The following is a 42698-nucleotide window of genomic DNA, read 5'->3' as shown; positions in this document are numbered from 1 at the left end:
AAGCAGCAGGATATGAACCGGATTAACGTGGAACGGCTCTAGGGTTTGCGGATGTCGCTGCGGGCTTTCAGCGTCAGCCAATACATGTCGACGTGCAGTGCCAAATGGATCTGGTGAGTTAACCCAGGCCGGCGCCGGCGCCATTTGGAGAGCTGGCTCCTGTGAGCCTGCTCAAGTTCTGCGCCTGTCCGGGGTGAACAGAAGGTGCTGAGCGATGCCGCGTCGTACGGATCCAAGAGACATAATGACGCCTGTCTTCCCAGCCCAATAAGGGAGAAAGGCGTCAAAATGATTGCGAGCCCTCCTTCAGGGAACTCCGATCAGATCGAAGAATGGCTTGTTGTGATCGGAAAGCTGGTCCCGCGTGTTCTCTTCACGCAGACGCTCGCGGATCAGGGCGGCCCGTTCGCGATACGTGGCGTAAACGTCATGAAGGGCTTCTGCCATTCCCGGCAATCCCTTGAGCATCTCCAGCTCTGCAATCAGACGGTCACGCTGCGATGCCAGCCAGTGATCCTGCCCGGAACGCATGTCGCCATGGATCTGGGACATGAAGTTGCCGATCCAGCCGTCAACAAAACTGCGCAGGTCGAGCCCGCTTTTCGAAGGATTGTCTCCCCGGTTGCGCGACGACTTCCACATCCACTCTTCCGGCGATTTGTAGAAGTAGTGGTAGATTCCGATGTTTTCGAAGATGACGTGGTCCGCGAACCCTGCGCTCGCGGGCATTCCCCCCGGCGGAGAGCGCCATTGATGGGGAGATCCGTCCGCAAGGCACATCGTTATGGCATAGCGGGAAGACGCGAGCGGATGATGAGCCTGCGACTGGATGACCTGCGCCGGACGGAACATCGATTTGACGAGGCGGCTCCCTGCATCTCCAATGACATCGTACCGGACGAAATTGGTATTCCGCAGCGTCAGTGGCTCCCGGAACAGCGTCTCCTCTCCATCGGCGAGAGGTTCAGATGCCAGGAAGCGCCAGTTCAGCGAAATGACGTCGACCGGACGTGTTTCTGTCCAGCGGAGATAGTCGTCGATGTTCGGGAAATGCTCTGGATTGAGCGCGATGAATTCGTCGCCGTCGAGCACCTGAACCCAGGTGAAATCGAGGATGTCGGGAACGATTCCCAGTGCATGGCCGTAGGCCTTGTGCTGGGCGGCCGCACCCGGCTCAAGCGGATTGTCGATCCAGGTTATGATGCCCTGTTCGGCCAACGTCCGCAGGACGCCATCTGAGCGATCGTCGTTATCGTTGCTGTATAGGAAGAACCATTCGATCCCGAGCGCACGATGGTAGGCGATCCATTCGAGCAGATAAATTCCTTCGTTCCGCACACAGGCCAGAATCGCAGGCCCGCGGGTCGGGATCACGCTGCGGCGCATCGCATGAAGGCATGCATGGGCAAGGCTGCCCGCATCCCCGTGCAGGCCGACGATGCCGAGCACAGTCTGTGTTTTCGGACACTCGTAGTGGGCTGCAGGCACTGTGCTGCCGTTCTCGTCCCGCCGTGCCAGCCACTGCCTGAGCGCCGGGATGCCGTCGACGGCCCACGGATCGTTCGGTAGCTGGACGGCCAACTTCTCGCACAAGGCCTCATCATGCAGCAGCCGGGCGGCAAGCGCTTCCAGGCGGAACGTTGAAAGGAACGGCAGGGCTGCATCGAGCACTTCGGGAGTGCCGCCAACCTGATCGGCCCGAATCATGTCGACGATGGAATCGACGCTGATACCGCAGGAAAACATCAGATCGATCCGCTCCGCAATCAATTGCAGACGATCGGTAATGTCAGCGGATTCCAACGGCTGCAGGCGGAACGATTCCCAACCATAGACCTCGCGGCGATTGCCCTCGATGCGGGCATACCCGCTCCGTTCATCCGGGATAATCGCGGACAGGAACTGCGACATCACTGGATGCGACAGGGCAACTTGGTCCGGTTCGGGGGAAGGCTGGAGGCGAAGGGCAAGCGTGTGACCCGCGAGATCGGATAGAGCGATCCTCAACGGGACGGGGTGCTCGGCACCAACCAGAAACACATGCGACGGCATGGACGGTACGGCGATGGCCGCCACCGGCGCGTAGAGTTCCCCCAGGGCGTCGATGCGGGTCGCCAGATTGCCCAGCTCGCCATAGCTTTTTGCGTTGACGACGACCGCGTCATGGCTGGTAATTATCTGATAAAATGCCGACATCAGTCCTCAGATCCTATATGCCGAATTCACGCGGCTGATAACTTGGCTCGCGCCATCGTTTTTGGTGTTGGGCGGACGATCCGAGCTTGGTGTCCGTGAAATTTCCTTAAGGCTCAATGCTAAGATGCAGTCGGTATCAAGCGTAGAAAATTGAGCCATACTTCTTTTGTGGTGTTTTGGTCGAGAATTATGTTCTCGGCACCTAACGGAAGTTGGCATTCAAAAAACGCAAGCTCACCTACGTTGTGCACTAGATAAGATGGATCGACGCCTATTTCTTTTCCGTAATGATCAAATGCCCGAACGCGCAGGTCGTGCAATACGTTACGATCGCGCGCGGCGAAGATAACCGACGTGTTTTCGCCGGGAACATTAAGTGTCAAACGTCTTTCTTTTTCAAAGAAAATATTGATTTCAATATCGTAATTTGGAAGGGGTGCGACGACACGCGCGGCCTGTTGCTGAGGGGTGCCTAATTGCGTTGTTATAGTGCTGACGTCTATCTCATATGCTCCGCTAATTAAACGGCAATATTCCCTTGGTAGGAACTCGCGGGCGTCAGATAAAATCGGTTCACGGATGGCTGGGTGAGGGTAGACATGGTTGTGATGGTAGAGGCGAGAATACACTTCCAGATCATTTATAATGCGTGCCCGATTTCGTGACGAACCGTGCTCAAGATTCTCGACTGATATCAGGCATCGATAGTCTTGGATGAAATTGGAGACAATAAACTTTCTGTTTAACTCCGTCACAGGATGCACAAAAGTACGACCACTTGCCGGGTCAATTTCGCGCTCCAAATAGCAAGGTGCCCAGTCATATTGGTTAAGTGTATCGCAGTAGCTGGCTAAATCTTCAGTCTTCATCCCGGCGAGATGCATCTCGTGTGGCATGACGGCTTCGCCGATAGGCCATGTTTCAAGGCGTTGCGTGCGTTTCAAGTGTGACATCTCGAAACGGCGGCGCGCTATCAGCATGGCGGCGGTGCGGGAGAAAAACGAGATACAAAAAAGGCCTTTATGGATGTGCTGCGTGGTGTCGTAATAGCCTTCACAATTGCCGGTATGCGACCACCACTCATTGCGGCTGGTAACGTGTTTGTAGACGGCGTCGATCTGACGGGCAGCCATATCGTCGAAAATAGCATCGATATCGTTCTGAATGGCGACATCGTTTTCGACCGAGCTAATGTAGTCGTATTCGGGATGTTTCAAAATAAATAGATTCTGATGGTAGTCGCCGTTATACCAATAACCACCCAGATTGTCGCGCTCGCTACCCCAAGCAATACCGAGGGCCTCGATATCGCTGTAGGGAGTGAAGAAGACGCGTTCACTGCGTTGCAGGTCTTCGGGAATCTCACATGTGCCACGTGAGTTGTCATAGAGGATGAAGATGTCCGATCGGGAAGCATGCATCTTGCAACGGGCATAGGATCGGTCGATCGTGTCGTCCCATGAGTGGCACTTGAACAGCACGGCGGTCTTCTGAGGCATTGGGTAGGAGTGCTCGCGCTGTTGACAATACATTCGAACCATAGCGGCGTCGGCCCAACCTGACAATCAGCGCCGAGCGATCTGGATTCCAGATCGTCGTAGGTCTGGGGCGATCCATGACGGGTTGCTTGTGTCCAGCGCAGGTTTTGCGTTGGGCGTGAGGCATACCTAGTGGCGCGATGGCTAACGCAATGGACGAGCCTTAATTGGTCTGACCTGCAACTCCTTCCGCCGCATTCGCTCGATCGGATATCAGTGACGATCAAGGAGGAAATGCGTCGGGTGCCATGCCGTTGAGGCATGGCACCCGATTTAGAACGAACTCAGAGCAACGCGCTTCCACGTGTTTGTGGCCACACAGACGTAATGATAATTCGAATCGTCAGTGAACTGTCCTGTCGTGCAGGTGGAGGAAGAGGAGGAGGGGGTGTATAGACCTTCTTGATACATATACGCCGTAATATAGGCGTCACCTCCTTGGTAGGTCTTGGCTGACAGCGTGAGACCGCCAACCGACGGTGGGGCATACCAATACGAGTAGCCATTATTGTCGGACGGGACGAACTGGATCGGTTCTCCGGCCATCATAGCGATCGGTGCCGTAGAGTTCATTTGCTGGTCAAGCTTGACCTGCCCGCCGGGCAGCACGTCGATACCGCACGCGTTGGCACCGCATAGGGACAATCCACCTTGATTTGTGCCATTTTGGTTCCACACGATCTCGCCTGCACCATTTTGGCTCGGATCGAGTGAGTTTGCGTAACCATTGTCGACGATGCCGAGGTGGAAAGAGGCGCCTGAGATCCCGTTTGCAGTCGTGTTGTCCTTCTTGAGCCAGCCCATCAGGTTATAAGAGCTATCTCCGTCTACTTCGCCGGAGAACCCAAATAGCGTCTGAACTGGACGATTCACCCCGCCAAGCGTCTGCACACCTTCATTTCCATGCAGATAAAAACTATGTGATAAAATGGTATTCCCATCGCTGGGGCCATCAAGCTCAAGGGAATTGTGCACATCGCCTGAGATCGCCAGCCCGTAGCTGTCCGGCGTCAGGGCCGCGCGGCCGAGCGGAGTGCCGCTGTCGCCGGCGATGGAGATGGTCAGGCCATCGAGATGGACCTCGTTAGGCCGCGTCGCCCAATAGCGTAAATCCATTTCATCGCCAGTCAGGGCGTGCGCAAGGGCCGTGGCCTGTCCAATTGTCTGTGTCGCGCCGGTGGTATCATCACCCGCATGATATCCTTTGTAATCGAGGTATTCATTACGCGCGCTGCCGTCGTTGGGATTGCCAATGAAGACAACTTGTGATCCGTAATTTGAGGCCCATGTGTCCAGTGCATCGCCTGTCTGCGAGCCCGGAATCTGCCCGGTCGGGTGTGATGACGCTCCAGGTATGTCCCAACCGGAAACGTTGATTGTCGTTCCATCGGAACTCCATCCCGAGATTACGGATAGGTAGTAATTTTGTTGCGTAACCTTCTCGTTTCCCCAGTAATCTGTAGACGTGGCCGAAACGGACGTCGGGTTCAAGGTGTTCGTCGTGATATACATGCCGACGCGAAGCTGGGCCATCTGAGCAGTTGTCAGCGGTGTCTTAAGCACCACAGAGTTGGCCGTGTAACTCGCCACGTTGCCGACAATCATGGCCTCCACATTTGTCACGCCAATATACTGTCCGACGCCGTCTGCACCGCAGATATGGCCCGGTCCTTGCCGCCAGTCAGTAGCACATACACCGTTCTGCGAATCTACACTGGAACTCATCAGCAGGCTCTCGATCGCCGCTGCATTGAATGGCCCCCACGGTTGTCCGGTCACAACAAGGGAGCCGGGTCGTGCCTGATCGTTGTTCGCTGATCCATTGGTCGCGGCCCACCCTTGGGTCGGCAGTCCACCAATATACAGTGCGTCGGGCGACTGGAACGGATCCGAGATCCGGCTGTCGGACAGCGAGGTGCCGATCGGGAAGCGGCCGAGACTGATCAGAGGCTGCTGGCCCGCAGACGTCAGGGGCGCGCCCGTCAGGATGGGTGACGAAACGGGTGCGAGCACGGCGCCGCCGCCGACAAGAGCGGCGGCTTCCAGCCCGTTGATCGATCCCGTGAAATTGTTCGTCAGATTGCCGTGAGCATCGAGGCCCGCGATACCCGAAGGCTGGCCGATCAGGCTCGTTGTCAGGTTATCGCAACCCTGCGGTGCTCCATTGGCATCGAGCGAGCAGACTTGCTGGGTGACGACCAGCGGGTGCCATTGACCGTCAGACCCTTTGTAGGTGGAAACGAGCGGCGCATTGTTGCTGCCGACCGGCGTCGTCAGAAGCGTTTTGGAATACTGCCCCGTCTGGGTGCGATATGCCTGAATCGCGGAAGCTGCCGATGCGGCGGTTGGTAGCGCCACCAAGAAAATGAAAGCATTTGTATATCGAGAGGCCGGCATGCTCACGTCCCTGCTCTAAACGGAAATTGCTACCGCCTCCCGTGGAGGCAGCTCAAGGTATGTCAGATTTTCAATTGATAATACGGCTGCTCGAAAAGCTTGCGCACGCGCTCGAAATGGCCGTCGCGAATCAGATGTCGAGATACAAGCAGACTATAGTCTAATATAGAGAAAACCGCGTCGTAAGTCAAGTTTTGATGGCATTACCCCGGCTCTGACGGTCTTGTGGACGAGCCTGATGCAAATCTGGTCGATTCTTCCAGTTTGTCTTAAGTAAGGTGAGTGTCGGGTGGTCTCCCGCATGTGAGGTGGGAAAGCGGGCGAGGATCGGCTCGAAGAATTGGCCGACGATGGTTAAGCAGCTTTGCGCCGCTTCGTGGGGTCACTCATGCGCCGAAATGATTTTGTATTCCGATACGATCTGTTCGCCGGGTGCAAGACCCTTTGTTCGATATTGCCTGTAGTGGGGTCGTCGGATGCGTTGGACTTTATTTTCTTTGCCGCCTACGAGTAACGCGGTGTGTAAACACCACGCGCCACGGGTCTTGTTCTTGTTAAATTTTCGACATTGCGTCCGGCAAATCGCGGTCATCGCCGAGATCGACGTTTGGTCCAATGGCTCACCGGCAGTAGGCCTCCGGCATGCGGCCTCTGTCGCAACCCGGTGCGTTGCATGCAGGGCTCTTTCGTTAAAACAAAGCCTCGCGCTGAAACTGTTGGCGCCTTTTGCCTTGCTTCCTTCTTCTCTGCACGCCGCCCAAAAATCTGCACAGCAGCTTTTTCGCAGGAGATATTCTTTGGCAAAAGTAAAACTCTTTATAAATCCGCCATATTTTGGAAAACTTCTGATCTGCTTTCGAAGCCAATATGATGCATGTATTGGCGCCCGAGAGCGTCGGTGGGACCAACTAAAAGTCGCGGAGGTCATCTTAGGGAGGGGTATGCCCGGCAGAAATGCTCGAGGCGGCTGTCGGGCCGTCATGCAAAGGCATGCAGCCGCATCACGGAAGTTTAGACGCCGGTGAGCATAAGGCCAAGCTGACGGGCGTGTCCTTCGGAATCCTGGCGAGTCTGGCGAGAAGAGAGAGGCGGCGGTCGAGGCTCTTGAGTTCAAGGCGTCCGGTGATGCAGCGGCGGTCTGGGTGTTAGAGCAGAACCAGGCCACTCATTGACCTGTCATCACCCTATCGCGGACTGAAAAGGTATCGTCCCTGCCAGTTCAGAAGATCGGCGCGTCAGGGTTCGATAACGATGATTAGCGTCGTCGGCGGGAACGACCCGTTGACGGGTCATCGGTGTTCGCAACGGCTTTCGTTCCAGTCATCGATACGTTTCCGGGCACCCGGAGCAGCGATCGACCGAAAGCACTGCCGAATTTGCAGCGTGACAACCTGATTTTACGCTAACGCCTGACGCGATTGCCAGACAGGATTGGCGTCCCATAGGGGATTCGAACCCCTGTTGCCGCCGTGAGAGGGCGGTGTCCTAGGCCTCTAGACGAATGGGACGTGAGGCGTGGGCGCGTTCCTAGGGGAATATCGGCAAGATGGCAAGAGCCCATCGAACGCTGGATAGAGGTTTTACGCTGAAGGCAGCATTTCACCCAAAGGACGACCCGCGAAGAGGTGCACGTGGAAATGCGGCACTTCCTGTCCGGCGTGCTGGCCCATGTTGCTCAGCACGCGATAGCCGGCCTCTTCAAGCCCGAGCGTGTGGGCCACATGGCCGATCGCACGGGTCAGGCCTACGATCTCGGCATCGGTCGCACGCTGGCTGAAATCGGCGAACGATACGTAGGGACCTTTCGGGATCACCAGGATATGCATCGGCGCACGCGGTGCGATGTCGCGAAACGCCAGCGCATGCTCGTTTTCGAAGACCCGGTTGCAGGGGATCTCACCCCGGAGGATCTTTGCGAAAATGTTGTTCGGATCGTAAGGGCCGAGACCGCTGACAGCCATGGGGCTTGCTCCTTCAGGCGAGGGGATCGTGCGGGCGGGCAGCTTTTTCCGCAACACCGCTGGTGCCTTCGCGTCGGGCAAGCTCGGCCCACACGTCGTCGGGACGAATACCCACATCGACCCACATCACGACCAGATGGTAGAGCACGTCCGCACTCTCGCCGATCAGTTCGCGCGCATTGCCGGCCACGGCTTCGATCAGGCACTCGACGGCTTCCTCGCCGAACTTCTGTGCGATCTTGCGCCGCCCGCGGGCAAGGAGGCGGGCCGAGTGACTCAGGGCGGGATCGGCACCGCGGCGTGAGGTCACGACATCGAACAGCCTGTCCAGCACGTCCGCGCCTGTCTCGCGCGAGGGTGCTGTGCGCAGCTCCTTCAGCGCCGGCAGCGCGGATGTCTTCTTCGGGGCGGCCTTCTTTCCCGCCGCCTTCTTCTGCGGCGATTTCAGCGCCGCTTTCCCGACGGCCTTCTTCGGCGATGTCTTCTTCGATGGCGCGGCCTGTGCGCCCGTGTCCTGCTTTGCGGCCTTCGGCATTACCGTTGCGATCCCGTCACTATCGGCCGCACCGGCAGTCCTGCCTCATGCAGCGCATCCTTTACCTCGTCGACCCCGATCTGTCCGAAATGGAACACGCTCGCGGCCAGCAATCCGCTGGCACCCGTCCGTGCGCCATCGACAAAATGCGAGACCGCACCCACGCCGCCCGATGCAACGACCGGGATCGTTACGGCGTCACACACGGCACGCAGGAGCGCAAGGTCGAAGCCATTGCGGGTGCCGTCGCGGTCCATGCTCGTGAGCAGGATTTCTCCAGCTCCGCGCCGTTCGGCTTCCCGGGCCCAGGCAACGGCATCGAGGCCGGTCGGCTTGCGGCCGCCCTGCGTGAAGACTTCCCAGCCGCCCTTGCCGTCGGCGCGGGCATCAATGGCCACCACGACGCACTGGCTGCCGAACTTGATCGCGGCCTCGTTGATGAGCTCCGGCCGAGCGACGGCGGAGGAGTTCATCGCGCATTTGTCGGCACCCGCCAGCAGCAGGCGCCGGATATCGTCCACGCTGCGCACGCCGCCGCCGACCGTCAACGGCAGGAACACGCGGGCCGCTGTGCGGCGTACGACATCGAGAATGGTGTCGCGGTTTTCGACACTTGCCGTGATATCGAGAAATGTCAGTTCGTCTGCGCCGGCCGCATCGTAAAGGGCGGCCTGCTCCACCGGATCGCCGGCATCGCGCAGCGAGACAAAGTTCACGCCCTTCACCACGCGGCCGTCCTTGACGTCGAGGCAGGGAATGACGCGGACTTTGAGCATCAGCGCAGGACCCGGAGCGCATCGGCAAGCGAGACGCGTCCATCATACAGCGCCCGCCCGACGATTACGCCCGAGATGCCCGGTGCATCCTTCGCGGCGTCGCGCAGGGCTTGCAGATGGGACAGCTCGCCGACGCCGCCGCTTGCGATGACAGGGATCGAGACGGCACGCGCCAGGGCCGCCGTTTGCGGGATATCGAGTCCTTCCAGCATTCCGTCTCGTGTGATTTCGGTGAAGATGATGGCAGCAACACCCGCATCCTCCATCCGGCGGGCAAGCTCGGTCGCATCCAGCTCGGAAATCTCGGCCCAGCCTTCGGTGGCCACACGGCCCTGACGCGCGTCGATCCCGGCCACGATCCGGCCCGGGAAGGCACGCGCGGCCTGCCGCACGAGGTCGGGATCCTTGACCGCGACGGACCCAAGGATCACGCGATCAACCCCGGCAGTCAGCCAGCGTTCGATGGCTGCCATATTGCGGATGCCACCGCCGAGCTGCACCGGCACGCGCGCGTTCGCCAAAATCGCCTCGATCGCACTGGCATTCGTCGAGCGTCCGGCGAAAGCACCATTCAGATCGACAACATGCAGTCGCTCGCATCCGGCATCCACGAAGGCGCGCGCCTGGGCGCCGGGATCGTCGGAATAGCGGGTCGCATCCTCCATTTCTCCACGACGCAGGCGCACACAGGCCCCGTCCTTGAGATCAATGGCGGGATACAGCGTCAGGGATGCGGTCATGGGCTGGCGATCGGGTTCAACGGGTTCGGGGCGTACGGCTGCGGACGGCGATGCTGTCGTCTTTGCAGGCGTATCGCCCAAGGGCAGGGTCAAGAACAGGCCGCGCACCGTGCGCCCTTCGGCACGGGCATAATAGGGATGCGTGCCCCAGTGCTCGAAGCCGAGCGAACGGAACAGGGACAGCGCCGCCGTCTGCGTCTCGCGCACGTCGCAGTTCAGCACCTTGCAGCCGAGATGGCGCGCACTGCGCAGCACGGCCTCGGCCAGCACGCGGGCCGCGCCCCGGCGACGGGCATAGGGCGCGACGTAGAAGCCCGTGAGCTGGGCCGTCATGGCCTGTGCCTCGTTGCTGCGAGGCGGACGGGCGATCTGGGCGGCACCCACGATCGCACCATCGAGCCGTGCGACGAACAGACTGCGCTCCGGCACCAGCAGGAGGCCGCGGAGATAGCGCTCGAGTTCCTGACGTGGCGGCGGATGCAGCCAGCCGAACCCGCCGCCGTCGAGGATGGCAGCCGTCGTGGCTTCGCACAGTGCCGACAGATCGTCGTCGTTCAGGCGATTGACCCGTTCGGCGGTCAGGCGGCCCTGCGGGGCTGCCCTGCGCGCATCGGTGCTCATTGTCCGTTCCAGTGAAGGAAATTCGCCATGATCCGCAGGCCCACGGTCTGGCTTTTCTCGACATGGAACTGGGTGCCGCAACGGTTGCCGCGCGCGACGATCGCGGGCACCGCGCCGCCATATTCCGCGCTCGCCACCAGATCCGCATCGTCCCAGTCGCTCAGGGCATAGGAATGGACGAAATAGCCGTGCGCATCATCGGGCAGGCCATCGGTCAGCGGATGGGCGCGGTGAATGCGCAGTTCATTCCATCCCATGTGCGGCAGGCGCAGCTTTTCGGCCCGCGCCGCATCCATCGGGGCCACATGGCCTGCAATCCAGCCCAGACCTTCGGTGCGGCCATGCTCCAGACCGTATTCGGCAATCAACTGCATGCCGACGCAGATGCCCAGAAACGGCGTGCCACCATCCGTCGCCTCCTGCATGGCAATGCGCAAACCTGACGACAGGCCATGCATGCAGTCCGCATATGCGCCCTGTCCCGGAAGGATGATGCGATCCGCATGGCGGACAGCATTGACGTCGCCCGTGATGCGGATGGTCGCATCCAGGCCGCTATCCGCAGCTGCGCGTGTGGCGGCCTGCGCCGCGGAGGCGAGATTGCCGCCATCATAATCGACGACGACGATATCGAGCGGGCGCGGGTTCATGCCGGAAGGACCGTGTTGTCTTCCAGACCCGCCCGGGCAGGGCGGGACAGGATGGCGGGATATTGATCGATCAGCCGCAGAAGGGCCGCACGCGGATTCGCGGCCATGACGATGGGGCCGGGTGAGGCACTATTCAGGCGCAGTTCCCACGCGCGGATCTCGGCGGTGAAGGCCGCGAAGCCGACGTGCAGGCTCAGATGCAGAAGCCATGAGATCGGCCCGGGCAACAGCGCGCCAAAGGACAGGCTTGCCGCGCCGGCGAGCAGGCCCGAGATCCATGCGCCATGCAGAAGCAGGCCGAACCAGCTGAAGACCAGCACACGCCAGGAAAACGCGTTCTTCACCATGACGGGTGTTCTCCCGCCAGGACGGAAAAACGCGCTGTAGGACTTCACAGCACGCCCTTGGTGGACGGGATGTGGCCAGCAGCGCGGGCATCGTGCGAGACGGCCATGCGCAAGGCACGCGCGCAAGCCTTGAACGCGCTTTCGGCGATATGATGCGCGTTGCGGCCGCACCGGTTCGTCAGATGCAGCGTGATCATGGCGCCCATGGCGAAGGCACGGAAGAATTCCTCGAACAGGTCGGAATCCATCTCGCCGATCCGCTCGCGCGGGAAGTCGATCGACCATGCAAGATAGGGCCGGCCTGAAATGTCCACGACGGCCTCGCACAGCGCCTCGTCGAGCGGGACGAGGGCATGGCCGAAGCGCGTGATGCCGCGCTTGTCGCCGATCGCCTCGCGAAACGTCTCGCCCAGCGCGATCCCGATGTCCTCGACGGTATGATGGCAGTCGATATGAAGATCGCCGCTCGCCCGCACGTCGATGTCGATCATCGAATGGCGCGCGAGTGCCGTCAGCATGTGATCGAAGAATCCGATTCCGCTGTCCACGACGGCGGTGCCCGTCCCGTCGAGGTCGAGGCGGATCGTGATGTCGGTCTCGCCGGTGATGCGATGACGTTCGGCGCGGCGCGGGGTGTGTGGCTCGGACATGGGTTTCACTATAGCCAAGCTGGCCTTCTGCCGAAACCCGCGCGCCGGGGAAACGGCACGCATCATCGCGCGCCGCAATCAGGCGTGGTTCGAAGGGTGAGATGGCGGCCATGCATGACGGGCTTGGCGTGGCGCGCGCGCGGGTCCATCTAGGACGCATGAGCAAGACCGATCGTGCCCTCGAAGCCCTGCTGTCCCGTGCCTCCTGCGATGATCTGGTAGATCCGGCGCCTGATGGCGCCATGCTGGAAACGATCCTGAGCGCCGGACTGCGCGCGCCCGATCATGGCAAGCTGCGCCCCTGGCGCTACGTTGTCATCGAAGGCGAACACCGCGCGGCATTTGCCGATCTGGTGCTTAAGGGCATGCGTGCGCGTGATCCCGACGTGCCGCAGAAAAAGCTCGAGAAGCGTCGCAAGCGGTTCGGCGAAACGCCGATGACGATCGCGCTCGGCATGCATCTGCGTCCCGACAACAAGATCCCGCTGGCCGAACAGGAAGCCGCCGTCTCGGCAGGCGTCATGAACGTCCTGAATGCCCTGCATCTGGCCGGATTCGGCGGCCTGTGGGTAACAGGGGACGTTGCGGACGATCCGGGCGTCTGTGAGGCGCTCGGGTTCGCCCCGCCGCATCGGCTCGCCGGCTTCCTGTTCGTCGGGACGCCGGAAGAGACGCCACGGTCGAAACGCGCGGATATCGAGGACTACATGGCGGTGTGGAAAGGCAAGCCCGTGCGTTTTGGTGCGGACAAGGACTGACATGATGTCCGATCTCGCGCCCGGAATGGCGTATGACGTTGCAATCGTCGGCGCGGGACCGGTCGGGCTCGCCGCCGGGATTTCCTTTGCGCGACGCGGCTATCGTACCTGCGTGCTCGACCGCACGCCGGAGCCGTTTCTGGCCGAACCGCGCTTCGACGGGCGCGAGATCGCGCTGACGCATCATTCGGTGCGGTGGTTGAAATCGGTCGGCGCCTGGGATGCGATCCCGGCGGACGAGGTTTCGCCGCTGAAGACAGCCCGGATTGAAAGCGGTCGATCGGCACCGCCCTTGCTGTTCTCCCCGCTTTCCGGTGCGGAGGGAGACGCGCTGGGCCATCTGGTGCCCAATCACCTGATACGCCGTGCGCTGTATCGCGCAGCGAGCGGGCAGGAAGGGCTGACGCTCATTACCGGTGCCATGATCGAGCGGGCTCATGCCGGGCGATCCGGCGCGGACGTGAGATTGGGAGACGGACGCGCGCTGAGTGCTCGTCTGCTGGTCGCGGCGGACGGCCGGTTCTCGGCCCTTCGTGAGCAGCACGGCATCGGCGCCGTTGTCCATGATTTCAATCGTTCGATCCTGGTTTGCCGCCTGCGCCAGCAGCCTGCGCATGACGCGGTTGCCCTGCAATGGTTCGACGAGGGCCAGACCGTGGCCCTCCTGCCGGTCGCGCCGGACGACGCGACGCGCGCAGGCGAGGGAGACCGTGTGTCTCTGGTGCTCACGCTGCCGAAGGATGATGTCGCGCGTCTGACGCAATGCCCTGACGACGTGTTCGAGGCGGAGGTCTCGGCGCGGCTTCAGGGACGGGCCGGCGATGTGCGGCTGCTCAGCCCGCGCTGTTCCTATCCGCTGGTCACGACTTTTGCGCACCGGTTCCAGGCCCCGCGTTTCGCGCTGGCCGGGGACGCGGCGGTCGGCATGCATCCGATCACGGCACATGGCTTCAACCTGGGCCTTCGCGGGCAGGAGACGCTGGTTCGTGCCATCGCTGACGGATCGGGCGATCCGGGTGATCCGTCTGCGCTGCGCCGTTTCGAGTTGGCTCATCGCAGGGCGACGGCGCCGCTGTTCGCCGCGACCAACCTGATCGCCACGGCCTATACCCAGGATGCGGCACCCGTTTTGTCCCTGCGCCGGGCCGGGCTGCGCGTTGCCGACGGATTGCCGCCATTCAAGCGCTTCGTAGCCGGGCTTCTGATGGATCGCGCCTCGTGAGCGCCGATCCGAAACTCGTCATCTTCGATACCGATCCGGGCATCGACGACACGATGGCGCTCGCCTTTCTTGCGCGGCGCCCCGAGGCTCGGATTGCCGCCATAACAACCGTGTTCGGCAATCTCGATGTCGAGACCACGACGCGGAATGCGCTGCTGCTGCGGGCGGCTCTGGGTTTGGGCGACGTTCCGGTGGCCAAAGGTGCTGCGGCACCTTTGCATGGCGCGTTCGGCGGCGGCGTACCTTACGTTCATGGTGACGACGCTCTGGGCGGAGTTGCGGCAAAGCTCGCGGAGCGCGGCGATCCCGGTTCGGTCGATCCTAGGCCAGCGCATCAGGTCATCATCGACCTCGCGCGCGCCAACCCGGGAAAGATCCATATCTGCGCGGTCGGGCCATTGACCAATCTTGCGCGCGCACTGGCCGAGGCGCCGGAGCTGCCGACGCTGCTGGCGGGCGTCAGCGTCATGGGCGGCGCGTTCGGAACCAACGGGCGCCGTGGAAACGTCACGCCTGTTGCGGAAGCCAACGTCCTGTCCGATCCCGATGCGGCCGATCTGTGCGCGACCGTGCCGTGGCCGATCCGCTTCATCGGCCTCGACGTGACCGAGGAACTGGTAATGGAGGAGGCCTATCTGGCCGACATTGCCGCGAAAGGCGGGGCAGACGGGCAGCTGATCTGGGACGTGTCGCGGTTCTACCAGGCATTCACGCACAGGACGCGCGGGATCTCGGGCGTGTTCGCGCATGACACGCTTGCGGTGATGCATGTGCTGGCGCCGGATCTGTTCACCATGCGCTCAGGCCCGGTGCGAGTGGTGACGAACGGGATCGCACGCGGCGAGAGCATCCAGCGTCCGGATGCCAATTCCTATCCGCCTAATGAATGGGACGATTTTCCATCCCAGCAGGTGGCGATCGGGATGGATGTGCCCCGCGCGCTCGCAATGTTTGCAGAGACCGCGTTTCGCTGATGCGGGACTTGATCCCGGTCTGAAACTGGATGCTTGCCGGGCGACGATCTGGCGGGCTAGTTCGAACCGGTTCCACACCATAGGGCGCCCATCCTATCCGGCACAGGCGCCCGATGGGATGGGCGCCTCCCGTTCAGACGATGGCGCGACCGCGATAAAGGGCGATGAGACCGCGTGCCAGGGCCCAGAGGGTGAGCGCGCCCCAAAGCCCGATCATGCCCCACGGCACGATCATGAAGACGAGCCCGATCCCGCCCGTGATTGCGCCCAGTGCAGCGACGGCCCCGTGGACGAGCCCGATGGCAGTCCAGGCAAGAACGCCCAGCCAGAACAGCCGGATCTGCCAGGAGAGCTGTCCGCGCGCGGTTTCGCTGAGGGTGCGGTTCCGGCGATGATACGCAAGAACCGCGCCGGCGACCGCCGTGATCCCGGTGAAGAAGCCGAGCGCATACAGGGCATAGACCACCAGAATGATGTCGCGGTCGGTATGGCTGTAGGCGCGGCTGCGCCCTGCGGACATGCGCGGGTCGGAAAAGATCGTATCAGCGAACATGGCGTTTGTCGGCTCCTGCGAGAGGCTTTGGTCATCCAAATATCTGCAAGAACCGTGCCAGTCACGAGTGGCGCGTTTTATCGGCCCTGCGCTGCATCCGAAATGGCAGTGTGCGCCAACTGGTGGCGATGTTGACCATTACGGGCAAGCCGGATGGTCACGAGATAGATCGCAAGGCCTATGATCGACAGCGCGGCACCACACCAGCCGACGGACGCATAGCCGTAGCCGCCACCGATCAGCAGCCCGCCCAGCGCCGCACCGATGGCATTGGCAAGGTTGAACGCCGAGTGGTTCAGGGACGCGGCCAGCGTTTGCGCGTCATCCGCGACCTCCATCAGGCGCGTCTGCATCGCCGGTGACACGACGATGAGCGTTGCAGGCAGCAGGAAGGTGTCGATGGCCAGCAGCACCGGGTGCTTCACAAGAAGCGAGAAGCCGATGAGGAACACGACGCTGAAGAGGAGCGAGCCGATCGCGGCCTGATCGAGGTTTCGGTCGATCAATTGCGAGCCGAAATGATTGCCCGCGACCATGCCTGCGCCCCAGATGACAAGAAACGTCATGCGCCAGGGGCCGGACAGATGCGTCACATGATCCAGTGTCGCCGTCAGGAAGCTGTAGACCGCGAACAGTCCGCCGAATCCGACGGCGCCCGTCGCCAGCGTGAGCAGGACCTGCGGCCGGCGGAATGCGCCAAGCTCGCGAAGGGCCGATGCACCGGGGTGCGCCGGATCGGATGGCGTGTAACGCCAGACGCAGACCCATAGCAGAAGGCTCAGCACGCCAAGCGAGAGATAGGACATGCGCCAGCCGATCTGCTCCGCGGCGAATGTGGAAAGCGGCGCGCCCACGACGGTCGATACCATGATGCCCGTCAGCACGCGTCCGACGGCGCGTCCGCGCCGGGCACGTTCGAACAGAGACGCGGCCACGAGAGCGGAAACGCCGAAGAATGCACCATGCGGCAGGCCGGCCAGAAAGCGTGCGGCTTCGATCAACGGCAGCGTCGGCGCAAGGGCGCTCAGGAAATTGCCGATACAGAAGACCGTCACCAGGGCGAGGAGAAAACGCCGACGCGGCCAGGTCGCTCCGATGATGGCGAACAGCGGCGCGCCGAAGACGACGCCCATGGCATAGGCCGGAATGGCACCCGATGCCTGTGCCAGCGACAGGTTCAGCGAGCGGGCGAATTCCGGCAGCATGCCCATGATGCCGAATTCACCCGTACCCACCAGGAAGGTGCCCAGCATCAGCGACCAGATCGCGGGCTCCACGCCATGTGGCGCGCGTACAAGCGGGACGGTGTCGAGGCCGGGTTCGGCTTCCATGCGATGCGAGATCCTGATTGTCGGTGTCGTCCTGTCGTATGCCCTGGCCGGATGTTCGGCAACGGGTCAATGCAGGGTAAAACGCACCGGCAAAGTCACATCCGCACTGACCGTGCCCGTATTGCGACAGGTCAGGGTCCGAGCCGCCGCCAGCGCCGCATCGTCGAGGTCGTCATAGCCGCTGCTATCCGTCACATGGGCATGCGTTACAGCGCCTCCCGGTTGGACCGTGAGGCCCACGCGCACGACCCCCTGTTCATGCAGCACGCGGGCACTTGCCGGATAGGGCGCGCTGGCGGCATCGCAGGCCGGCGCAGTCATATGTGGCGGTGCTACCGGTGTCGCTTGCGAGGTGCTTGGCGCAGTTTCGGGCATGGGATTTGCAGTGCGGTGGGTATCCGGCACGGCGGAGGATGTGCCGGGCGTACGATGCGCGGGCTGCGCAGGCTGCGCGTGGGCAGGCGCGCGCGGTGCGATGGGCAATGCGCGCAGGTGATGCCAGACCGGCGCAGGTGGCAGGTCTGGTGCGGGCTGCGGAACTGCCGGCAACGCGACCGCATCGGGTGTCGCGGGCATGACCGGCGGAGGGGGAAGTGCCTTCAGGGGAGCCGGTGGTGTTGGTTCGAACACCATCTGCACGGCGGCATCCGGCGGCACGACAGGGTGGGCTGAATGAAGCGCCAGCAGGGCCGCCAATGCCACGAGATGAAGACCGATCGCGACTTCGAGGCCGATTGCACGTGCTGTTCCGCGTTGCGCCACGGGCGCGCAGGCGAGAGGCGCCCGGGCGCCATCGGAAGCGCCTGACAAGGCGTGGTTCGGGGCGGGCAGGGCCGGGGGCATCCGCGTCATGAACGTGATGTGGAGCGGTCGCGCCGATTTGACAATCGCGCCCGTGTGATCTCTTCAACACCGCATGCGCAGGTCCGCCATGTATGCAACAGGACGATCGGCACGGGTCTCAGGCCCGCGTCTGATGCTGGTCCTGTGCGTGCTTCTGGGGCTTGTCGGGCAGCTTGCGCTGTCTGCCGGTGCTGCGCCCGGCGAGGTGCCGCGTGCGACGCTGGAGCGCCTGACCGGACTGGTTGTGACGTCGGCGGCCCCTATGGCCATGCCGGACGACGGCATGCCGGGCATGGCTATGCCCGCTGCGACCCATCATGCGCCCCAACCCGGTCATGATGCGGACCATGGGTGTTTTCTCTGCCCGCTGCTGGCGCTCGCACCGGCGATCTTTGCAAAAGCCGCTCTTCTGCCGGGCCGGTTCAGCACCGTGTCAAGCGTTGCCTATCGTCTGCCTGAAGCGCGTGCGCCGCCGGCGCGGCCCATTTCTGCCGCCTTTCCACGTGGACCGCCCCGACCGTTCTGCTGACGACGCGGCAGACGCCTCTCCCGAGGCGTCTGCTCATCCGACATTCCGTCTGACAGAGCCAGATCATGAACGACCCCGAATTCCGGGCGCGCGCATCCATGCGCATGTGCCTCGTCGCCTGCGCGGCACTCATATTTTTGCCCGTGGCGGGCCATGCCGCGCCCGCATCCACCACCGCCCTGCCTGAACTCGATATCGACGCGCAGGACACGAGCCTGCTCGACAAATCGTCTGGCGCTACCACTCTTGCGCCGGAGACGATCGTCCGACAGCGCCTGCATGGGCCCGACAGCGCAGCCCTGTTTTCACAGGTTCCGGGCGTCAGCCTGTGGAGCAACGGAGGGATTTCCTCGCTTCCGGTCATCAACGGCATGGCTGACGACCGGGTCGCGACCGTCGTTGACGGTGTACGCATTCAGGCGGCCTGCCCGAACCACATGAATCCGGCGATGTCCTATATTGCGCCGGACATGATCGAGACCGCGACTGCAATCGCGGGGATCACGCCCGTCAGCATGGGCGGCGACAGCACCGCCGGTACGATCGATGTCGAGCGCCGCGATCCGAAATTCGCCCGTCGCGGCAAGGTTCTGATCACGGGGCAGGCACGTGGTGCCTACCATTCCAACGGCAACGGCTGGGAGGGCTCCGCGAGTGCGACGACAGCCAATGACTGGCTCAGCCTGAACTACACCGCATCCTATGCCGCACGGGGCAATTATCATGCCGGCGGCGGAGAGGGCGTCGTGCGCTCGTCTGAATACAAGGCGGCATCCCATGCCGTGACATTGGGACTGCACAAGGGCGGCAATTTGCTGGCGCTGACATTCTCGCAGACCGACACGCCATATGAGGGCTTTCCCAACGCCTACATGGACATGACGGAAAATCGCTCGACCGACGTCCATGGCAAATATACCGGGGCATTCGACTGGGGCACGCTCGAGGTGCGGGGATACTGGCAGCGCGTCAATCACGTGATGAACGATCTGTCGGACAAGGGCGGGCATACGTGGAACACAGGCATGCCCATGAACGACAACAGTCGCATGGCCGGGTATTCGATCAAGGCGACGATTCCGATGGGATCATGGAACACGCTGCGATTGGGTGACGGCTTCGATCATCAGGGCCTGTCCGACTGGTGGCCGCCTCTGCCCGGCAGCATGATGATGGGACCGGGGACATTCCGGAACATCAATGACGGGCATCGCGACCGGCTCGGCAATTTTGCGGAATGGGAATCGCATCCGGCGCCGCGCGTGCGCACGCTGCTTGGTCTGCGCAGCGATGTCGTGATGATGAACACCGGGTCCGTGTCGCCTTATGCAACGTCCATGAGTGGCGGCATGACCGGGATGAGCGGCATGTCGGGCATGGCGGCGACCGAGACGGCGGCGGCGAATGCGTTCAATGCCGAAGATCACCGACATACGGACGTGAATTTCGATGTGACGGCGCTGGCCCGCTGGGATGCGACGGACCGGCTCTCGATCGAGGGCGGCTATGCGCGCAAGACGCGCTCGCCCAATCTCTTCGAACGCTACACTTGGGGACGGTCACAGATGGACAGCACGATGATCGGCTGGTTCGGCGACGGAAACGGCTATGTCGGCAACAACAACCTGACGCCCGAGATCGCAAATACCGCTTCGTTCACCGCCGATTTTCATGATCGGAAACATGAGGTGTGGGCGGTGTCGATCCAGCCGTACTACACGTATGTTCACCACTACATCAACGTGAACCGACTGCAGACATTCTCCAACGGTTTTGCCCAGCTGCAATTCGCCAATCACAATGCGCAGCTCTATGGCGTGAACGTGGGCGCGCATGCCCGGCTCTGGAATTCACCCGTCTGGGGTAAAGGGGCTGCCAGCACGAAGATCGACTGGGTGCGCGGGCAGGATCTCGTGACCCGTACCGGGCTTTATCACGAGATGCCGGCGAACGGCACCGTGGCGCTCGATGATACCCTGGGCGCGTGGTCGGCTCACGGAGAGGTCCAGCTCGTCAAACGCAAGAGCACGGTGGACGTCCTGCGCAACGAGCCGCGCACACCGGGCTATGCGCTGCTGAACCTGAGCGGGCGATATCGCTGGCGGTTCGCACTCTTCGAGCTGGGGCTGGATAATGTGTTTAACCAGCACGCCTATCTGCCGCTGGGTGGTGTTTCGCTTGGGGACTACATCGCAACCGGATCGCTGCGGCCGCTGGCGCTGATGGGACGTTCGGTCAACGCGAGCGTCACCGCGTCCTTCTGAACTGCTCTGGAAGGTTCAGGCCTCTGCCCGGAAGCCTCCCCCTAAGGCGGTCAGACCTTGGGGCGTCGAATTCAGTAACCGTTTTCAAGGGCAGTAATTTTGATCGGGAGCCGGGGCATATGCCCCGGCTCTCGTTTCAAGGGGCGCAAAGAGTCTGGCGTCGGTTCAGCGGCCGAGCTTGCGCAGCTTCGTGCCTGACATCAGGCGCTGCTCGATCGTGTCGAGCGACATGCCCTTGGTCTCCGGCACGAACAGGTATGTCAGCAGAATGAAGCCGGCGTTCAGGGCGGCAAACAGCCAGAACGTGCCGGCCGTGCCGAACGTGTTCATCAACGTGAGGAAGCTCGCGCCCACGAGCATGTTGGTGACCCAGTTGGTCAGCGTCGAGACCGACATGCCGAGATCGCGGCCCTGGAGCGGCTGGATTTCCGAGCACAGCACCCACATCAGCGGCCCGGCCGACATCGCAAATCCCGTGCAGAACAGCAGCAGCAGGAACACCGCGAACAGCTGCGAGGACGGATCGGTCATGCCGTGATGCAGCAGCAGCCCCAGCGCGAGCATGCCGAGCGACATGACGGTGAAGCCGGTATAGAGGATCGGCTTGCGGCCCCATTTGTCCACGAGCCCGACGGCGATGAACGTCGCCAGCATGTTCACGAGGCCGATGATCGCCGTGCACCACATGCGCGCAGTGGCGTCGAAATGCGCCGAGGCGAGGATGTTCGGCGCATAGTACATGATGATGTTGATGCCCGCGAGCTGCTGCATGGCCTGCAGCATCACGCCGAGTGCGAGGGAGCGTCGGAAATTGGGGTTGGTGCGGGCGAGTGCGAAGCCGTTCTGCTTGACCTCGAGCTGCGCGCGAATGGCCTTGATTTCGCGGGCGGCTTCCAGCGGGTCGTTGCGCAGCTCCAGCAGGACTTCGCGTGCCTCCTTGTGGCGGCCGCGAATGATGAGCCAGCGCGGGCTGTAGGGCAGGAACATCACGCCGACGAGGAAGAGCGCGGCCGGAATCGCAGCCACGCCGAACATCCAGCGCCAGTTGTTGCTGTAGGAAAAATACGTGTCCGACAGAAAGGCGATGAAGATCCCGACCGTCACCATGAGCTGATAGGTCGAGACCATGGCGCCGCGCGATTCCTCACTGGCAATCTCGGAGAGATAAAGCGGCGAGGTGAAGGCGGAGATGCCGATGGCGATCCCCATGACGGCGCGGAAGCCGATCATCGATGCCGTGGACCAGCTCAGCGCGCAGCCGAGCGATCCGATCACGAAGATGGAAGCGCCCAGAAACAGGGACCGCTTGCGCCCCAGCTCATAGGACAGCCAGCCGGCGCTCATGGCGCCGACGGCGGCCCCTGCCATCATCGCGCTGACGACCCATTCCTGCGCGAAGGTCGACACGTTGTACTGCTTGGCGAACGGCTCGAGCGCGCCTGCGATCACGCCGATGTCGAGACCGGACATCAACCCGGCCAGTGCTGCCAGAACGCCGATGACGATGATCTTGAACTTGGTCGCGTCAAAGCCAAGCGTCGTCTGCTCGGCATTCGTATCCGCAGGCGGCTGGTGCGGGCGGGTCTCCGCCGGGGCGGAGGCGGCATCGGTCATCGTGTTTCCGGGTCCTTGTGGTCGCTGGAAGTGATCAGAGCAGGGTCTCTGCCGGCCGCATGCTGCCGACCTCGATCCCCCGCCAGTTCGTGAGCTTCGGATACATAAACGTTTCGAGCAGGGTTTGGTCGCAATTTCGTGATGTGTCCAAGGTGCGCGCCAGCAGCGCCGCCATTGCCACTTCGGCGGCGCGGTTGCCACCATCGCGGACCTTGATCGCGATCCCGAGGCCCTGTTCCGGCAGGCTCGCCACCATCACGCCTTCGGCACCCATCTTGACGAAGGCGCGCGCACCAAGAACCTCCGTCACGATCGTGTCGAACCGCCCCGTGCCGGCTACCATGAAGGGCTCCGCAGCCACGGCCTCGCGCAGGGTCCGGCAGGCATGCGCACGATCGGGATCAAGCGCTGCCCCCGTGCCGAACCGCGCGAAGGCCTGCGCCAGACTGCGCAGAGGGATGGCGTAGGTCGGGATCGAGCAGCCGTCGATGCCGCGATTGCGGCTATCATGAGCAACGCCGGTAATGTCCGCGAGCGTTGCGGTCACCCGTCGCATGGTCGGGTGCTCGGGCGAGATATAGCCTGCGGGATCATGGCCGTCGTCGCAGGCCAGGCAGACGAGGCCCGCATGCTTGCCCGAGCAGTTGTTGTGCAGGGCACCCGGCTGGGCGCCGGATGCCGCCAATGCCCGGGCCGTCGCGGCATCCGTCGGCCAGTGTGCGCCGCACTCGAGACAGGTTTCGGCAAGGTCCAGCCGGGAGAGCATCCGGGCAGCCGTTTCGGCGTGAGCCGGTTCGCCATTATGCGACGCGCAGGCCAGCGCCAGTTCGGGCGCGGTCAGGTGCAGGCGCTCGGCGGCCCCGCCTGCTACCAGATCGATGGCCAGCAGCGCCTTGACGGTCGAGCGCGGGAAGACCGGCTGCTCCGGGTCGCCGATTGCGAGACGGACGGCACCGGTTTCGTCGGCGATGACGGCTGCGCCGGCGTGGACCGATTCGACGAGATCACCGCGCAGAACCTCGGCCAGTATTCCGTCCATGAAGTCTCCCGTTCGTCCGCCTCGCCAATTGCGGGCGCTGTGAAAATGATAAGGCCGCGCGTCGCATGACGTGGCCTTGTGCTTCAGGGCAGGGTGCTTCCAGCCAGGCCACGCCGAAGGAGGCGCGTGAGGAAACGCCGGATGACGTGCCGCCCGTCTTTCCGTCTTCGGCGCTATGGCCCGACGAACAGGTAACACGGTGCACCCAGCCGGGCGGTCCCGTCCGGGTCGTCCTGAAGCTCGGGAACCAGATAGCGGCGCACGCGAAAGCATGCCAGCGCGCTGACGGTCGCGTCGTCTTCCACGGCGCGGCGCAGGGCCTCCGCGACCGCGCCGCGTTCAAAAAGAATGGGCGGGTCCAGAGTGTCGGGCAGCAATCCTGACGTTCCGAGACCCGCGTCCCGGTCGGCCAGGACGTAAAGGAAGGCGTCGCGACTCTTGACGGGTTCGGCTGCAAGGCGCGGCAGCTCAACGAGAGGGACGGGCGCCACGGCGATCGGGGCTGGAGCCTCCGGCTCGGGGTCATGGCCATCCGTTCGCTGGCTCGCTTCGCCGGGAAGGGCAATCGCTTCAGGCTCATCCGAACGGACGATGGGCGCGGGCATTTCGAAGAGGTCTGGCTGGGGCGCGGGAGCGGATGTCGGGCGCAGGGTACGGCCTGTCCTGCCGCGCGCCTGACGTGGCACGGTACCGGGGCCTGCCCGATCGCTGTCCCCCTGATCACTGCGATCAGGGGGCAGAAGATGGGCAGGGAAAAGATCGGGGCGCCGCCGCCTGGACATCGGATCGGCTGCGATCAGCCTACGCGCGGCGCGACGGCGCGCAGTTTCGATCCGGCGTCTTCAGGCATCGTGCGACAGGCTGCGCAGATCCCTTCGATCTCGATCGTGGACTGTTCCACGGCGAACCCGGCCCGGGCGGCGGCATCGGAGAGGGCTTCCCCGATCCGGCGGTCTTCCAGTTCCTGGGTCGCGCCGCAACGCTTGCAGATCAGGAACTGCGCACGATGGCCGCAATGTCCGCCGTGATCGCATTCGAGCATGTGGCCGCAGCCGACGAAGGCCGCCAGACGCTCGATACGATGGATCAGGCCTTGGTCGGCCAGGAAATCGAGCGCGCGATAGACTGTGGGCGGAGCGGCGCCCCGGTGCTGGTCACGCAGACGGTCAAGGAGATCATAGGCACCGACGGGCGTGCTGCTTTGCAGGATCAGGCCAAGAACGAGACGGCGGATATCGGTCAGCCGGGTGCGTCGATCGGCGCAGAACTGCTCTGCCCGGTCGAGCAGGATTTCGATCGCCGGATCGAACGGGTGCGGCGCCGTCTCCGTCACATGCTCTTCCACTATGCAAAACTCCTCTTGCCCGGCCTGAATTGGGGATTATACCGCGCACAGACAATGTTATAATATAACCGACCAGAGTATGATGCCCGCCCTGCCTTCTTTTCTTTTACGCGTTGTGCGTCACGCAATGGTGGCCGGTCTGCTGGCAGCAGTTTGCCCGACAGGTCATGCATCCGCGGCACCTGTCCGGGTTGTGTGCGCGGAGCATGTCTGGTGTGCGATCGCAGCCGAGATCGGAGGCGCGGATGTCACGACGACCTCGATTCTGACGTCGCCTGCCGTCGATCCCCATGATTTCGCACCGTCGCCCGGCGTGGCCCGTGCGTTCGCCGCAGCGGACGTGATCGTGCTGAACGCAGGCGGCTTCGACCGATGGGCGGACGGGCTGGTGCCGGAGGGAGCCGGCGTGATCCGCGTGGCTGACCTTCCGGGAATGGCGCATGGAGAGACGCATCTCTTTTATGACCCTGAAGCCGCATCGGCGTTTGGCATGGCGTTCGCCAGACGCTTGCAGGACCTGCGGCCGGCCGATCGGGACGGGATTGCACTGCGGGCCCGCATCTTTGCGGATCAGGTTGCCACAGTCCGGACTTCGATCGCGCGCGCACGACCGCAGACGGCCGGCGTTGCGGTGGCATCGCTCGAGCCGGTCGGCGCTCCGCTTCTGCATGCTCTCGGATTCCGGGAAGTGGCTGCGGACTACGCACGGGCCGTGATGAACGGGACCGAACCGCCTCCCGTGCAGGCGGCAGCATTGGAAGATGAGATCGCATCGCGGACCGTGCGCGTCCTGGTCATGAACGCGGCCTTCGACGACCCGACCGCGCGCCGCTATGCCGATGCGGCGCGGACCCATGGCGTGGCTGTCGTGTCGCTGTCCGAGGCGCTGCCCGAAGGCAAGGACTGGACGCAGTGGATGAAAGCGTCGATTGCTGCCCTGCAATCGGCCGCGTCGGCGGTGGTGCCGTGAGCGCATACGCCGTCGAGGCACACGATCTGAGCCTTGCTTATGGACGCCGGGTGATCATGCCGTCGTCCACGTTTGCTTTGAAGACCGGGAGCGTCACCGTGCTGCTCGGGCGCAATGGGATCGGCAAGACCACGTTGCTGCGGGCGATTCAAGGAATCGTGCGGCCTTCGGGCGGCACGTTGTCGGTTCTCGGTACCACGCCTGCCAAGGCTCGCGCGCGGATCGGCGCCATGGCGCAGCGTCGCGATATCGCGGCACCACAGCTTCGGGCGTTCGACGTGATCGCCGCCGCCTGGCATGGCGCGTGTTTCGGTCTGCCGATCCTGAGTGCGCAGGCACGCGACGCAGTCGATCGCGCGGTGGCGCTCGCCGGTGCCCAATCGCTTGTTTCCAGGCCCTACGGCACACTATCGGGCGGGCAGCGCCAGCGGGTCGGCCTCGCGCAGGCGCTGCTGGGACGGCCCGAACTGCTGTTGCTGGATGAGCCGCTGGCCGGGCTCGATCCGGCGGCGCGGCGGACCGTGCTGGATGCGGTCCTTGCCGTTCGGGAAGAGCTCGGGCTGACGGTGCTTTTGTGCGCACACGAGCCGGACATGATCCTGCCGCGCTGTGATCATGCGTTGGCGTTATCGGATGAGGGCGCGCGGCTCTATGATGCGGGCGCACTCACGCCTGCCCGCCGACACGCGCTCTATGGCCGTGGATAGGGTCGGGCGCAGCTGATGCTTCATTACGAGTTCATGCGCCACGCGTTCGCGGCATCCGCGCTGGTGGCCGTCCTCGCCGGGCCGGTCGGCTGGTTCCTGGTATTGCGTGGGCAGGCTTTTGCAGGCCACGCCCTTTCGCATGTCGGTTTTGCGGGGGCTGCGGCGGCGCTGTGGCTCGGCATGCCGCCGCTGGCAGGCATGATCATCGCGGCCCTGCTCGGCGGGGTGGCGATGGGGCAGGAGGGGCGCCATGCGCCGCTGTTCGGTTCGCGGGACACGATGATCGGTCTGGTGCTGGCCGCATCACTGGGCCTGGGGCTCTTCTGCCTTCAGCGGGTGAACGCGCCTGGAGGGGCCACGACAGCGCTGCTGTTTGGCGATGTGCTGGGCGTTGACGACCGGACGCTGTGGGCGCTCGGCGCCATCACCGTCGTGTCGCTCACGGTTCTAGCCGTCATTTGCCGACCGCTGCTGTTTGCGAGCCTGGACCGGGATGCGGCGCAAGCGGCCGGCGTGCCGGTTTCCGGGATCGCCATGATGTTCATGGGCGTGACGGCACTGGGCGTCGCGGCCTGTACCGAAGTGACCGGCGTGCTGCTGACCTTCAGCCTGCTGGTCGGTCCGGCCGCCTGTCTGCTGCGTCTTGGCGCATCGCCGATGGTGGGGCTCACAGGGTCGGTCGCACTGGCGCTCGGCCTTGCCTGGGGTGGACTTGCAGCATCGTGGTGGACCGATGCGCCGGTCGCTTTCTGGATCGGGATGGGGAGCGTCGCCTGCTACGGGATGGCGATCGGGATCACTTCCAGGCGTAGTAGGTGGTAAGCGCAATCCAGGCGATCAGCACGATGTGCGCCAGCACGATCCCACGCCAGCCGAGCGACGACTTGATCAGCATGGCCCGATCTTCGGGCGGCGGCTCGGATTCAAGGGCCATGGCGCGGGTGTCGATCCATCTGCTGTGGTTGCGAGGCAAAGTCTAGCCGATCGCCGGTGCAGCGCCTACGTCCAAACCGTCTTGACCGCGACGTCGTTGCGCAAGAGGCACGGGTTTGGGAAAAGGTTGAAGAACCCGCCCGCCCGTCGAGAGTTATGCCGTCATGCAGAATCAGGCCGAAAATCACAACACAGCAGCTTCGCACGACGCCCCGACGTCAGGTGGGCATTACGATCAACCTATTGAAGTCTCACCCTATGCGCGGCGGACGCTGGCGCTTGCCGCAGGCGTCGCCGCAGTCTGTGGCGGGCTGTACGGTTATGATACCGGCATTATTTCGGGAACGCTCCAACTGATCGCCGAGGATTTTCACCTCGGTAGCACGGCGCAGGAGCTCGTGACGTCCGCGATCCTGCTCGGTGCGATGGCGGGCGCGGTGCTCACAGGGCAGCTGTCCGAGAAATACGGCCGGCGTGCATCGCTGTGCATCGTATCCGGCGGGTTCGTGATCGGCGCGCTGGCCTGCGCGTTTTCGCCCGGTGTCGTTTCGCTGATCATCGCGCGCGTGTTTCTGGGTTTTGCCGTGGGCGGCTCCACGCAGGTCGTTCCCATGTATATCTCCGAGCTCGCCCCGCAGGAAAAGCGCGGCAGTCTGGTGACGCTGTTCAACGTCGCGATCGGTATCGGCATTCTTCTGGCCAACATCATCGGTTTTGCGGCCCGTGAGGCCTGGGGATGGCGGCCGATGGTCGGGCTGGCGGCAGGGCCCGCCTTCCTCGTGTTCTGCTCGAGCTTCTTTCTGCCAAAGAGCCCGCGCTGGACTGCGGAAAACGAAGGTATCCGCGTGGCTGTCGCCCAGTTGTCACGCATTCGCACATCGCGGCGGCAGGTGCGCAAGGAACTGCAGGATATCCGCGAGAATGCCGAGAACGTGAACCCGCGCAATCGCGGCTGGAAGGGCCTGATGCGTCCGTGGGTGCGGCCCGCCCTGGTGGCCGCTTTGGGAGTTGCCTTCTTCACGCAGTGCGGCGGCCTGGAGATGATGATCTATTACGCGCCGACCTTCCTGCGCGACGCGGGCTTCGGGTCGAATTCCGCATTGCTCGCCAGCCTCGGCGTGGCGGCCGTCTACTGCATCATGACACTGACGGGGTCGCTGATCGTCGATCGCGTGGGGCGTCGTCGCCTGATGCTCATCATGGAACCGGGTGCGGCCCTGAGCCTTGTCGGCCTCGGCATCACATTCGCCGTTCATCCCGCGCCTGGGTCGATCGGGTCGTATCTGGTAGTCGTGTTCCTTCTGGCATTCATGGCTTTCAACTCAGGCGGCATCCAGGTCTGCGGCTGGCTGCTGGGCGCCGAGATGTTCCCGCTGTCGATGCGCGGTCAGGCGACGTCCCTGCACGCCGCGACACTCTGGGGAGCCGACCTTCTGGTGACAGGCACTGCACTGACACTGGTGCAGCTCATCACGCTCGGAGGCACGATGTGGTTCTATGCCGGGGTCAACCTGGCGGCCGTGCTGTTCGTGTTCTTTCTTGTTCCCGAGACCTCGGGTGCGTCTCTCGAGGATATCGAACTGGCGCTTCACGAGGGCAGGTTCCGCCCGACGCGGGAAAACAAGCAGATCTCCGTCGACGAAGCTGCGTGAGCAAGGCTTCTTCCCGGAACAAAGGCCGGCGGAGTATCTCTGCCGGCCTTTTTGCGTTTCTGGATAACAGCCTCGATACGCCCGCCGACCGCAATACGGCAAGGCAGCTTGCGGATATCCGGATCATGATCTGGGAAGCGTGGTGCCGACACTCGGAATTGAACCGAGGACCTACTGATTACGAAACAGCCCAGACTGTCGTGCAGAGAGACGCATAGACGCGCAAGAAGACGAAAAAACGGCAGTCTTCCGGGACTCCTATGGGATGGCCTTGCGCAAAGAGACGCAGCAAACTGCATGGGTTACGGATTCATAGGAGTCCGGAAAGAGTCCGGGAATCGGGCGGCATGGAGTGCGGCTTATGAGCGAATGTCGGGAACACATAAATGTAGGTGTTCTATGTGTTCTAGGTGTTCCACACATAGTAATATATTGTCTTTCTTGTGTTTTCTCCTCTCAGGGCGGGAACACCTTCGAGTTTGAAAGGTGTTCCAAGGTGTTCCGGGTGTTCCCGTGAGGCTCGGAAAGCGGGAAATCGACGCCTTGGTCTGCCCGCCGGGGAAGCGGGACGCGATGTTCATGGACGACGAACTGAAGGGCTTCGGTGTCCGCGTGAACGCCTCCGGGTCGAAGATCTTTTTGTTTCAGTACAAGCTCATCGGCCGCGTCAGGCGCCTAACGCTAGGAGCCTACGGCGAATTGACGCCTGCAGCGGCCCGCAAACTTGCCGAGGTCGCGCGCGGAGACGTTCTGGCGGGCCGCGACCCTGCTGGAGAACGCCAGTCGGCGCGCGAGCAGGCGGCGGCCAAGGTCGAAGCACGCCGGAAAGCGGCGGAACTCGATGCTCTGACACTCGACGGCCTCATCGAGCGTTGGCTTGCCGGACCGTTGAAACACGCTAGCGTTGCCCATAGACGGGATACGAGTGGCACGATCAGGCGGCATTTCGCGCGAGCCCTGACGAAACCGGCCCATGAGCTCGACGCGGCGCTGATCCAGCTCCGCTTGGACGAGATCGACCGCGATCACCCTACAACGGCGCGACGGCTGCGAACCTACGGTCGTGCCATGTTCGTATGGGCCGTGAACCGTCGCCTCCTGACGGTTAATCCTTTCGCGGAGGTGGTGATCGATAGCCGAGAGGCGTCACGCGATAGGGTGCTGCAGGATGCTGAGCTTGGCGCAATCTGGCGGGCGGCCAGCGGCATGGCCTACCCGTTCGGTCCCTACTTTCGGCTTCTGATCCTGACCTTGCAACGGCGAGCTGAGGTGCTGGGGATGCGCTGGGCGGAGTTGTCGACCGATGGTGCGACATGGACGCTGCCGCCAGAGCGGTCGAAGAACGGGCAAGCACATATCGTTCACTTGGCTCCAGAAGCCCGCGCGATCCTCGCTAGCATGCCGCGTTGGCATGATCCGGAGACTGGAGCGCCTTCGCCGCTCGTTTTCACGACAACGGGGCGCACCGTCGTTTCCGGCGTGCAGAAGGCCATGGAGAGGCTGCGGAGGCTCTCGGCTGATGAAGCGGCCGAAGGTGGCGTGCAGCCGCCCTCAGCTTCAAAAAAAAGAGGGCTTCGTTCGACCGAAGAAAGGCGGCAGTGTCTAAATAACGCGGGAAAGAAAGCTGACGCCCTGCCGGCGTCCGAATGGCGGCTGCATGATTTCCGCCGAACGGGCGTCACAATGCTGGCAAAGCTAAAGGTGCCCCCGCATGTCGCTGATCTGATCCTCAGCCACAAGCCAAGGGCGCTTGGCGCCGTTGCGATGATCTACCAGCGTCACCAGTTCGAGGCGGAGCGGGCCGAGGCGCTGGAGCTCTGGGCGCGGCAGGTGTTGGCAGTCGGGAACGTACGGGTAGGCGGCAATGTCGTAGCGATCGGTAAGAAAAATTGATTAACGGTCGTTAACCCCCGTTGCGGTTATTTCGTTTAAATAGGAGATGTCCTACGTGACGCAGGGAGGTGCCGCATGACAATGGCTGTTGTGAAACAGATCGAGCCCGGCTTTCTGAATGATGCCGATCGGACAGCTGCAACCGAAGCTGGTCGCGCGCTGGCGCGCTTCAGTGGGCGTGGCTGCGTGCGCGTTGAGGCCTATGCTGATTCGGACGAGCGCCAGACTTTTGTTTTGCCCGCACAGGCGGTGACGCTGTTGACGGATATCCTCGCGTATCTCGCAGAAGGGCGGGCGGTATCCGTCATTCCGCGCGGTGCAGCTCTGACCACGCAACAGGCGGCGGACATGCTCAATGTATCCCGGCCCTACCTTGTGGGGCTGCTGGAGAAGCAAGTGCTACCGTTCGAGCGGGTAGGCACTCATCGGCGCGTCGCCTTTGGTGATCTGATGGCTTACATGCATCGTCGGGACGCGGCGGCGGACGAGGTCATGAACGAGTTGGCAGCAGAGGCGCAAGAACTGGCCATGGATTACTAAATGGCCTTCACGGCGGTTCTGGACGCCTGTGTCCTCTATCCGGCGCCGCTGCGTGATCTGCTGATGCAACTGGCGCGTACGCGGCTGTATCGTGCCCGTTGGACCGAAGCCATCCATGACGAATGGACGCGCAATGTCGCCCAAAAGCGGCCTGACCTCGTGGACAGGCTGGCGCGTACACGAGCTTTGATGAACGAGGCGATCGAGGATTGCCTCGTCGTTGGCTACGAGGCGCTGATTTCGGGCCTGACGCTGCCAGATCCTGACGATCGCCATGTCTTGGCGGCGGCCATCGTTGCGCGCGCCGATGTAATCGTGACGTTGAACCTAAAGGATTTTCCGGCATCGGCTGTCAGCCCGTTCGGGATCGAAGTGCAGCACCCAGACGTGTTTATCCGTCATGCGCTTGACCTCGATCCAGCCATCGCGCTCGGCGCCGTGCGGGCTGTCCGTGGTCGCCTGCAAAAGCCCCCTGCATCACCGCAAGACATGCTCGACACTTTGGCACGTCAAGGACTGGCGGAAACCGTCGCCTTCCTGCGGGACTGGAAAGAGCTCTTCTGACTGGTCGTGTAGTAGCACCAACCGACTTATTTTCCCTGCTGCCGAATGGCGCATGAACTTTGGCAATCCAATTTGATTGACACGGAGGTTGGGATAGCGAAAGCCTCGCGTTGCTTCCTCTCGTCTCTTTGTCGCGCGTTCACCTAACGCGCTAAGACTGCTCTCGGAGATTCTCCCTGAATCACGTCCTCAACATTATGGGGCTCGGTGCCTACCCGATCCCTGTTGCTGCGCGTCTATTGCAGTTGCCGCCGGGGAAAGTGCGCCAGTGGGTTTTCGGTCGTGGGGCCGATGCCGTTCTAACGCCGGATCTCCGGGCGCAGGATGGGCAGGACGCGTTGAGCTTCGTTAATCTTATCGAAATGCGCTTTCTTGCAGAGTTGCGCGGCCAGCGGGTCTCTCTTCAGGCCATCAGAACCATGCTAGATAAGGCGCGGCAAAAGCTCGGAACCGAGCATCCATTCGCCTGCGAGCAATTCCACACAGATGGCAAGACGATTTGGCTCGAAACCCGTGACGTTACCCACGATCGGGGGCTGATCGACCTGATGAGCGGCAACGGAGCGATGTTCGAGGTCTTGGAGGGCAGCTTCCGAAAGTCTCTCAAGTTCGGCGACGCGGACGGGCTCGTCAAATCATGGCGCCCTAGCGCCGACGAGCCCAGAGTCGTTATTGATCCTACGCGGCGGTTTGGTCGGCCGATCGATGGCGAGACCGGGGTGCCCACCGAGATCCTCTCCGAGGCGCTGTGGACGGCTCAAGGTGACGTGGCGCGTGTGGCCAAGGACTGGGAAGTCCCGGAAAATGCGGTGAGGGAAGCGGCTGCCTTCGAACTCCGCTACGGCAAGCGCATGGCCGCGTGAGGTTTGTCTTCGATGAGAATCATCCCCCTCTCATAGCACGCTGCCTGAGGCCGTTTGCCGAATACTCCGGTCATCAGGTGACATCGGTTCGTGACTTGGAGCTCGAAGGGACGAAGGACGTCAATCTTTTTCGCATATTGGCTGATCAATCGCTTTTAACCGTGCTGGTCACCGCTGACAGGGCGATGGCGCGGCGTCGGCACGAGATCGAAGCGATCCGGGATACAGGTGCCATCGCGCTTATCTGCGCAAAAGGCTGGAATCAGGAGCGCGACACTCTCAATCGGGCTCGCATGATGATGTGGTGGTGGCCAACGATACTGGAGAGCGCCGGAAAGGCGAAGCCCGGCACGTTTTTGGCGCTTCCGTGGACAAAAAGCGAGGCAGCTCTTCAACGGTGGCTCGCCCGATAGAGCGCACTACAGCGCCAGCATCAGATGCTGAGAAACGACGACTCAGGAACGTGGCGTACCGGTTCTTTCGCTACACGCCCGCGTGCCGCCGCTTACGCGGCAAACTCCGGCAGCTGCTGGTGGTGCAGGAGATAAACGCCCGTCGTGCTCGCCAACTGGCGCGCCTGCGGGGTAAACTCGGCGTTTGTCACCACGATCGCGGCGTCCGCGCCCTGGTGCTGTTTGGCGGTGTAGGCCTCCTGCACCGCCTTGTTGCCGACCGGGCTGCTGTAGAGCTTGCACTGCACCACGATCTTCATGCCATTGCGGATCGCGATCACGTCCGCGCCCTGATCGCCGCTGGCCTGTGTCACTCGGGCGTCCCATCCGGCCTGTTCCAGCAGGAGGGCGCAGTGCCGCTCGTAGTCGATCGGGTCCATGCGCGGGTCGAAAACGCGCGGGTCGCTCATATAGCGCGGCGGAATCGCGGTGCCGGTCCTCGACCTTGAGGCGACTTCCTCGACGCGCTGATAGGTGTGCTGCGACAGCAGCGGCCACTGGTCGCCATAACCGGCAGCGCTGAGGATCGTCACGAGCCGCGACGAACAGAAATACTCGATCTCCTTATGCCATTTCACGAGATTGACGGTGCCGTAATGGTCGGGCGTGGCGAGCTGGATCCGGCGGACCTGCAATGCGCTGGCCTGGCTCTCGATCTCGGTGTCGATCACCTGCCAAGCGTGCTGGAGGCGCTGCTCGCGGGCTCGTCTACGGACCCACCAGACCGCGATGATGGCCGCGAAGATCAGAACGATCACCAGTGCTGCGGTGCCCCCGCTGTCGCTTGTCGGTGTGCCGGTTGTCGATCGCGGCGTCGTGTTCGGCGCGTCCGGCGATGGTGCAGGGGTATGCGTGCTGCTCTGTGTGGTGTCCGGGTCGGCTAGGCGTGGCTTCTGCCAGCCCTCCGGGAGGATGTGGCTGATATCCGACGTGCTGGTCGCTGTGTCACCCGCGATGGGTGGGGCGGGGGAAAGCGCGCCGGCGGCGGGATTATCTAGCGTGTCGGCAGGCGGCGGAACGGCCACCGCGGCGGGCAGAGATGGCGCGCCCGTGACGACCTGCGCGGGCAGGAAGGAGAGCGGTGGCATGCCGACGCGAGGGGGATCACGGCGTAGAAGCAGCATGCCGCCCTGACTGGTGATCGCTTCCCACTTCTCGCTCGGTGACACCATGAAGCAGCGGCCGTCCGAGATAACGAAACGAACCCAGCCGGAATCATTCTGACGCGGGTCCGCATGGTTCGCGAGGGCGCGCGTGGCGCGTGGGTTCACGCAGGCATAGGCTGGCGCTGCCGGATGGTAGATGTCCTGAGCATTTGCAGGCACCGGAAGGGTTGCAGCAAGCACAGGCACAAACGCTGTTACTATGAGCGCTTTTGCGGAGATCGCGCGTTGCCGAATGCTTGAGCGCGTCTCAGCTTTCATCGGTCTTGTCTTTCCAGGTATGAATGAGAAAGGAGGCCATTGTGCCTGCCAGATTTACGGCAAGCTCGGCGTGTCGCGGTTTTGGTTTGACCGGACGACGTCCCTGCCCATGCGCATCGCCGACCTTGTTGCGAATTGCGCCCAGACCATTCACGACCGACTGACAGTTGCCGAGAATAGTTCGGAAAACCTCTTCCTGGTGCTGATGGGGAGCGAGGTTCAAGACTGCCGCTGCCTGCGCCCAAAGCGCACCTGCGTCAGCCTTGTTATTGTAGGGTGCGCCTGCATCATCCAGGATGTGCTTGCATACCGTCTCAAGAAGCGAGCGGGCGGCCGTGATGGCCCCAGCAGGGTCGGCGTTCCGGCGATCGAGAGCTTTCTGCCAAGCAGCTCCCACGTTCTCGGGATCAAATGTTTTTAGGCTCTGGGTAATAGGCTCTACGCCTGGTGAGCGTTCATTGCCTTCAAGATGGTCGAGCGCCGGACGCATTGAGTTCCGGATGAACTGTCGTCTCTCCTGATAGGTCGCGAATTTTGGTTGGATGAATTCCCAGAACTGGTCCGGGTCACGAGCCTTTCTGATGTAATCGGGCAGATGCGTAGACAATTCAGGCGCTGCCAGTAATTCATGCCGGAGACGTTTAAAGGTCTCTGAGTGCGGTCGCTCCTTGCCAGTGGCTATATTGAGCAGGCCGCGCTGAAATTTTTCCAGTTTGTCTGCAAGTGAGCGTTCGTCTTGAGTGTCGTCGTCCCACATCATTCGCGCGGTAACCTGACGCCGGCGCCACCACCGTTCGCAGGCACGAAGACGATGCCAGCACCTTCAAGCGCCGTACGGATCGCGGAAAGTGTTCGTGGACGCAGCGTTTCGCCTTTCTCCAGCCGAACGATAGTTTCCGGCGAGACGCCAGCCGCGCTCGCAAGCTCACGCACCCCGAGTTCCAATGCTGCTCGCGCCATACGACATTGGGCCGCGATCATTTCCGAACCATGTACAGATTTCCCATTGCGTATAGCGTATCGATCCTTATCCTAACCACGTTCGGTTTTTGTGAGCAATGCACCGGTCACAGGCTCGCAACAACGGTAATGGGGTGTTTCACATGGGAAGTCCTCAGTAAAAACGCTCAGACCGATCCAATAGAGGCTTCAGGATCACACCATGGGAAAGCTTACAGCGGTGGGCGTGCAAGCCCAGACGAAGTCCGGCCGGCATGGTGACGGAGACGGACTGCATCTGCATGTGCGGCCAGACGGGCGCAAGGTGTGGGTGCTGCGTTTCATGATGAACAAGCGTAGCCGCGACATGGGCCTTGGGGCGTATCCCACAGTAAGTCTTAAGCAGGCTCGGCAGGCGACCGTCGAGGCGCGAGCGCTGATTCGGCAGGGGATCGACCCAATTGAAGCCCGTAAGAGATCCGTCGTCTCGGAAGACCGGACCTTCCGGGCGGCGGCCGAGGTTTTTCTGGCCGATCGGGTGCTTGGCTGGAAGAATGATAAGCATGCTTGGCAATGGCGCCAGACCCTCGAGAAACATGCCTATTCGATCCTCGGGCAGGTCGATGTCCGCGCGGTGACATCGGACATGGTGCTTGATGTGCTCCGACCGATTTGGGGCAAGACACCCGAGACGGCATCGCGCCTGCGCGGTCGTATCGAAGCCATCCTTGACAGTGCCCGGGCGCGTGGCTGGCGATCGGGAGAGAACCCGGCGCGGTGGCATGGTCAGCTTGCATTTCGGTTGCCTGCACCCACCCGGGTCAGGATGGTCGAGCATCAACCTTCGCTGGCCTGGGAACGGATGCCCGCGTTCATGGCGGCGTTGGCGCCCCGGACCGGCTTTGCTCCTCGCGCCCTTGCCTTTGTCATCTTGACCGCCGCGCGGTCAGGGGAAGTGCGCGGCATGACCTGGGGCGAAGTAGATCCCAAGGCTCGGACCTGGATTTTACCGGCGTCGCGCACGAAGATGCGGCGCTATCATCGCGTTCCACTATCTGCTCAAGCTATCGCCGTCCTGGACAGCGTGCGGCCGGATGTCATGGATCCGAAGGCGCTTGTATTCCCGGGAGACAGGGGAACAGGGCTTAGCGAAATGACGATGACGCACCTGATCCGCCGATTGAACGGCGACAGAACCGGCGAGGCCCCGCGCTGGCTGGATCATCTGACCGGCCGGCCGATTGTGCCCCATGGGTTCCGCTCGACCTTTCGGGACTGGGCGTCGGAGGCCACGTCCTATCCGCGAGAGGTCGCGGAAGCGGCACTGGCACATGTGAAAAGCAGCAAGGTAGAAGCGGCCTATGCCCGATCCGATCTGCTCGAGCGACGGCGCCCGATGATGGAAGAGTGGGGTGCATGGTGCCTTTCGGCATCGGCCGTCGCCGCGCCGACACGGTCGGTCTTCGATCCGCGTGCATATGCCGGGTGCGGTGATCCTTTCACCAGCGTGCTGATGTAACGCGCGCTATCTCGCACTCTCCTGAAAAATGAGGTGCGTCACAGGAGCTATCTGGCACTTAAACCGTCTGCTGCGACAACTGCCAGATGGCATCAATCGCGTCCCATTCCGGCCCAAAGAGGAAAGTGCACGTCCGGGGGCCGGAAGCACCGTGGCGATTGACCAACGGATATCCCATTGTTCGGCAGTGGGGTGATCTGAAACGTATCGCGACGGCCTGCGGCGGTCTTTCAGTTCAAACTGTCAGCGAATGGAAGCGGGTGCCGAGGCGCCGCGTAGCGGCTGTAGCGGCAGCACTCGGGGTGCCTCCGGGGGTTCTGCGGCCTGACTTGCATCTGTCCCTGATTGCCGAAGGCGAGCCTTCCACACTCCTCGAGCTTTTGCTCGCATGGCGCATGGTCTGCGCCGCTCGTCGAACCCTGCAAGAGGTCGAGAAACCTTTTCGCGTAGCTCGTGATCATGAGGCTGAGGCCAAGCGCGCTTTGAAAAAGGCACGAAGGCGCTATTATCGAGACAAGGCTAAATGGGAACCGCGTTGGCTCGAAATGCAGCAAGAAGAAATTGCAACGCTGCGGGGCCGGGTTCAGGACGTCCTTTACTTTCGCAATGCTGCCCGCAAGGCATTTTCCGATCGTCGTCGGTGGCTCGTCCAGACAGGCATACCATTGTCGTTTCTAAACAATGTCTCGTCGAATCAGACGTTGTGAGAAGCTGACAATCCGAGGTCAGGCTGTCGGTTCGCTCGGCTTAATCGGATGCCGGAGGCGAACGCCTGGACCGCCGCCATTCTGCGGGATGAACTCTATGCCGGCATGTTCGAGAGATGTGCGGATCGCGTCGATCGTACGCTCACGTGGTGTCGAGCTGCCATCTTCGAAGCGGACAAGGGTGCTCTTGGTTACACCGCTTGCCGCTACCAGTTGATCGCGGTTCCAGCCGAGTAGGCCTCGCGCTGCTCTGACCTGCGACGACAAAACGCTATCCACAGTATTATTTCCGCTTGCTTCTAATGGGCGAGAGTGACACTCTCCGTAGCGTTTCGCAAGAACGAAACGGCTGGTGAGGGTGCTACCAACACCGCAAACCAGCCTAACCACAGCCGAGAGGAACCTCGGATATGGCTGTAGAAGCCCTTATCATGCCCGGCGCGGACCGGGCAAAGAACGATGCTGCGCGTCTCATACCGGAGATCGGGTCCGGCATGCTGGGGGCATTGCTCTTCTGTCTCTCACTTATCTTCCTCGCCCATCCATCTGGCCTTGCGATAAAGCACGGGCGTCACTTGGCCGGCATGGAGCGGCATGTTGCGCATACGGGCCGCGTGTCGAGGTCGATCCGATGACCGACATGCATTCATTCGGCGACGGCTCAGCACCGGGCGCTCATGCCGCCGCGATCGCCGCGCTTTCGGCGCTGGTCCGCGAAGCAGTCCGCGACGGCCATGTTCGCTCGTTCGATGATCGGGCCAGCGGCGCGATACCGCGCGATGGCCAGCTTGCCGCGCTGTGCGCTGAGCTTGGTTTGATCGAGCGATCACGGGCGCGTCTGTTGTCGGGCCTCCCTGTCGCGGCTGGCCCGCTGGCGGATTTGTTGATCCAGCGCCGGGCGGTCATCGAAGCTATCTGCGAGACGCCCGCCCGGACCGTGGCGGGCATCAGGGTCAAGGCACGCGCTGTCCGCCGGATCCTTGGTGACGGCGTGTTGTCAAAATCCATGCGTGACGCGGCGACGCGATCGCTGCTGACCGACATGGAGGGGGCGGTATTATGATTGCTACCGACATTCAATCGCCGAAATCGGACAATGCCGTCTCGAACGACGCCGCGCTGAAACAGGCATGTCTCGAATTTATCGCCGTCATCAGGGCGCGCGACGCGATCGAAGACACGCAGTCCCGACAGTGGAAGGTGTTGCATCGGCATGCCGACGAACTGCTGCGCGATATCGTCCGGCTCGAAGCGACAACCGATGCGGGTCGGGCCGCGCAAATGGAAGCCTTGCGGGCGATCCAGCGTCCAGGCTCTGATTTCGAGACGCTGATCGAGACCGCCGAGGACTGGTTCGGGCAGTTATCCGCCGCTGTGCTTCGGGATCTGGGCCCCGATCGCCGCGCAAAGCCCCGTCTGTGCTCTCTGGCATCAGGGGTTGAGGCAGGACATCCGGACGCGGCGCTGATCGATGCCTGTGCAGCGTATTTCACGGCCTGGCGGGCCTCGGAGGATCACCCGGGCCGAACCGTAGTGAATACGACGCCGGAAATCGATCAGGCCCTCAACGCCGCGCTGGACGCCATAGCGGCCTGTGCTGCCCGGGTCGCTGCTATGCCAGCGCGCACGTCGGCCGGGCTACAAGCTAAGGCCCGTGTGACGATGCGCGAGCTGGATCAGAGTGAGTGGCCGATTGCCAATGACGAGCCGCCGTCGGCGTTGTCGCCGGATGTCGAAGGGCGAGAGCATCTGGTGTGGTCTGTGTGCGTCGATGTGCTTGCGTCCCAACCCGATGGGGCCGAGGTGACAGGGGTTGGGCGGCTGCGCCAGGGCGATCGTGTGCTATCAGTCGCCGCGGGCGATGCGATGCATGACGCGACGCAATCCATCTCCCACGTGGCCTGTCTGTTGCATTGGGCGGGGCTTGGCCAGCAGGAACGCGTCCCGGATGTGTTGCATACTTCCGGCGCAAGCGATTTCGCCGGGGCGGTCATATGGGCGGCCGACGAGATCAGACGCCGATGCGCGGCTATCGATGAGGCCATGCCATGAGCGTCGATCTGACCCGGAGCGGCAAGGATTACACGAATGGTCCGGTCGCGGTCGAGCGCATCTACTTGGCGGCGGTCGTGTGGCTGAGCGTTGAGCGAGTGCTCTGGAACGATGAGCACCGCTATCGGGTATGCGCGGATTTTGACGACGATACCTGGGCGGACCTTACGGCGCCGAGACCGGTCGAAACCGCCCGGCAGATCGCGCACCGGCTTTCGGCGATCCATGACAAGCCCGTGCTCGATCGCTGGCGGGTGGCATCGTGATGGCCGCCGTGCTGCTGCCGGGTGCGCCATCGATCGCGCCTCGCGTCATGCAGGAGGCGAGGCTAACGCAGGCTTGCTCGGCCACTTTCCTGAGACTGGCTGAAGTGTCGAAAGATGGCGCTCTGTACTTGCAGGGAACGGCCGCGCGATCCATGCTCAGTCCCGGCGCGGCTAGGTTTGGCCACCGAATGCCGGGACCCCACGACTGGCCCGCCGCGCCGCACCTGTTCATGCGTGGGGGCTGCCGACGTGGGGCGGGTATGGACGATGACGACACGCCGTGCTCGCCGGAGCTGGCGGCGTTGCAGAACAAGGGCAAAGTGAGTTGGCTTTCTGTCAACGATGCCGCCTTGGCTTTCGGCCCTGTTGCGGAGGCCGAAGAGGTTCTTCACCTTGTTGCGCAGGGCGCAGATGTAGTTCGATCCATAATATGTTTCCCGCTTTCCTCTCCCCAGCAGCGCTTGCGGGATCTCGACGTCGAGATCCAACAAAAGCTGTTGGAAAAGCTAAAAGCTGGAACCTTAGTTGCGCGGGGATTTGAGAATGGCGCGAGTGCCTTCGATGAGCCGCGATTGGTTCCAGAACGCTTCTGGAAAGCCGCATCCCTTTATCCAACGGACAATAGTGCCGAAACCTTCGATGGGCGGAAAATTGTCGGTCTTGAAATCGCATTTTCTGCAATCGCCGTAGAGGACGCGCCTGTTGGCCGAGAGGCCGAATTAAATGATTCTTCGTTGCAGAAGAAAACCGGTTCTAGAATAGGCCGCCCTCCGTCATTAGCCAATATTTATGCCACGTCCAAAGCACGAGAATGGCTGCTCGACAATGGCGAGGACCTGAAGAGTGAGACGGGCAAACAATCGGAATGTGAGGGCTACGTAGCAGCGGCCCTTACGGCGCATAAAGAGGATCTCAGTCTTAGCGAAAGCTCGATCCGAGAAATTGTAAAAGCCGAAGCGCGAAAAATCGCCGCCGAGAAGAAGGCCGGTAAGGCCGGAAATTGAATTGCTGGCCTTATCGGCCGACTTCACCGCGTCCTCTCTGCACCTTCCCGCATATGGTAGCACGCATCCCGCAGCTGCCGATGCGGATACGGACATATGATTGTGGAACAGATAAGCGTGGGTAGCGATGCTCGATTGATGGGGGGGCATCATCGACTGGTCGTCTCGGAAGCCGAGGCGGCGTCGATGCTCAACATGGCGCGGCGCACATTGCAGGGTAAGCGACTCGACGGTTCGGGACCGCCGTTCGTCCAACTTTCCGATCGCCGGATCGGCTACGCGATGGACGCGTTGCAGGACTGGATCAGAAGCCGGTCGGTCCGCTCTACCAGCAATGCAACCGTGCGGCGCATCGGAGAGGCGCGATGAACGCGCTGCCGTCATGCGAGAGCCTTGCGCTTCGTGGGCTGGATGCTGTGGGCGCGTTCAGAGGTTCGCTCCTCGGTCGCGCGGTTATGGTAATGCACGATCTGCTGGCAGATCCAGCGGCCATGCCCGATCAGGTTTTGAGGCTCCGTCAGGTCCCGCCATCGATGCACGCTTTTGATCTTAACCTTCTGTGGTTGTGGTCAGATCCTGTTGGAGTATTCCTCAACGCTGTAGCGGCGTTCGACGCCCCTCGCAAAGCGGCAGAGAGCGGTCTGTCGAACGAGTATCTTGCAGCCTTATCGTATGTGTCCCGCCGGACGATGGTGCAGGCTCTAGACGCGCTGCGTGCCGCTTTCCGTGAGCCTCCGGACCCGACAACTATCGAGAGAGTCAGTCGGGTTATTTTGGCCGATCTAGTGCCCTCAAGGTATGGAATTTCGCATGATCTGGCAACACTCAGATCAGAAAAGCTGCCTTGCAGCCTAGATCTATGGCTCGAAGAGCTCGGCTGGACGGAGCTGGATGCCGAGGCGCGTCGGCGCGACCGAGCGGTGCGGGATCTGGTCGCTGGTAAAACTGGATCAACTTGGAGCGCGGTCCAGCGCGAGGCGCGGAGGGTCGCGGCATGAGCATCAATCGTCGTGTGTCGGAGCCCCCTTACCCTGTGCTTTCGATGCTTCTGCCAGGGTGTGAACGCAGCGCGCTTAGAGCACTGGCGGCCGATGGTGACATTCTTTGGTATCGTGGTGACGAACCGGAAGTCACTGATCAGGATCATTTTGACGGCCTTATACAGGACGTTGTGCTAATTTTGGACGAGCGGCGATCTCTCGATCTCGACTTGAATCGGTTCTGGGTGCGTCCGGACCGTGTCGAGTTCAAAGTTATCATTAAATGGCTTGATTTGTTTCGACCTCTTCTAGAGCCGTTCCACGTTAATCCGGTTCATATCCTGCTGCTT

Annotated in this window: 45 protein-coding genes and 1 tRNA gene; 24 read left to right on the top strand and 22 right to left on the bottom strand. The window is 62.3% G+C overall.

What is annotated here, in order from left to right; genetic code table 11:
• Positions 1-306: 306 nt before the first annotated feature.
• The 11 genes from B8446_RS02615 to hisB all read right to left on the bottom strand — a co-directional run bounded on the left by B8446_RS02615 (position 307) and on the right by hisB (position 12411).
• Positions 307-2196 carry a glycosyltransferase family 2 protein gene (locus B8446_RS02615; RefSeq protein WP_053053648.1) on the bottom strand — a complete coding sequence of 630 codons (1890 nt, stop codon included), beginning with the start codon at positions 2194-2196 and terminating at the stop codon, positions 307-309.
• 119 nt (positions 2197-2315) lie between these two features.
• Positions 2316-3695, bottom strand: coding sequence for a hypothetical protein (locus tag B8446_RS02610; RefSeq protein ID WP_148505817.1), 1380 nt, complete (start codon positions 3693-3695; stop codon positions 2316-2318).
• Positions 3696-4007: 312 nt separating this feature from the next.
• Positions 4008-6131, bottom strand: a complete 2124-nt coding sequence (locus tag B8446_RS02605; RefSeq protein ID WP_048846932.1) for a hypothetical protein — start codon at positions 6129-6131, stop codon at positions 4008-4010.
• A 1432-nt stretch (positions 6132-7563) separates the two neighbouring features.
• Positions 7564-7639 (bottom strand) — tRNA-Glu (locus B8446_RS02600).
• Between the two features lie 72 nt (positions 7640-7711).
• Positions 7712-8092 carry a histidine triad nucleotide-binding protein gene (locus tag B8446_RS02595; protein ID WP_048846930.1) on the bottom strand — a complete coding sequence of 127 codons (381 nt, stop codon included), beginning with the start codon at positions 8090-8092 and terminating at the stop codon, positions 7712-7714.
• A 13-nt stretch (positions 8093-8105) separates the two neighbouring features.
• Positions 8106-8540 carry a phosphoribosyl-ATP diphosphatase gene (locus B8446_RS02590; RefSeq protein WP_048846951.1) on the bottom strand — a complete coding sequence of 145 codons (435 nt, stop codon included), beginning with the start codon at positions 8538-8540 and terminating at the stop codon, positions 8106-8108.
• A gap of 86 nt (positions 8541-8626) precedes the next feature.
• On the bottom strand, positions 8627-9403 hold the full coding sequence (gene hisF / locus B8446_RS02585) for an imidazole glycerol phosphate synthase subunit HisF (RefSeq protein ID WP_048846928.1): 777 nt from the start codon (positions 9401-9403) through the stop codon (positions 8627-8629).
• Positions 9403-10764, bottom strand: a complete 1362-nt coding sequence (gene hisA, locus B8446_RS02580) for a 1-(5-phosphoribosyl)-5-[(5-phosphoribosylamino)methylideneamino]imidazole-4-carboxamide isomerase (protein WP_048846926.1) — start codon at positions 10762-10764, stop codon at positions 9403-9405. Before hisA ends, hisF begins: the two co-directional genes overlap by 1 nt.
• Positions 10761-11414 (bottom strand): imidazole glycerol phosphate synthase subunit HisH, encoded by a 654-nt coding sequence (gene hisH / locus B8446_RS02575; protein ID WP_048846924.1) that lies wholly within the window; start codon positions 11412-11414, stop codon positions 10761-10763. Before hisH ends, hisA begins: the two co-directional genes overlap by 4 nt.
• Positions 11411-11761 carry a hypothetical protein gene (locus B8446_RS02570; protein ID WP_048846922.1) on the bottom strand — a complete coding sequence of 117 codons (351 nt, stop codon included), beginning with the start codon at positions 11759-11761 and terminating at the stop codon, positions 11411-11413. Before B8446_RS02570 ends, hisH begins: the two co-directional genes overlap by 4 nt.
• A 44-nt stretch (positions 11762-11805) precedes the next feature.
• A complete protein-coding gene (gene hisB / locus B8446_RS02565) occupies positions 11806-12411 on the bottom strand; it encodes an imidazoleglycerol-phosphate dehydratase HisB (RefSeq protein WP_048846920.1) in 606 nt (201 codons plus the stop codon).
• A gap of 101 nt (positions 12412-12512) precedes the next feature.
• Here hisB and B8446_RS02560 point away from each other — a divergent pair, with 101 nt between their 5' ends.
• From B8446_RS02560 to B8446_RS02550, 3 genes are read left to right on the top strand one after another with little or no spacing between them, the layout of a single operon-like run.
• Complete coding sequence (locus B8446_RS02560) at positions 12513-13169, top strand: nitroreductase family protein (protein WP_373277123.1); 657 nt, start codon at positions 12513-12515, stop codon at positions 13167-13169.
• A gap of 25 nt (positions 13170-13194) precedes the next feature.
• A complete protein-coding gene (gene ubiM, locus B8446_RS02555; protein WP_048846947.1) occupies positions 13195-14391 on the top strand; it encodes a 5-demethoxyubiquinol-8 5-hydroxylase UbiM in 1197 nt (398 codons plus the stop codon).
• On the top strand, positions 14388-15365 hold the full coding sequence (locus B8446_RS02550) for a nucleoside hydrolase (protein WP_241767597.1): 978 nt from the start codon (positions 14388-14390) through the stop codon (positions 15363-15365). Before ubiM ends, B8446_RS02550 begins: the two co-directional genes overlap by 4 nt.
• Before the next feature lie 133 nt (positions 15366-15498).
• On the opposite strand, the gene B8446_RS02545 is transcribed toward B8446_RS02550, so the two are convergent.
• From B8446_RS02545 to B8446_RS02535, 3 genes are all read right to left on the bottom strand, one after another.
• On the bottom strand, positions 15499-15918 hold the full coding sequence (locus B8446_RS02545) for a hypothetical protein (protein ID WP_241767596.1): 420 nt from the start codon (positions 15916-15918) through the stop codon (positions 15499-15501).
• Between the two features lie 77 nt (positions 15919-15995).
• Positions 15996-17249 carry an MFS transporter gene (locus B8446_RS02540; RefSeq protein WP_048846918.1) on the bottom strand — a complete coding sequence of 418 codons (1254 nt, stop codon included), beginning with the start codon at positions 17247-17249 and terminating at the stop codon, positions 15996-15998.
• Positions 17250-17315: 66 nt separating this feature from the next.
• Positions 17316-18101, bottom strand: coding sequence for a TonB family protein (locus tag B8446_RS02535; RefSeq protein WP_084712012.1), 786 nt, complete (start codon positions 18099-18101; stop codon positions 17316-17318).
• 64 nt (positions 18102-18165) lie between these two features.
• On the opposite strand from B8446_RS02535, the gene B8446_RS02530 reads away from it, so the two are divergent.
• Together B8446_RS02530 and B8446_RS02525 are read left to right on the top strand one after the other, a co-directional pair.
• Positions 18166-18621, top strand: a complete 456-nt coding sequence (locus B8446_RS02530; RefSeq protein ID WP_148505816.1) for a hypothetical protein — start codon at positions 18166-18168, stop codon at positions 18619-18621.
• Positions 18622-18719: 98 nt separating this feature from the next.
• Positions 18720-20885: a TonB-dependent receptor plug domain-containing protein gene (locus B8446_RS02525; protein WP_148505818.1), complete on the top strand. Its 2166-nt coding sequence runs from the start codon at positions 18720-18722 to the stop codon at positions 20883-20885.
• 165 nt (positions 20886-21050) lie between these two features.
• On the opposite strand, the gene B8446_RS02520 is transcribed toward B8446_RS02525, so the two are convergent.
• The 4 genes from B8446_RS02520 to B8446_RS02505 form a co-directional block, all read right to left on the bottom strand.
• Complete coding sequence (locus B8446_RS02520) at positions 21051-22499, bottom strand: sugar porter family MFS transporter (RefSeq protein WP_048846911.1); 1449 nt, start codon at positions 22497-22499, stop codon at positions 21051-21053.
• Between the two features lie 34 nt (positions 22500-22533).
• A complete protein-coding gene (locus B8446_RS02515; protein ID WP_048846908.1) occupies positions 22534-23538 on the bottom strand; it encodes an asparaginase in 1005 nt (334 codons plus the stop codon).
• A gap of 173 nt (positions 23539-23711) precedes the next feature.
• On the bottom strand, positions 23712-24143 hold the full coding sequence (locus tag B8446_RS02510) for a hypothetical protein (RefSeq protein WP_048846906.1): 432 nt from the start codon (positions 24141-24143) through the stop codon (positions 23712-23714).
• 191 nt (positions 24144-24334) lie between these two features.
• Complete coding sequence (locus B8446_RS02505; RefSeq protein WP_048846904.1) at positions 24335-24871, bottom strand: Fur family transcriptional regulator; 537 nt, start codon at positions 24869-24871, stop codon at positions 24335-24337.
• A gap of 139 nt (positions 24872-25010) precedes the next feature.
• On the opposite strand from B8446_RS02505, the gene B8446_RS02500 reads away from it, so the two are divergent.
• Genes B8446_RS02500 through B8446_RS02490 form a run of 3 tightly spaced genes read left to right on the top strand, consistent with a single transcriptional unit; the run spans position 25011 to position 27382 of the window.
• Positions 25011-25853: a metal ABC transporter solute-binding protein, Zn/Mn family gene (locus tag B8446_RS02500; RefSeq protein WP_158507513.1), complete on the top strand. Its 843-nt coding sequence runs from the start codon at positions 25011-25013 to the stop codon at positions 25851-25853.
• On the top strand, positions 25850-26560 hold the full coding sequence (locus B8446_RS02495) for an ATP-binding cassette domain-containing protein (protein WP_148505815.1): 711 nt from the start codon (positions 25850-25852) through the stop codon (positions 26558-26560). The genes B8446_RS02500 and B8446_RS02495 overlap by 4 nt, the downstream gene beginning before the upstream one ends.
• Before the next feature lie 15 nt (positions 26561-26575).
• Complete coding sequence (locus tag B8446_RS02490) at positions 26576-27382, top strand: metal ABC transporter permease (protein WP_048846899.1); 807 nt, start codon at positions 26576-26578, stop codon at positions 27380-27382.
• On the opposite strand, the gene B8446_RS16200 is transcribed toward B8446_RS02490, so the two are convergent.
• On the bottom strand, positions 27357-27494 hold the full coding sequence (locus tag B8446_RS16200; protein WP_158507512.1) for a hypothetical protein: 138 nt from the start codon (positions 27492-27494) through the stop codon (positions 27357-27359). The two genes, B8446_RS02490 and B8446_RS16200, sit on opposite strands and share 26 nt — an antisense overlap.
• 163 nt (positions 27495-27657) lie before the next feature.
• On the opposite strand from B8446_RS16200, the gene B8446_RS02485 reads away from it, so the two are divergent.
• From B8446_RS02485 to B8446_RS02460, 6 genes are all read left to right on the top strand, one after another.
• A complete protein-coding gene (locus tag B8446_RS02485) occupies positions 27658-29145 on the top strand; it encodes a sugar porter family MFS transporter (protein ID WP_084712010.1) in 1488 nt (495 codons plus the stop codon).
• 579 nt (positions 29146-29724) lie between these two features.
• Entirely contained in the window at positions 29725-31038 is a 1314-nt protein-coding gene (locus B8446_RS02480) for a tyrosine-type recombinase/integrase (protein ID WP_373277122.1), read from the top strand.
• Between the two features lie 75 nt (positions 31039-31113).
• Positions 31114-31578 carry an excisionase family DNA-binding protein gene (locus B8446_RS02475; protein WP_084712008.1) on the top strand — a complete coding sequence of 155 codons (465 nt, stop codon included), beginning with the start codon at positions 31114-31116 and terminating at the stop codon, positions 31576-31578.
• The gene (locus tag B8446_RS02470) at positions 31579-32142 is read left to right on the top strand and encodes a PIN domain-containing protein (protein ID WP_048846897.1); all 564 of its coding nucleotides are present in this window, start codon (positions 31579-31581) and stop codon (positions 32140-32142) included. It begins immediately after the preceding gene.
• Between the two features lie 338 nt (positions 32143-32480).
• Positions 32481-33005: a DUF433 domain-containing protein gene (locus B8446_RS02465; RefSeq protein WP_241767595.1), complete on the top strand. Its 525-nt coding sequence runs from the start codon at positions 32481-32483 to the stop codon at positions 33003-33005.
• The gene (locus tag B8446_RS02460; protein ID WP_048846893.1) at positions 33002-33418 is read left to right on the top strand and encodes a PIN-like domain-containing protein; all 417 of its coding nucleotides are present in this window, start codon (positions 33002-33004) and stop codon (positions 33416-33418) included. The genes B8446_RS02465 and B8446_RS02460 overlap by 4 nt, the downstream gene beginning before the upstream one ends.
• A 92-nt stretch (positions 33419-33510) precedes the next feature.
• Here the strand turns inward: B8446_RS02460 and B8446_RS02455 are convergent, their stop codons facing one another.
• The 3 genes from B8446_RS02455 to B8446_RS02445 form a co-directional block, all read right to left on the bottom strand.
• Positions 33511-34782: a restriction endonuclease gene (locus tag B8446_RS02455; protein WP_241767594.1), complete on the bottom strand. Its 1272-nt coding sequence runs from the start codon at positions 34780-34782 to the stop codon at positions 33511-33513.
• Between the two features lie 88 nt (positions 34783-34870).
• Positions 34871-35641, bottom strand: coding sequence for an abortive infection family protein (locus B8446_RS02450; protein ID WP_084712007.1), 771 nt, complete (start codon positions 35639-35641; stop codon positions 34871-34873).
• A complete protein-coding gene (locus B8446_RS02445; protein WP_048846887.1) occupies positions 35638-35841 on the bottom strand; it encodes a helix-turn-helix domain-containing protein in 204 nt (67 codons plus the stop codon). Before B8446_RS02445 ends, B8446_RS02450 begins: the two co-directional genes overlap by 4 nt.
• 202 nt (positions 35842-36043) lie before the next feature.
• Here B8446_RS02445 and B8446_RS02440 point away from each other — a divergent pair, with 202 nt between their 5' ends.
• From B8446_RS02440 to B8446_RS02390, 10 genes are all read left to right on the top strand, one after another.
• The gene (locus B8446_RS02440) at positions 36044-37339 is read left to right on the top strand and encodes a tyrosine-type recombinase/integrase (RefSeq protein ID WP_048846885.1); all 1296 of its coding nucleotides are present in this window, start codon (positions 36044-36046) and stop codon (positions 37337-37339) included.
• A gap of 158 nt (positions 37340-37497) precedes the next feature.
• Complete coding sequence (locus B8446_RS15965) at positions 37498-38046, top strand: hypothetical protein (protein WP_148505814.1); 549 nt, start codon at positions 37498-37500, stop codon at positions 38044-38046.
• Between the two features lie 48 nt (positions 38047-38094).
• Positions 38095-38283, top strand: a complete 189-nt coding sequence (locus B8446_RS16510) for a hypothetical protein (protein ID WP_048846882.1) — start codon at positions 38095-38097, stop codon at positions 38281-38283.
• A 394-nt stretch (positions 38284-38677) separates the two neighbouring features.
• Positions 38678-39109 (top strand): hypothetical protein, encoded by a 432-nt coding sequence (locus B8446_RS02420; protein WP_048846878.1) that lies wholly within the window; start codon positions 38678-38680, stop codon positions 39107-39109.
• Entirely contained in the window at positions 39106-40098 is a 993-nt protein-coding gene (locus B8446_RS02415; protein WP_048846876.1) for a hypothetical protein, read from the top strand. The genes B8446_RS02420 and B8446_RS02415 overlap by 4 nt, the downstream gene beginning before the upstream one ends.
• Positions 40095-40364, top strand: a complete 270-nt coding sequence (locus tag B8446_RS02410; RefSeq protein ID WP_048846875.1) for a hypothetical protein — start codon at positions 40095-40097, stop codon at positions 40362-40364. Before B8446_RS02415 ends, B8446_RS02410 begins: the two co-directional genes overlap by 4 nt.
• A gap of 260 nt (positions 40365-40624) precedes the next feature.
• Entirely contained in the window at positions 40625-41368 is a 744-nt protein-coding gene (locus tag B8446_RS02405; RefSeq protein WP_148505813.1) for a hypothetical protein, read from the top strand.
• A gap of 96 nt (positions 41369-41464) precedes the next feature.
• Complete coding sequence (locus B8446_RS02400) at positions 41465-41737, top strand: helix-turn-helix transcriptional regulator (protein ID WP_048846870.1); 273 nt, start codon at positions 41465-41467, stop codon at positions 41735-41737.
• Entirely contained in the window at positions 41734-42366 is a 633-nt protein-coding gene (locus B8446_RS02395; protein WP_048846868.1) for a hypothetical protein, read from the top strand. Before B8446_RS02400 ends, B8446_RS02395 begins: the two co-directional genes overlap by 4 nt.
• Positions 42363-42698 (top strand): hypothetical protein (locus B8446_RS02390; RefSeq protein WP_048846866.1); only part of this gene is annotated, 336 nt, incomplete at its 3' end. The genes B8446_RS02395 and B8446_RS02390, both read left to right, overlap by 4 nt.

The sequence above is a fragment of the Tanticharoenia sakaeratensis NBRC 103193 genome (genome assembly GCF_000963885.1).
GTDB lineage: Bacteria > Pseudomonadota > Alphaproteobacteria > Acetobacterales > Acetobacteraceae > Tanticharoenia > Tanticharoenia sakaeratensis.
Note: the sequence above shows the minus strand (reverse complement) of the source record. Positions and strands in the feature narration are given on the sequence as shown.

Bases quoted from the DNA above. Each gene is read 5' to 3' on its own strand.
- B8446_RS02445 (WP_048846887.1), bottom strand. From the start codon at position 35,841: ATGGCGCGAGCAGCATTGGAACTCGGGGTGCGTGAGCTTGCGAGCGCG.
- ubiM (WP_048846947.1), top strand. From the start codon at position 13,195: ATGGCGTATGACGTTGCAATCGTCGGCGCGGGACCGGTCGGGCTCGCC.
- B8446_RS02440 (WP_048846885.1), top strand. From the start codon at position 36,044: ATGGGAAAGCTTACAGCGGTGGGCGTGCAAGCCCAGACGAAGTCCGGC.
- B8446_RS02475 (WP_084712008.1), top strand. From the start codon at position 31,114: ATGACAATGGCTGTTGTGAAACAGATCGAGCCCGGCTTTCTGAATGAT.
- B8446_RS02400 (WP_048846870.1), top strand. From the start codon at position 41,465: ATGATTGTGGAACAGATAAGCGTGGGTAGCGATGCTCGATTGATGGGG.
- B8446_RS02610 (WP_148505817.1), bottom strand. From the start codon at position 3,695: ATGCCTCAGAAGACCGCCGTGCTGTTCAAGTGCCACTCATGGGACGAC.
- hisB (WP_048846920.1), bottom strand. From the start codon at position 12,411: ATGTCCGAGCCACACACCCCGCGCCGCGCCGAACGTCATCGCATCACC.
- B8446_RS02615 (WP_053053648.1), bottom strand. From the start codon at position 2,196: ATGTCGGCATTTTATCAGATAATTACCAGCCATGACGCGGTCGTCGTC.
- B8446_RS02595 (WP_048846930.1), bottom strand. From the start codon at position 8,092: ATGGCTGTCAGCGGTCTCGGCCCTTACGATCCGAACAACATTTTCGCA.
- B8446_RS02525 (WP_148505818.1), top strand. From the start codon at position 18,720: ATGCGCATGTGCCTCGTCGCCTGCGCGGCACTCATATTTTTGCCCGTG.
- B8446_RS02395 (WP_048846868.1), top strand. From the start codon at position 41,734: ATGAACGCGCTGCCGTCATGCGAGAGCCTTGCGCTTCGTGGGCTGGAT.
- B8446_RS02485 (WP_084712010.1), top strand. From the start codon at position 27,658: ATGCAGAATCAGGCCGAAAATCACAACACAGCAGCTTCGCACGACGCC.
- B8446_RS02480 (WP_373277122.1), top strand. From the start codon at position 29,725: ATGGACGACGAACTGAAGGGCTTCGGTGTCCGCGTGAACGCCTCCGGG.
- B8446_RS02545 (WP_241767596.1), bottom strand. From the start codon at position 15,918: ATGTTCGCTGATACGATCTTTTCCGACCCGCGCATGTCCGCAGGGCGC.
- B8446_RS02510 (WP_048846906.1), bottom strand. From the start codon at position 24,143: ATGCCCGCGCCCATCGTCCGTTCGGATGAGCCTGAAGCGATTGCCCTT.
- B8446_RS02515 (WP_048846908.1), bottom strand. From the start codon at position 23,538: ATGGACGGAATACTGGCCGAGGTTCTGCGCGGTGATCTCGTCGAATCG.
- B8446_RS02450 (WP_084712007.1), bottom strand. From the start codon at position 35,641: ATGATGTGGGACGACGACACTCAAGACGAACGCTCACTTGCAGACAAA.
- B8446_RS02470 (WP_048846897.1), top strand. From the start codon at position 31,579: ATGGCCTTCACGGCGGTTCTGGACGCCTGTGTCCTCTATCCGGCGCCG.
- B8446_RS02530 (WP_148505816.1), top strand. From the start codon at position 18,166: ATGCGCAGGTCCGCCATGTATGCAACAGGACGATCGGCACGGGTCTCA.
- B8446_RS02420 (WP_048846878.1), top strand. From the start codon at position 38,678: ATGACCGACATGCATTCATTCGGCGACGGCTCAGCACCGGGCGCTCAT.
- B8446_RS02570 (WP_048846922.1), bottom strand. From the start codon at position 11,761: ATGGTGAAGAACGCGTTTTCCTGGCGTGTGCTGGTCTTCAGCTGGTTC.
- B8446_RS02405 (WP_148505813.1), top strand. From the start codon at position 40,625: ATGGACGATGACGACACGCCGTGCTCGCCGGAGCTGGCGGCGTTGCAG.
- B8446_RS02560 (WP_373277123.1), top strand. From the start codon at position 12,513: ATGGCGGCCATGCATGACGGGCTTGGCGTGGCGCGCGCGCGGGTCCAT.
- B8446_RS02490 (WP_048846899.1), top strand. From the start codon at position 26,576: ATGCTTCATTACGAGTTCATGCGCCACGCGTTCGCGGCATCCGCGCTG.
- B8446_RS16510 (WP_048846882.1), top strand. From the start codon at position 38,095: ATGCCGGAGGCGAACGCCTGGACCGCCGCCATTCTGCGGGATGAACTC.
- B8446_RS02535 (WP_084712012.1), bottom strand. From the start codon at position 18,101: ATGACGCGGATGCCCCCGGCCCTGCCCGCCCCGAACCACGCCTTGTCA.
- B8446_RS02540 (WP_048846918.1), bottom strand. From the start codon at position 17,249: ATGGAAGCCGAACCCGGCCTCGACACCGTCCCGCTTGTACGCGCGCCA.
- B8446_RS16200 (WP_158507512.1), bottom strand. From the start codon at position 27,494: ATGGCCCTTGAATCCGAGCCGCCGCCCGAAGATCGGGCCATGCTGATC.
- B8446_RS02605 (WP_048846932.1), bottom strand. From the start codon at position 6,131: ATGCCGGCCTCTCGATATACAAATGCTTTCATTTTCTTGGTGGCGCTA.
- B8446_RS02410 (WP_048846875.1), top strand. From the start codon at position 40,095: ATGAGCGTCGATCTGACCCGGAGCGGCAAGGATTACACGAATGGTCCG.
- B8446_RS02500 (WP_158507513.1), top strand. From the start codon at position 25,011: ATGGTGGCCGGTCTGCTGGCAGCAGTTTGCCCGACAGGTCATGCATCC.
- hisH (WP_048846924.1), bottom strand. From the start codon at position 11,414: ATGAACCCGCGCCCGCTCGATATCGTCGTCGTCGATTATGATGGCGGC.
- hisA (WP_048846926.1), bottom strand. From the start codon at position 10,764: ATGAGCACCGATGCGCGCAGGGCAGCCCCGCAGGGCCGCCTGACCGCC.
- B8446_RS02520 (WP_048846911.1), bottom strand. From the start codon at position 22,499: ATGACCGATGCCGCCTCCGCCCCGGCGGAGACCCGCCCGCACCAGCCG.
- hisF (WP_048846928.1), bottom strand. From the start codon at position 9,403: ATGCTCAAAGTCCGCGTCATTCCCTGCCTCGACGTCAAGGACGGCCGC.
- B8446_RS02415 (WP_048846876.1), top strand. From the start codon at position 39,106: ATGATTGCTACCGACATTCAATCGCCGAAATCGGACAATGCCGTCTCG.